This window comes from Streptomyces sp. NPDC055254 (assembly GCF_053606025.1).
Map to the genome: position 1 here is coordinate 13,547 of NZ_JBSGQV010000027.1, position 45,988 is coordinate 59,534.

The following is a 45,988-nucleotide window of genomic DNA, read 5'->3' on the forward strand; positions in this document are numbered from 1 at the left end:
TACCCACTCCCTCGGGCGGGTGTTCCGCTCGCCCGGCCCCGCCCGCCCCCTGGGCCCCCCCCACCCACCCCGGCGGCACCCGCAGACTCGTCGGTTCGCGGCCCGGCGGCCCGCTACGACAAGAGGCCGTCAGCCGCGCAGGGCCTGGACCGCGGCGTCCAGCCGCTTGCCGAAGTCGCCGTCCGCCTGGCGGAAGTTGTTGATCGCCCGCTCGACGATGTCGTCACGGGAGACCTTGGCGATGAAGCCGGAGAGGTTCTCGATCAGACGCGTCTTCTCGTCCTCCGAGTACAGGCGGTAGAGGTTGCCCGCCTGGACGAAGTCGTTGTCCTCGCGATGGACGGGCGCCGCGTGGTTGCCCGTGCCTCCGGTCAGGGAAACCGGCTGCCACAGCGGGCGGTCGGTCTGGTGCGGGCCGCCGAAGCTGTTCGGCTCATAGTTCTTCGTACCCTTGTGGCGGCCGTCGTACAGGTGGCCGTCACGGGAGTTGGTGCGCGCCTCGGTGGCGTGCGGGCGGTTCACCGGCAGGTGGTCGGCGTTGATGCCGACGCGGTAGCGGTGGGCGTCGCCGTAGCCGAAGAGACGGCCCTGGAGCATCTTGTCCGGGGAGGGACCGATACCGGGGACGAAGTGGGCGGGGCTGAAGATGCTCTGCTCGACCTCGGCGAAGACGTTCTCCGGGTTGCGGTTGAGCTCCAGCTTGCCGATCTCGATCGGCGGGTAGTCCTCGTGCGGCCACACCTTGGTGAGGTCGAACGGGTTGAAGCGGTACTCGGCCGCCTCGGCCGCCGGCATGATCTGGACCTGGACGGTCCAGGACGGGAAGTCGCCGCGCTCGATGGACTCGCGCAGGTCGCGCTGGTGGGAGTCGGGGTCCTCGCCGGCGAGCCGGTTGGCCTCGGCCTGGGTGAGGTTCTTGATGCCCTGGTCGGTCTTGAAGTGGTACTTGACCCAGAACACCTCGCCGGCCTCGTTGTTCCACTGGAACGTGTGCGAGCCGTAGCCGTTCATGTGGCGGTAGCTCGCCGGGATGCCGCGGTCACCGAAGAGCCAGGTCACCTGATGGGTGGACTCGGGCGACAGACCCCAGAAGTCCCAGACGTTGTCCGCCTCCTGCGAGCCGGTGTACGGGTCGCGCTTCTGGGTGTGGATGAAGTCCGGGAACTTGATGGCGTCCTTGATGAAGAACACCGGGGTGTTGTTGCCGACGAGGTCGTAGTTGCCCTCTTCGGTGTAGAACTTCAGCGCCCAGCCGCGGGGGTCGCGCACCGCGTCGGCGGAGCCGAGGTTGCCCGCGACGGTGGAGAAGCGCAGGAACGTCTCGGTCTGCTTGCCGACCTCGGACAGGAACGCGGCCCGGGTCCACTGCGAGACGTCGCGGGTCAGCGTGAAGGTGCCGTAGGCACCGGCGCCGCGGGCGTGGACCACGCGCTCCGGGATGCGCTCGCGGTTGAAGTGCGCGAGCTTCTCCAGCAGCAGCTGGTCCTGGACGAGCACGGGGCCGCCGACGCCAGCGGTCTCGCTGTTCTGGTTGTCGGCGACCGGTGCCCCTGCCTCCGTGGTGAGCGGTCCCTGCGTCACGTGCGCCTCCTGCGTCATTCCTGCATGTCCTGTCCTCGGCCTGTTCCGTAACCGATCCTACAATGGACTTTGTCCAAGTCAAGCACGCATCCAATTCGACATCGATTCGGGAGTTACACCGAATCCCTGCGCTGTTAGGCTGATGTACATGAGTGACCTGCTGGAACGACTCCGCGGACGCGGCTGGCGCATGACGGCGCAACGCCGTGTCGTGGCCGAGGTGCTCGACGGCGACCACGTGCACCTGACGGCGGACGAGGTCCATGCGCGCGCCGCCGCCAAACTGCCCGAGATCTCGCGGGCGACGGTCTACAACACCCTGGGAGAGCTCGTCACGCTCGGTGAGATCCTGGAGGTCGCCACCGACCGGCGCGCGAAACGGTACGACCCCAACGCCCACCGGCCCCACCAGCACCTGGTCTGCGCCCGGTGCGGCGCGATCCGCGACGTCCATCCGTCGGGCGACCCGCTCGGCGACCTGCCCGACACCGAGCGCTTCGGCTTCGTCGTGTCGGCGGTCGAGGTGACCTACCGCGGCGTGTGCCCCAACTGCGCCGGCGCCTGACACCCGCACGATCCGTACGACAGAAGGCCGGGAGCGTGAGCTCCCGGCCTTCTTCGCTGCCGCGCCCCGCGCGCCCGCGCCGCGCGGATCACCGCTCCCACGCCCGGAAACGACTCAAGGCCCGGATCCATGGGATCCGGGCCTCGGGCCTTCAGTAGCGGGGACAGGATTTGAACCTGCGACCTCTGGGTTATGAGCCCAGCGAGCTACCGAGCTGCTCCACCCCGCGTCGGTAAACCCAACGTTACGTGACAGCCCCTGGCAGATGCAAATCGGTTAACCGACTCAGGCCGAGAGCTCCTCGGCCAGGGCCTCGCGCAGGCGCGCGGCCCGCTCCGACACCTCGGCCGGGCCCAGTTCCATGGCGCGTGCGCACCACTTCTGCCCCTCGGCCAGGTCGCCGTGGCGCGCCGCCAGCAGCCCCAGCCGCAGGGCGGCCCGGCCGTGGCCCGCCACCGCCGCCCGGGTCCACCACAGGGCGGCCTCCGGCTCGTCCCCCTCACGGGCCAGCAGCAGCCCGAGGTTGAACGCGCCGTTGCGGGAGCCCGCCTCCGCCGCCTCCCGGTACCACCGCGCGGCGAGCGCCAGGTCGCCCCGGGCGGCGGCCAGCATGCCGACCCGCACCTGGGCGCGGCGGTGCCCCAGCTCGGCGGCCCGCTCGTACCACTCCTCGCTCTCGGTGCGCGGGGCGCCGCCCGCGGGGTCGCCCAGGGCCACCGGCTCCGGCGGCGGGGCCAGCGACTCCAGCAGCGCGGCCAGCCGGAAGGCCGCCTCCGCACTGCCGCCGCCCGCGGCGCACCGCAGGTGCCGCTCGGCGGCGCGCTCCTCGCCGTCCCGTACGAGCGCGATGCCGACCTGGAGCGCGGCGTCGGTGTGCCCCGCCGACGCGGCCCGTTCGTACCACTTCAGCGCCGTGCGGTCCTCGTCGCGGCTCGCGAAGAGGATTCCGAGGTTGAACGCGGCGTCCACGCTGCCGGCCTCCGCCGCCTTGGAGAACCAGGGCTCGGCGCCCTCGGCGTCCCCGCCCTGCAGCAGCAGGATGGCCAGCGCGTTGGCCGCCTCGCGGTGCCCGGCGTAGGCGGCCCGCCGGTACCACTGCTCGGCCTGCGCGGTCCGGTCCTGTGCGACGCACAGCAAAGCAAGGTTGTACGCCCCGTTCTGGTCTCCCGCGTCCATGGCGGTGCGGTACCAGCGCTCGGCGGTCTGCGTCTCCCCCCGGGCGGCGTGCAGCGCGCCCAGTGCGTTGGCGGCGTTGCCGTCGCCGTCCTGGGCGGCCCGGTGCCACCACGCGGCGGCGCTGTCCTCGTCCCCGGCGTCGCGCAGCAGGAAGCCCAGGGCGCACGCGGCACGCGCCTCGCCCTGCTTCGCGGAGGTCAGGTACCAGCGCCCCGCCTCCTTGAGCTCGCCCCGCGCCTCCAGCAGCGCGCCCAGGTGGAGCGCGGCCCGGCGGTGCCCGCGCGCGGCGGCCTGCCGGTACCACTGCTCGGCCTCGACGGGGTCGCCCTTGCGCAGGTGCCGGGCCAGCCGGTACGCCGCCTCGCGGTGGCCCTGCTCGGCGGCGGCGCGGAACCACCGCTCCACGCCCCGGTCGCCCCGGTGCTCCAGCAGGTCGGCCAGTCCGTAGGCGCCGAGCGCGTGGCCGGATTCCGCCGCCTGGCGGAGCCAGTACTCGGCGGCGGGCTCGTCCCCGCGCTCGCGGAAGTGGCGGCCCAGGGCGTGCGCGGCGGGAGCGGATCCGGCCACGGCGGCCACCCGCCACCAGCCGGCGGCGTCCTCCGGGTAGCCCCGCTGGTGCAGCAGTACGCCGAGGTTGTTCGCGGCCGCCCGGTCCCCCACCGCGGTGGCCCCGCGCAGGTACGGCTCGGCCCCGGCCAGGTCGCCGCGGCGAAGCAGCAGTGCGCCGAGCACGCTCATGGCGCCCGGGTCGCCCTTGTCGGCGGCCGCCCGGTGCCGGGCTTCGAGCTCGGCGTCGCTCGCCGTGTCGGTCTCGGCGAACGCGTCCTCCGTGAGATCCGCGTCGGTCAGTACGGTCTGCGTGTCCACGGCCGGAGCCGCTCCCTTGGCCTCTGTGCCCGCTTCGGCCTCCGCCCTCACAAACCGCCCTGTCTCCAGCAGAGTTGACCTGTCCCCCATAAATCCCATCGTCGCATCACCTGCTACCCGCGTACACCTGGTATGTCGCAGCCCGTGAGGTCACTACAGCGTTTTGTCGACATGCCCTCAGTGAGGCAAGTCAAACACGCTCCTCCCCGAAGTCACCCGCCCCAGCTAACGCGTGTCCGCAGCGGACATGACGAAGGCCCGGATCCCATGGATCCGGGCCTTCATCTTCAGTAGCGGGGACAGGATTTGAACCTGCGACCTCTGGGTTATGAGCCCAGCGAGCTACCGAGCTGCTCCACCCCGCGTCGGTGAAACCACAGTATCACGACGCGGGACCGAGCCCTTACCGACGGATCATCAGCCGCCCGGATTCGGCGCGGCCGGCTTCGCCTCCGCTTCGATCGCCCGCTTCAACGCCGCCTTGATGTCCTCCTGCGCCTTGCCGAAGGCCGCCCAGTCGCCGGCCTGCCTGGCCTTCTCGGCCTCCTCGACGGCCTTCTGCGCGTCGGCGAGCGCCGCCTTGACCGTCGGGTTCTGATTCGTCGGCGGGGTGACGGCGCCCTCGCCCGGGGGCTGGTCCGGCGGGACCGGCGTGGTCGGGGCCTCCGCTCCGAAGACCACGTTCAGCGCCTTCTCCAGGGTGTCCTCGAACGCCGTCGCGCCTCCGTAGGTCACGAGGACCTTGCGCAGCAGCGGGTACTTGAGGCCCGAACTGCGCACGTACACCGGCTCGACGTAGAGCATTCCGCCGTCGAGCGGCACGGCGAGCAGGTTCCCGTACTCGATCTCGGAGTCGCCACCGCGCAGCAGCCGGATCGACTCGGCGATCTTCGGCTCGGACTGGAACTTGCTCTGCACCTGCCCGGGGCCGTCCGGCGGCTTGCTCGTCGGCATCTTCAGGATGCGGATCTTGCCGTAGTCCGAGGTGCCCGGATCGGCGTTGACCGCCATGAAGGCGCTCAGGTTCGGCCGCTCGTTCGGCGTGAAGGTCGTCGTGAGCGAGAAGACCTGCTCCTTCTCCTTCTGGCCCGGCATCTTCATCGACAGGTAGTACGGCGGGACCGCCGTGCCGGCCTTCGTCGTCGGGTCGTCCGGGACCGCCCACGCCTCACTGCCGCTGAGGAAGGTCTGCGGGTCGGTGACGTGGTAGCGGGTCAGCAGCTCGCGCTGGACCTTGAACAGGTCCTGCGGGTACCGCAGGTGGTCCATGAGCGGCTTGTCGATGTCGCTCTTGGACTTCACCGTGCCCGGGAACGCCTTCATCCAGGTCTTGAGGACCGGGTCCTGGGTGTCCCACTGGTACAGGTCGACCGTGCCGTCGTAGGCGTCGACGGTGGCCTTCACCGAGTTGCGGATGTAGTTGACCCGGTTCTCCTGGGCCACCACCGCGCGCTGGCTGTTGGTGAGCGAGTCGGCCGTGCTCTGGCCCAGCGTGGTGCGCGAGGCGTACGGGTAGCCGTTGGTCGTCGTGTAGGCGTCGACGATCCACTTGATCCGGCCGTCGATGACGGCCGGGTACGGCGCGCCGTCGATGGTCAGCCACGGCGCGACGGCCTCGACGCGCTCCTTGGGCGTGCGGTTGTACAGGATCCGCGAACCGTCGCCGATGGCTCCGGAGTAGAGGATCTGCGGCTCGCTGAAGGTGAGCGCGTACGCGGCCCGGTTGATCGGGTTGTCCAGATTGACCCCGGACCGGCCCTCGTAGCTCGTCTCCTTCTCGCCCTTGTCGTCCGAGTAGTCGAGCTCCTTCTGCGGCCCGCCGACGATCGAGTACTGCTTCGTCTGCTCGCCGTAGTAGATGCGCTGCTCGAAGTCCGTGCCGAACATCCCCTTGGAGGGGAGGTCGGACTGGGTGAAGTCCGGGGCGCCCTGGTCGCCGACGGTGGTGCCCTTGGCCGCGACCACGCCGTAGCCGTGCGTGTACTTGAAGTGGTCGTTGATCCAGTTGTTCTTCGGGATGCCGCCGATGTTCAGCTCGCGCAGGCCGATGACCGTGTCCTGGCCGCTGTACCGGTCCACGGCGAGCGTGGACGGGAAGGCGTAGTAGCCCTTGACCTGCTGGAGCTGCTGGAAGGCCGGCGAGACGATGTTCGGGTCGAGGATCCGGACGCTGGCGGTCGTGTCGGCCGCCGACCGCAGCTTGGTCCGGTCCTGCGTCTGCGGCACGCCCGGGTAGTCCGTGACCTCCGAGCCGGCGATCCCGTAGGCGTCCCGCGTCGCCTTGATGTTCTTCTGGACGTACGGGGATTCCTTGGCCTGCTCGTTGGGCTGGACCTGGAACTTCTGCACGATCGCCGGGTAGAGCCCGCCGATCAGGATCGCCGAGAGGACCATCAGGCCGAAGCCGATGACCGGCAGCTGCCAGGTGCGGCGCCACAGCGTCGCGAAGAACAGCACGGCGCAGATCGCCGCGATGGCCACCAGGATCGTCTTCGCCGGCAGGTAGGCGTTCGCGTCGACGTACCGCAGACCGGTCCAGTTGTCCGCCGCCTTGAAGTCGCTGGACTTCACGGCGAGACCGTACCGGTCGAGCCAGTACGCGACCGCCTTGAGCGTGACGAACAGGCCCAGCAGCACCGACAGGTGCCCGGTCGCCGCGGCGGTGGCCCGGGCGCCCGGGCTGGTCACGCGCAGTCCGCCGTAGAGGTAGTGCACGACGGCCGCGGCGATCACCGACAGCACGACGGCGGCGAAGCCGAAGCCGAGCAGGAAGCGGTACCACGGCAGGTCGAAGGTGTAGAACGACACGTCCAGGTTGAACTGGGGGTCCTTCGTGCCGAAGGGCACCCCGTTCACGAACATCAGCCAGGTCTTCCACTGGCCGGCCGCCGAGGCGCCCGCGATCAGGCCGACCAGGACGGAGATGCCCAGCAGCAGCCACTTCTTGTACGGGGCGATGCTCATCCGGTAGCGGTCGAGGCTCTGCTGCTCCATCGACATCGCGCTTAGCGGCGGCCGCAGCCGGTACGCCAGCCAGATGTTCAGTCCGACGGCACCCGTCATCAGCAGGCCGAAGACGGCGAAGAGACCGACCCTGGTCCACAGGGTGGTGGTGAAGACGGTCGAGTACTTCACGGACCGGAACCAGAGCCAGTCGGTCCAGAAACCCGCGAACATGATGAAGAGCATGGCCAGGACGGCCAGCACGCCCAAAGTCATGAGGAGAGTGCGGGCCCGCCGGGACGGGCGGCCGACTCTCATCCGTGGCCCGGAGGGGCCTCCGCCGCGGTCCGGCATCTGGAAAGCCAAGGTGCGCACCTCGAAAGTCGCTAAGTCTGAGTCCGGTAAATAACAGGGCCCCCGATCGTAGAGCCCACTGATTCAACTTACTGAGGCTTTGGTCAGTTCCCGGTATGCGGGGGAAAGGAGGCAGGATGTTGCCCATGTCCAACCTTTCGCCTTCCCCCGGCACGCCGATGGCGGCCAGCCCGCTCACCCGCGCCTGCCTCGAGATCGACGAGTACGCGGCCGGTCTCGGCTGGGACAAGCCCGCCCGGCTGTTCGCGCTCGTAGACACCGCCCGGCTCAAGAAGCAGGAGCCGCGGCTCGCGGGCCAGCTCGGCCTCGACCAGGACGACGCCGGCAAGAGCTCCCTGACTCCGGTCGAGCAGGACGAGGTCCCGGCCGGTACCCCGCTCGACCGGTTCCTGGGCACCATCGCCTGGCCCGACGCGGTGGTCGGCTGCGCGCTGACCGTGGAGCGGCTGATGCTGCCGCCGTCGGCGGAGGCCTCCGTACCGGAGGGCCTGAACGACAAGCAGCTGGCGAAGTGGGTCGCCGGCCATCCGGAGCGGCAGGAGGTGCGGCTGACCGTGGCGGTGCTGCGGGACGGGTCGCGCGAGTCGGCCGTGCGGCTGCGGGAGAAGGACTCCTCGACGGAGGTCCTCACCGGCGGGAACCTGGTCCCGGGACTGGCCGAGGCGCTGACCGCGACCTTCTCGTAGCCGCCGGCCGCGGGTCAGGCCGGCCGCGGGTCGGTCAGGACGTGGCCGCCGCGCACCGGGGCAGCCCCGCCGTGTCCCCCGCGCGGATCTTCTCCAGCGCCTTCACGGCCTCGTCCATGGTGGTGACCTTGACGAGGGTGAGGCCGTCGGGGACGTTCGCGGCCGCGGCGGCGCAGTTCTCGGCGGGCGTCAGGAAGTACTCGGCGCCCGCCTCGCGGGCCGCGATGGTCTTCATGGGGATGCCGCCGATCGGGCCGACCTCGCCCGCGTCGTCGATGGTGCCGGTACCCGCGACGAACTCGCCGCCGGTCAGGTCCTGCGGGGTGAGCTTGTCGACGATGCCGAGGGCGAACATCAGGCCCGCGCTCGGGCCGCCGACGTCGGCGAGCTTGATGTCGATCGCGAACGGGAAGGTGTGGTCCGTACCGGCCCGGATGCCGACGATGGCGTGGCCGTCGTCCTCCGCCTTGGCCGAGACGACGGTCACCTTGGTGGACCCGGTGGGTTCGCGGTTCGCCTTCTCGGCCTCCGCGGCTTCCGCTGCGGGCACGACGGTGAACTCGACGGGCTCGCCGGCCTTGTGCTTGGTGACGAGCTCGGCCACGTCCCCGGGAGCGTTCACCGGAGCGCCGTCCACGGCCCGGATGACGTCCCCCGCGTGCAGCTTGCCCTCGGAGGGGCTCGACTTGACCACGGAGGAGACGATCACTCGGGCGGTCACCGGGATGTCGAGCTGCTTGAGCGCCGCCACCTTGGCGCTCTCCTGCGACTGGCTGAACTCCTCGGCGTTCTCCTGCGTCGATTCCTCGTCCGTCTTGCCGTCGGGGTAGAGGTTCTCGTGCGGCACGACGATGTTGTCGTCGGCCAGCCAGCCGTAGACCGCTTCCAGCAGGTTCATGTCGTAGTCGGCACTGGTGACGCGCACCGTCGTCATGTTGAGGTGGCCGCTGGTCGGGTACGTCTCGCGCCCCGAGATGCTGAGGACGGGCTCGCCGCGCGAGTCCCCGAGCGTGTTCACGGTGGGGCCCGGGCTCATCTCGGCGTACGGGACCCGGACGAACACCCCTGCGCAGAGCAGCGCGAAGAGAAAGAGGGTGGAGGCGAGCATCGTCGCAGTGCGGCGTGGCATGGATCCGACAGTACGTGACGGCCCTGACGGGCGGCCCCCGGGGCCGGTCCGTACGGGGCCCGCATGGAGAACTCTCAGGCGTTTCTCACGGGACGCGTCAGACCGCGTCGGAACCGGAGTGCGCCTCTGCCTTCGCCCTGCTCTGATCGGTGTTGCCCATCGCTTCGCGGAAACGCGCGTAGCCCGCGAGCTCGGATATGTCTCCCTGCGTGCGGTCGCGTGCCGCCCAGCTGCCCCATATCGCCGCGCCGATCGCGGCGGACAGCGGAATCATCAACCACACCAGAGACGCCATTGGCCTGCCTCCCTACCCCTGAAGTACGTGTTGTCGTTGGTGGCTTCAACGCTCGTGCCCGGGAGGGGGTTACGCAAATCGAGGGCGTGTTGCGCGGCCGAACGGGTGCGAGGCTACCTCCTTTCGGGGGCGGCTCCGCACGCGGGGGTTCGTAGCGGGGCGGCGGGTGCTAGCAGGCGCCGACCCACTCCTCCGTGCCGTCCGAGAAGGTCTGGTGCTTCCAGATCGGGACCTCGTGCTTGAGGTCGTCGATCAGCATCCGGCAGGCCTCGAAGGCCTCGCCGCGGTGCGGGCAGGACACCGCGACGACGACGGCCAGGTCGCCCACGGACAGGTCGCCGACCCGGTGGACGGCGGCCAGGGCGCGGACCGGGTACGCGGCCACGACGCGCTCGGCGACGCGGCGCATCTCGGCCTCGGCGGTCGGGTGGCAGGAGTAGCCGAGCGAGTCGACGTCGGCTCCCCCGTCGTGGTCGCGCACCGTGCCGACGAAGAGCGTCGTACCGCCGGTCGCGTCGTCGCCGACGGCCTGGAAGACCTCGTCGAGCGAGAGCGGAGTCTCACGGATTTCGAGCAGCCGGATCGGGTCCGGAGCGGCCTGCTCGCCGGGGTGGTCGAAGTGCGGTGCCATGTCTTCATCGTGCCCTAGCCACTGACGTGGCGGAATAGCCGTTTCACCCGTGCCGCGCCCCTCCCCTTGGGAGCCTCCTACAGAAACCCCGCCCGGCCCCACCGCCGTCCCGGGCGCGGGGTGCGGGGCGGAGCCCGGGGAGCACGGGCGCGGCCGGGGTCCGCTCCGCGCGACGGCGCCGCACGGCACCGCCCGACCCCGCGGGGTCAGATGCCCCGCCGCCGCCGCGCCCGCCGCACGGCCGCCGCCGCACCCAGCAGCGCCACCGTCGCCCCCGCCGCACCCGCGGCCGTCGCGGCGTCCTTGCGCCCCAGCCGCCGCCCCACGACCGTGTGCCGGCCCGCGACCTCCTGGAGCAGCTCCGCCAGGACCTCCTCGTTGGTCCACCGCGGCCGCCACCCCGCCGCGTGCAGCCCGCTGACGCTGACCACCCACGGGTGCATCGTGTACGCCAGGTCGCCGGCCGGGGACGGTGTCAGCCCGATCCGGTGCAGCCGCGCGGCGGCGCCGAGCGCGACGGCCGACGGGAGCTCCATCCGGCGGATGCCGCTCAGCTCCTCGACCTCCTCCTGCTCCAGCCAGCCCTCGCACCCGACGGCCAGCTCGCCCTCGACCTTCTCCAGGGCGGCGTACTCCAGGGCGCTGACCAGGTCGTCCACATGGCAGAACTGCCAGGTGGGCCGGGAGCCGGCCACCACGAGCAGGCGCGGGGACTCGAAGTAGCGGGTCAGGGCGGTGTCGGTGCCGCCGACCAGGACCGCCGGGCGGACCACCGTGACGTTCAGACCGGGGTGCGCCCGCGGCGCCCGGCGGCCCAGGCGCTCGATCTCCAGCAGGTCGCCGACCCCGGTCGCCTCGGCGGTGGCCCGCAGCTCGGAGTCCTCCGACAGCGGGATGTCGTTGTCCGGGAGGGCGCCGTAGACCATGGCGGAGGTGCACAGGACGACCCGGTGCACGCCGGCCGCGGCGGCCGCGGTCAGCACGGTCTGGGTCCCGCGCACGTTGTACGCCGTACGGGCCGCCGGGTCCGTCTCCAGATCGAGGTCGAGGGCGAGGTGGACCACGACGTCCGCGCCGCGCAGCTTCTCGGCGATCGCGGGGTCGCGGACGTCGAGGACGTGCCACTGCGCGTCCTCGCACTCCCCGCGCCGCTCGTCGATGGCGACGACCTGCTTGACCTCGTCGGAGGCGGCCAGCCGGCTCACCAGGGCCGCGCCGACCCCCGACGCGGCGCCGGTCACGGCGACGACGGGGGCGTGGCGGCTCGGTCCGGCCGGGTTTCGCGGCCGGCGAACGCCGGGGTCGCCGTCACCGTGCTCGGGGCGGTCTTCGTCGTCGTGGGTCGCGCGAACCTGCGGATCTCGGGAACTCACCGGGCGTCTCCAGCGGTTGTCTTCGGTAGGGACGCACCGTGACGCGTACCTACCAGGTGATGTCCATCCTGCCGCAGCCCAGGAGTCGGCGGAGCACCGAGCCCGTGACCGGGTCGGGTGTCTACGCTGGGTGGTGTTGTCGGACCATTGCCCGTCGGCTCCCGCCGGCGGCCCTACGAGCCGAGGAAACCCGTGAGCGACACCCCATTCGGATTCGGCCTTCCGCCGGAGGAGCCGGAGGACGGCGACGAGGGCAAGAAGAAGGGCGGCGCCGGTGGCCAGGGCGGCTCGAATCCGTTCGGGTTCCCCGGCATGGGCCTCCCGGGCGGCGCCGGCGGCCAGGGCGGCGCGGACAACCCGTTCGCCGCGATGTTCGGCGCGATGAACCCGAACGACCTCGGGGCGGCCTTCCAGCAGCTCGGCCAGATGCTGAGCTACGAGGGCGGTCCCGTGAACTGGGACATGGCCAAGGACATCGCCCGCCAGACAGTCGCGCAGGGCACCACGGACGGGGTGAAGGACGCGAGCGTCGGCGTCGCGGAGAAGTCCGCGGTCGTGGAGGCCCTGCGCCTGGCCGACCTGTGGCTGGACGGCGTGACCTCGCTGCCCTCGGGCGCGGGCACGGCCGTGGCGTGGAGCCGCGCCGAGTGGGTCGAGGCGACCCTCCCGGTGTGGAAGGAGCTCGTGGACCCGGTCGCCGAGCGCGTCGGCGCGGCCATGGGCGGCGTCGTGCCCGAGGAGATGCAGGCCATGGCGGGCCCGCTGCTCGGGATGATGCGCTCCATGGGCGGCGCCATGTTCGGTCAGCAGATCGGCCAGGCCGTGGGCGTGCTCGCGGGCGAGGTCGTGGGCTCGACCGACATCGGGCTGCCGCTGGGTCCGGCCGGGAAGGCGGCGCTGCTGCCGCTGAACATCGAGGGCTTCGGCAAGGACCTGGGCGTTCCCTCGGACGAGGTCCGGCTGTACCTGGCGCTGCGCGAGGCGGCCCACGCCCGGCTCTTCGCGCACGTGCCGTGGCTGCGCTCGCACCTGTTCGGCACGGTCGAGGGGTACGCGCGCGGCATCAAGGTCGACACCTCGAAGCTGGAGGACGTGGTCGGCCAGCTGGACCCGTCCAACCCGGAGCAGCTGCAGGAAGCGCTCCAGGGCGGCATGTTCCAGCCGCAGGACACCCCCGAGCAGAAGGCGGCCCTGGCCCGTCTGGAGACGGCGCTCGCGCTGGTCGAGGGCTGGGTGGACGCCGTGGTGCACGAGGCGGCCAAGCCCCGGCTGACCTCGGCGGACGCCATGCGCGAGACCATGCGCCGCAGGCGTGCCTCGGGCGGTCCCGCGGAGCAGACCTTCGCCACCCTGATCGGTCTGGAGCTGCGTCCGCGCCGGCTGCGTGACGCCTCGCGGCTGTGGGCCTCGCTGACCGACGCGCGGGGCGTGGACGGCCGCGACGGGCTGTGGGAGCACCCGGACATGCTGCCGACGGCCTCGGACCTGGACGACCCCGACGGTTTCGTGCACCGCGAGCAGCCCGACTTCTCCGAGATCGACAAGATGCTCGGCGAGGCCGCCCGCGGCCGCGACACGGGCGGCACGGACAGCGCGGACGGCGCGGACGGCGCGGACGGCGACGAGAAGAAGTGAGCCTGCACGAAGACGCGGTCCTCGTCCTGAAGGCGTACGAGGGTGACGGCGAGGCGGCCCAGAGCGCGCTGCGCGAGGTGTACCTGGACCACCTGGCGGCCCATCCTGACGGGGTCTACAAGCCCTGCGGGGCCGGGCACGTCACCGGCAGCGCGCTGGTGATCGACCCGGCGGCGGGGCGCGTCCTGCTGACCCTGCACAAGAAGCTGGGCATGTGGCTGCAGATGGGCGGTCACTGCGAGCCCGGCGACGCCACCCTGGCCGGGGCGGCGCTGCGCGAGGCCCGCGAGGAGTCGGGCATCGCGTCCGGTCTGACTCTGCTGCCGGGCGGCCCGGTGCGCCTGGACCGGCATCCGATCCCGGCTCCCTGCCACTGGCACCTGGACGTGCAGTACGCGGCGCTGGCCCCGGCCGGCTCGGTGGCGGAGATCAGCGAGGAGTCCCTGGACCTGCGCTGGTTCCCGTACGGGGAGGTGGCCGGCGTGGCCGACGCCTCGGTGGTGCGGCTGCTGGAGGCGACCCTGGCGCGGCTCGACGCCTGACGGGCGCCGGGCCGGGTGACGGAATGGCGCAGGGGCGGTCCCGCACGGGACCGCCCCTGCGTCGTACGCGGGACGGCTAGTTCCAGGCGTTGTTCTGGTTCTGCGCGTGCGCACCGTGCTGGCCCATGCCGAACTGCGCCGCGGCGCCCTGGCCGAGCTGGGCGTTCTGCGGCGGCAGCACCTCGCTGGGCTGCACCAGCGCGAAGCCGGTGCCGAGGAAGCTCAGCTCCCAGCCCTCGCCGGTGTTGCCGCGCCGGCGCCACACCCCGGTGGAGTGGGTCTGGGCCTGCATCTGCACGCGCAGCGAGGTGGACCAGGCGACGATCGCGTCGGCGTCGGCGTTGACGTACTTGTCCGGGGTGACCTGCATCATCAGGGGCTGCCCGGAGGTCATCAGCGCGACCTTGCCGCGGCCGGTGATGTTGAGCTGGTACTTGCCGGACCCGGAGATCCCGTACTGGCTGTCCACCGCGATGACCTCGGTGTGCAGGGTGGAGTCCAGGGCGAGCACGTAGCTGCTGTCGACGGTGAGGCCGTCCTGGTCCACGTCGACGACGTGGACGTACTGGGCGAGATTGGCCAGGTAGACCGTGCCCTGCCCGGAGCAGCGCATCAGGTCGAGGCCCTCACCGGTGCGGCTGCGGGCCCCCCGCTGGTTGCTGCTCTGGTACTCGCCGTCGAAGTCGACGATGCCCTGGTAGGCGACCATCGCGCCCTTGCGGGCGAGGATGTCGTCGGAGCCGCTCAGCGAGACCCGCAGCAGCTGGGGGTTCTGGACGGTGTACCGGTCCTGGGACTGCGCTTCCGCGTAGCCGAAAAGTGAGCTCTGCATGATGTGTGTCCGCTCCCCCTCAGCCCCGGGCCCGGAGCCGGTCGGTGCTGTCCTCGCTGGGCTGTACGACGACGATGCCCTGGCCGGAGAAGGCCATCTGGTAGGCCTCCCCGCTGCCCCTGCCGATCATCGACGAGGCCTTGAAGCTGCGCTTCCCCTTGACCTTGAGGTTCGGGGACCAGGCGACGAGCGCGTCCGGGTCCACGTACGTCTCGTCGTCGCCGCGGCCGCAGTCGACGACGATCGGGGTGCCGCGGGAGGTGATCGCGACCCAGCCCGTGCCGGAGATCTGCACGTTGAACAGGCCCTGGCCGGCGAACTTCGCCATGCCCTTGACCCGCTCGACGCCCCACTGGAGGTGGGCGTCGAAGGCGAGCAGGTTGGTGCCGTTGACGGAGAGGGCGTCGTTGTTGAGGTTGATCACGACGACGTCCGCGCCGTAGTCGGCGAGGTAGAGCAGGCCGTCGCCGGTCGCCTTCATGAGCGGGGCGCCCTCGCCGGTCAGCCACTGGGAGGCCATTTGGCGCACGGCGGGCGGGTTGGGCTCGTACTGGACGAAGCCCTCGTAGGCCACCATCGACCCGGTGCGGGCGAAGAGGTCCTGGCCGCTCTGCATGGCGACCTTGAGCATGGCCCGGCCGTGGTTCTCCATGCGGGCCGTGACGGGGGTCGGGGCGTAGCCCGCGAGCTGCTGGTTCATTGCGTTCATGTCGGGCTCCCTCAGACCTCGTACGGCTGGACGACGATGAAGTTGCCGGGAGCGCCGCGGAACTGGAGGTTCACGGTCTCCCCGCTGTGACCGGGGTAGGCGTTGCGCCGCAGCCGGACCTGGCTGGAAATGATCACCTGCGAGGCGGCCGACCACGCGACGACGGCATTGCTGTCCGCGAAGGTGGTGGGGGTGACGGGCAGGACGACGGGCACGCCGTGCGTCTTGACGATCACCGTGCCGGTGCCCTGGAAGAGCATGGTGAACAGGGCTCCGCCTGGGATGCCGTGGCCCTCGATCCGGCGGACCTCGTGCTGGAGGGTCTCGTCGAAGGCGAGCACGTTCTCGGCGGAGACGCAGATGCCGTCGCCCTGGAGCTCGATGGCGTGCAGGTGCGCGCCGGTCTCGGCGAGGAACACCTGGCCGCGGCCGGAACAGCGCATGAGCTGCATCTCCTGGCCGGTGGCGTTGCCGACGACGCGGCCTGCGAAGCCGGCGCCCTTGTAGCTGAAGTCGACCTTGCCCTGGTACAGCACCATGCTGCCCTGGCGGGCGAGGACCGCCTGGCCGCCCATGGCCAGGTCGACGCGCATGAGCTGCTGGTTCTGCGGGGTCCAGCGGGCGCCGGTCGGGGCTTCCTTGTACGGCTGGAGGGCGGCGGCGAGACCGGCTCCGGCGGCCTGGGGGACGTGGCCCGGCTGCTGGCCCGGGAACGGGCCGGGGGGCTGTCCCGGGACCTGGCCGTAGCCGGGCTGCTGCTGCCCGTAGCCCGGCTGCTGCCCGTAGGGCGCGGGGGCCGGGGCGGGCGGGGGCACCTGGCCCGGGTACTGACCGGGCGCCTGGCCTCCGTACGAGGGCTGCTGCGGAGGCTGGCCGTACGGCGCGGGGGCCGGCGGCGCGAGCGGCGCGGCCATGGTGGGCGCGGTGTGCGCGGGCGGGGCGGGCTGCTGGTACGCCTGCGGCTGCGGGGCGTGCGCCTGCTGCGGGGGCGCGCCGAAGGACGGCGCGGGGGGCGGGGCGGGCGCGGTGTGGGCCGGGGCGGGCGCGGTGTGGGCCGGGGCGCCGAAGGACGGGGCCGGGGCTGCTGCCTGGGGCGGCGGGGCGAACCCCGGCGAGGCGGCGGCCTGGGTCGGAACCTCGGGCTCCGGTTGCGCGTCCTCGGCGACCTCGCCGCCGAAGTTGCGCAGCAGTGCGTCGAGTCCGCCGTCGAAGCCCTGGCCGACGGCGGCGAAGCGCCACACGTCCTTGAGGTAGAAGTCGCCGAGCATCACGGCTCGCTCGGTGGTGAACTCGGCGCCGGTGAACGCGTACCGGACGACCTCTTCGCCGCCCGCGACGATCCGGATGTAGCCCGGTCCGACCTGCGACATCTGTCCGGCGCCGTCGATGGTGGCGGTGAACGACAGCTTGTGGATGGACGCCGGAACGCGGTCGAGGGTCACCCGGAAGGACTCCGTGTCCCCGGCCTGCGCGCCGAGCTGCTGGATGGACTCCTCGGGCGACTTCGGCTGGTTGAAGAAGACGAAGTAGCGGTCGTCCGACAGCTGCTCGTTCGCGTCGAGGCCGAAGCAGCTGATGTCGAAGGAGAGTCCGGGCCCGGCGATCTGGACGCCTACGTACAGATCGGTGCCCGCCGTCAGATCACTGATCTTGGCCTTGTGGCCGCGCTGGAATTCCCTGGCCATACGTAACGACCGTCCCCCATCCCGACTGTGAATACGTGCGGCTCAGGCTAACGGCAACTGCCGACATCCGGCCAAGTCGGTACCGACCCGGTACATATGCGCAGCGGAGTGACGGGACGGGGGCCGCATCGGGGCAGGTTCGCCCGCGTTCGCCCTATTCGTCCGAGGAGGCGGGCGCCTTCGGGAGGCGTTCGGCGGCGACCACGCCCTCCAGGTAGCCGCGGGCGCGCTCGGTGCGCGGGTACGCCTCCAGCAGCTCCCAGAAGCGCGGTCCGTGACCGGGCACCAGGAGGTGCGCCAGCTCGTGGAGGAGCACGTAGTCCACGACGTACTCGGGCATCCCCTGGAGCCGGTGGGACAACCGGATGCTGCCCTCGGCCGGGGTGCAGGAGCCCCAGCGGGTGTTCTGGTTCGTGACCCAGCGGACCGTGCGGGGGCGGGCGCGGGAGTCGAAGTACTGCTCGGACAGGCGCTCGGCGCGCTCGGTGAGCTCCGCGTCCCCGAGGGTCCGCCGGCTCTCCTGGGCGGCCAGTTTGTCGAGCATGACGCCCACCCAGCGGCGCTCCTCGGCCTCGGACATCCGGGCAGGGATGAGGACGACCGTACGGTCACCCTCGCGGTAGGCGGATACGGTCCTGCGGCGGCGCGCGCTCCGGCGTACTTCGACGGCGCGCTGCGGGGAGTCGGCGGACACGCCACGACGGTACCCGGTCGCCGTGGGCGAAGTCCCGTCCCTCCGACCTTCGAACTTGATCGATTCCCTGTCGACGGCGACACCACCCCCTTTCTCCATCTCATATGCCTAATACCTCTCACCTGTGGACGAATTCCCGCGGGGATCGCGGCGGGCGGGCAGTGTTGCGGGAGAGGGAAAGGGCGGGCACCGAAAGTCCGCACCGGAAGAGGGGGACCGAGATGTATCCGAAGGTGAAGCCGGCGTTGGCGCGGGCCTGGCGGGATCTGCAGACGGTGCAGTTCGGGGTGACGCCCGCCCACGCGGTGGTGCTCGGCCCGGTGGACACCGCGACCGGTTCGCTCATCGACCGAATCGACGGGACGCGGGGCATGGACCTGCTGCGGGCCGAGGCCTCGGGCATGGGACTGCCGGACGGCCGGGCCGACGAGGTGGTGCGGCGGCTGGCGGGCGCCGGTCTGCTCGACGACGCCACCGCGGGCGGGCCCCGGGCCCAGGCCGTGCGCGGACGGCCCGAGGTGCTGGAGCGGCTGGGTCCCGATCTGGGCTCGCTGTCGCTGGTCCACCGGGAACCGGGCGGGGACTTGCGGGGGGTCGCCGCGCGCCGGGCGATACGGGTCCAGGTGCGCGGGGCCGGTCGGGTGGGCGCCGTGGTCGCGGCGGTCCTGGCGGGGGCCGGCGTGGGCCGGGTCGAGGTCCTTGACGGGGGCCGGGTCGAGCCGGCGGATGTGGCGCCGGGCGGGCTGGGGCCGGGCTGCGTGGGCCGGATGCGGGCCGAGGCGGCGGGGAGGCTGGTGCGCGGGGCGGCTCCGGGGCGCGCCCCGCGGCCCGGGGAGGAAGCGGGACCGGACCCGGGGCTGGCCCTGGTGGTGGTCGCGCCCCGGGACGGACTGCACGCCTGGGCCCCGGACCCGGACACAGCGGCGGGCTGGGTCGCCACCGGCATCCCGCACCTGTACGCGGGGGTGTTGGAGGGCACCGGGCTGGTGGGTCCGCTGGTACTCCCCGGCGCGACGGCGTGCGCGGGGTGCATGGAGCGGGACCGGGTGGACCGGGATCCGGCCTGGCCGAGGATGCTGGTGCAGTGGCGCTCGGCCCATCGCCGGCGCGCGACCGGCGCCTGCGATCTGGGCCTGTCCACGGCGGTCGCCGGACTGGCCGCGGCCCACGCGCTGTCCTTCCTCGACGGAGAGCTGCCCGCATCCACGGCCGCGCGCTGGGAGGCCGCGCTGCCGTCCCTGCACTGGGAGCGCTCCGAGGTCCCGGCGCACCCGGACTGCCCGTGCGGTGCGGGCCGCGCGGCGGTGCCCGTGCGGACGGGAGGCGGATCGGGCGCTGACCGGCCGGAGGGGCCATGACAGGATGCTGGTGGCCGGGGAACTCCCGAACCGCCGCTCGCGGCGCAGCTGTCTGGGACATGGAGGGGCGCGTATGTCTGATCTTCCCCGGAAGGCGGTCACCCGTACCGTGAAGCTGGCCGCGTTGCCGCTCGGCATCGCGGGCAGGGCCACCTGGGGCCTGGGCAAGCGGATCGGGGGCAAGTCGGCCGAGATCGTCGCGCGCGAGCTCCAGCAGCGCACCGCCGAGCAGCTGTTCCGGACGCTCGGGGAGCTCAAGGGCGGTGCCATGAAGTTCGGCCAGGCCCTGTCCGTCTTCGAGTCGGCGCTGCCCGAGGAGGTCGCGGGGCCCTACCGGGCGGCGCTGACCAAGCTGCAGGAGGCGGCCCCGCCGCTGCCCGCCGCGACGGTGCACCAGGTGCTGGCGGACCGGCTGGGCGAGGACTGGCGGGACCTGTTCCAGGAGTTCGAGGACAAGCCGGCCGCGGCGGCCTCGATCGGGCAGGTGCACCGGGCGGTGTGGCACGACGGCCGGCAGGTGGCGGTCAAGGTGCAGTACCCGGGTGCCGGTGAGGCGCTGCTGTCGGACCTCAAGCAACTGGGCCGGTTCGCGGGGCTGCTGGGCCCGCTGGTTCCCGGCATGGACATCAAGCCCCTGATCAAGGAGTTGCGCGACCGGGTCTCGGAGGAGCTCGACTACGAGCTGGAGGCCGAGGCCCAGCGCACGCACGCGGACGCCTTCGAGGACGACCCGGACGTGGTCGTTCCCGATGTGGTGCACCAGGGCGACGAGGTGCTGGTCACCGAGTGGATGGAGGGGACCCCGCTGTCGGAGGTGATAGCCGCCGGCAGCCAGGAGGAGCGCGACCGCGCCGGGCAGTTGCTGGCCCGCTTCCTCTTCTCCGGGCCCGCGCGCACCGGCCTGCTGCACGCCGATCCGCACCCGGGCAACTTCCGGCTGATCTCCGGACCGGACGGGCGGACCCGGTTGGGCGTCCTGGACTTCGGGACGGTCGACCGGTTGCCCGGCGGCTGGCCCAAGCCCATCGGACGGTCGCTGCGGATGACGCTGGATGGTGACGCGGAGGGGGTCTACGGCCACTTGTGCGCCGAGGGCTTCGTGAAGGAGTCCATAGAACTGGACCCCGACGCGGTGCTGGACTACCTGAAGCCGATCATCGAGCCCGCCGAGGCCGAGGAGTTCACCTTCACCCGGGCGTGGCTGCGCGGCCAGGCGGCGAGGATCGCCGATCCCCGCTCCCCCGCGCACCAGTTGGGCCGGCAGATCAACCTGCCGCCCTCGTACCTGCTGATCCACCGGGTGACCTTGAGCACGATCGGAGTGCTCTGCCAGCTGGGGGCGACGGTACGGCTGCGGGACGAGCTGGAGTCGTGGCTGCCGGGGTTCCCCGCGGCGGAGTGACGCCGTGGGCGGCACTCCGGACGGGGACCGGTGCGGGGGCGTTGCGGGCCGGTGCTGCGGGCCGGTGCGGGCCGGTGCTGCGGGCCGGTGCGGTCACCACCAGGAGGAGTCGAGCCTGCCCTCGATCGCACGGATGTTGGCCCGGGCGCAGTCGTGGCAGAAGTACTGCCTGCTGCCGTTTTCCACGGAACAGGTCCAGGTGACCGGGGCGCCGTCCGGGGACCGGGCACCGCAGCGCGCGCAGACGACGGTCTGGGCCTCGGGTCCCGGATCGGCGGGGTGGGGAGGAGTCGGCTGGTCCACCTCCGGACGATATCCCCGCGGGGCCGCGCTGCCGTCCGCAACGCACCGGGGGGACCGGTCCGTTCGGACCGGTCCCCCCGGGGACGGTGTAGTGCCGCTGCCGTCGGCTCCTACTGCATGACGGCCATGGCCAGTGCACGCCGCGCGCGCAGGGTGACGCGCTCGGCTCGCCGCTGCATGCGGCGGGCGGCGACCAGGCGCAGGGCGTGACGCTCGGCGTCGGCCTCGCGCATGCGGTCCTCCATATGGGCACGGGCCAGGGCTTCTGGGATGAGTTGCATTTCGCGGGTCCTGTTCTGACGCGAGGTGATCGCGCCGGCGGTGATGAAGTCTGCGGTGGCGGAGCCGTGCGGCTGCTCGCTCGTGGCGTGGGGGGTCATGAGGGCCTGCTTCAAGGGGTCGTGCGTGAGGGGGCGGTCAATGGTTCCGGTGGCGTTCATGCCGCGACCGGGTTCTTGCGCGGACGCCCACGCGGACGCTTGCGGGCGACGACCACACCCTGGACGAAGAGCTCGCCGCCCCAGACGCCCCAGGGCTCGCGGCGCTCGGTCGCCCCGGCGAGGCAGGCCTCGACCAGCGGGCAGGTGCGGCAGAGCGACTTTGCGTACTCGACGTCGGCCGGGGACTCGGCGAAGAAGACCTCCGGGTCGAAGGTGCGGCAGGGGACGGGTACGCCGAGGTTCTCGATGGCGTCGTCGAGCGCGGTGAGCGCGGTCAGCGGGGTCAAGGTGCGGTCCTCCGGAACTGCGGGCGGGGAGATCGTTTGGGTCTGCGGTACGGACGGGGCGTGCGCTTCGAGTTGCACGGTGGTTTCTTCCTCGTCTTGTTCGACTAGTCGTTCCGGCCGGTCGGCCGGTTTCGGCTGGTACCTGGTCCTGCCAGTCCCGAGGCCCCTTCGCTCCGTCGTCCCCGTTCGGGGACAAACAGAAGGGCCGCGGATCCCGGGTGGGGTTCCGCGGCCCTGAAGGCGCCGGCCTGATCATGCGATCAGGCTGGATCACTCCAGGGTTCGAGCCCGCGGAAGGCCCACATCAGGTGGTGCTGCTGCTTCTTCGTCTGCTTCTCGGATCCGGCACCGGCTGCGGCCGCGAAGCCATAGGCGCCATGCGCCTGGGCTTCCAGCACTGCCACCGGTGCCTGAATCGGTCGCTCGTTCCGCTCACGCACGGGCAGCGTGGCCACCAGGGCAGAGCTGCATGCGCTGATCGCGGACAGACCGGTACCCGTGAGCGGGAGGAGCGAGGAGGAGCCGAGCACGCAGGAAGCGGCGACCGAGCGATCGGTCATTTTGGTGAAGGTCGTGGAGCTCATCACTGGTCTCGCCTCCTCTCGGCGTCTCGGGGACTCGGCCCGGAGGCCTGTCCCATGCGTATTCGGATCAGTACAGCACGGATCCAGGGCTTCGGAGAAGCCACCGTTTCCGTTGCTAAGAACCTATGGGGATTCGCCGGGCATGTGCAAACTATTTTTCCGACGAGTTTCTACGCGTCGTCAGGATCTTCCGCCCCGGGCTCTTGACCTGCGCAGATGGCGAGGACGTCGGCCCCGTACCGGTCCAGCTTGCGGCCCCCCACCCCGGAGATCATCGAGAGCTCCGCCTCCTCGCACGGCGCGGCCTCCGCGATCGCCATCAGCGTCTTGTCCGTGAAGACGCAATAGGCGGGCAGGCCCTGCTCCTTCGACTGGGCCGCGCGCCAGTCCCGCAGCCGCTCGTAGAGCCCTTCGTCCATGTCGGACGGGCAGTCCTCACAGCGCAGCAGCTTCAGCTCGCCGGCGTCGGTCAGCGTTTTGCCGCAGACCCGGCACAGCACCGGCCCGCGCCGGCCCCGCTTGCGGGTCGCCGGCTCGCCCCCGGCCGCTGCGGCGCCCGGGGCCGCCGAGCCCGGTCGCAGGCCGTTCAGGAAGCGGCTGGGCCGCCGGGAGGCCCGGCCCCCCGGAGCGCGGGAGAGCCCCCAGGACAGGGTCAGGTGCAGCCTCGCCCGGGTGACGCCGACGTAGAGCAGCCGGCGTTCCTCCTCGACCTGCTCGTCGGTCTTCGCGTACGTGATCGGCATCATGCCGTCGGTGAGGCCGACCAGGAACACGGCGTCCCACTCCAGGCCTTTGGCCGCGTGCAGCGAGGCGAGGGTGACGCCCTGGACCGTCGGGGCGTGCTGGGCGGCCTTGCGCTCCTCCAACTCGACCGTGAGGTCCGCCAGGGTGGCCCCCGGTCGCGCGCGGGCGAAGTCCTCGGCGAGGCGGACCAGCGCCGCCACCGATTCCCACTGGTCGCGCACGGCGCCGGAGCCGGCCGGGGGCTCGCTGGTCCAGCCGGTGGAGCTGAGGACGGCCCGGACCTGAGAACCGAGCTCGACGACGTCGTCGAGCAGCGGGTCGTTCCCGCCGGAGCGGGCGGCTCCGCGCAGCGCGAGGATCGCTTTCTGGACTTCCTGGCGCTCGAAGAACCGCTCGGCCCCGCGGAGCTGGTAGGGGACCCCGACGTCGGCGAGGGCTTGTTCGTAGACCTCGGACTGGGCATTGATCCGGTAGAGCACGGCGATCTCGCCGGCCGGGACCCCGGCGGCGATCAGGTCCCGGATGCGGTGGGCGACACCCTCGGCCTCGGCGGGCTCGTCCGGGTACTCGGCGTACACCGGGTCGGGGCCGGCCTCGCGCTGGGAGACCAGCTCCAGCCGGTGCTCGGCTGCGCGCCCCTTGGCCTGGTTCAGCAGGCCGTTGGCCAGGTGCACCACCTGGGGGGTGGAGCGGTAGTCCCGGACCAGCTTGACCAGCGTGGCCTGCGGGTAGCGGGTGCGGAAGTTCAGCAGGTGGTCGGGGGTGGCTCCGGTGAAGGAGTAAATCGTCTGGCTGGCGTCGCCGACGACGCAGAGGCTGTCGCGCTCGCCGAGCCACAGGTCGAGCAGCCGCTGCTGCAAGGGGCTGACGTCCTGGTACTCGTCCACCACGAAGTGCTGGTACTGCGTGCGGATCTGTTCGGCGATGTCGTGGCGGTCCTGGAGGATGCCGACGGTGAGGAGCAGCACGTCCTCGAAGTCGATCATGCCCCGGTCGCGCTTGAGCTGCTCGTAGGTGCCGTAGATCTGGGCGATCTCCGCCAGGTCCCGGGGCGCCTCACGGCCGGACTTGAGGGCGGCCACCGGGTAGTCGGCGGGCACGGTCTGGGTGACCTTGGCCCACTCGATCTCGCCGGTGACGTCGCGCAGCTCGTTGCGGTCGAGCCGGATGCGGCAGCGCGCGCCGGCCTCGGCGACGAACTGGATCTTGCGCTCCAGCAGCCGGGGCACGTCCCCGCCGACCGCTTTCGGCCAGAAGTACTGGAGCTGGCGCAGGGCGGCGGAGTGGAAGGTCCGCGCCTGGACCCCGCCCGCGCCGAGGGTGCGCAGGCGGCCGCGCATCTCGCCGGCGGCGCGGTTGGTGAAGGTGACGGCGAGCACACTGGCCGGCATGAGCTGACCGGACCGGACCCCGTAGGCGATGCGGTGGGTGATCGCGCGGGTCTTGCCCGTACCGGCACCCGCCAGCACGCACACCGGCCCCCGCAGGGTCGTCGCGACCTCGCGCTGCTCCGGGTCCAGGCCCAGGAGCACCGCGTCGGCCGAGTCCGCGTCGGCGGGGAAGGATGAGGAGTGCGTTGCTGCTGTCACCCCGCCATGCTGCCAGGTCGCGTGGGCCGGACGGGAAAGTTGTCCACAGCCGCACAGGTCCGTCGTACTTGTCACACCGCCGTGTCGCGCGGCTGCGGGAATGGCGGAGCGATCCCGTACGTTCGAGTACTCGGACCGACGCGACCCGACCCCACAGAGGAGACGCAGCATGCAGGACACGGGCTCCATCACGATGTACAGCACGACCTGGTGCGGCTACTGCCGCCGGCTGAAGTCCCAGATGGACCGCGAAGGCATCGCGTACAACGAGATCAACATCGAGCTGGACCCCGCATCGGCGGCTTTCGTCGAGAAGGCGAACGGCGGCAACCAGACCGTTCCCACCGTCCTCGTGGTGTCCGCCGCCGGCAGCGAGTCGGTCATGACGAACCCGAGCCTGGCCCAGGTCAAGCAGGCCCTCACCGCCTGACCGACGCGGTCGCGCGCACGGCGCCGCCGCGAAGAGCGGCGCGACGACGGCGAGGCCCCCCGCCACCCCCCGGGGGCCACCCCCGCGCCCCACCCCCCCAGCCAAAAACTTCGGGCGCCGCAAGGGCACGCCGTACCAGAGCTCGACCAGCCGGGCCGCGATCGAGATGCCCGCCGGGGGCAGCACCTCGCCCGACTCGATCGCCGCGCGCAGGTCCTCGCGGGAGAACCACCGGGCCTCCTGGATCTCCTCGCCGTCCACCGTGATCTCGGAGCTGGTGGCTCGGGCCGTGAAGCCCAGCATCAGGCTGTACGGGAAGGGCCACGGCTGGCTGGCCACGTACTCGACCTCGCCGACCCTGACGCCCGCTTCCTCCCACACCTCACGGATGACGGACTGCTCGATCGATTCACCCGGCTCCACGAAGCCGGCGAGCGTGGAGAACCGCCCCTCCGGCCAGTGCACCTGGCGGCCCAGCAGCGCGCGGTCCTGCTCGTCCGTGACCAGCATGATCACCGCCGGGTCGGTGCGCGGGTAGTGCTCGGCGCCGCAACCGGGGCAGCGGCGGATGTGCCCCACCGCCGCGACCACCGTGCGGTCGCCGCAGCGGGAGCAGAAGCGGTGCATGCGCTGCCAGTTCTCCAGGGCGACGGCGTGCACCATCAGGCCGGCATCGCGCGGGGACAGCAGCATCCCGGCCTCGCGCAGGCCGGCCGCGCGGGCCGACTGGTCCATGCGGCCGGGCAGCGCGTCCTTCTGCAGCGCGAAGTACCGTACGCCGTCCTCGTCGGTGCCCAGGAAGTAGCGGTGCGTCTCGGTGACGGGGGCCTCGAAGGCCGGGGTCGTCACGAGGCCCGTGCCACCGTCGGGGGTGTCGTCGATGAGGACCTGGCCGCCGGAGACCACGAAGACGCGGGTCGTCGGGTGGCTCCAGGCGGCGGCGAGCCACGCCTCGTCGAGGCGGTGGTGCGCGGCACGGTCGATTCCGCTGGGTGCGGCGAGCGAGAGCGGACGCTCGGTATGGGTGCTCACAGGTACTTCCAACTCCCCCGGTGGGTGGGTCTGGGCAGGCTCGGCAGGGCGGGTGCGTCAGGCAGGAGCGTGGACGGCTTCGCGGTGGGAGGCGGCCAGGTCGCCCCAGAGGTAGGCGGTCGTCTCGACGCCCTTGAGGAGCAGGTCGAGCTCGACCTTCTCGTTCGGCGCGTGCCAGCCGTCGGACGGCACGGAGATGCCGAGGAAGAGGACGGGCGCGTCCAGCACGTCCTGGAGGTCCGCCGCGGGTCCGGAGCCGCCCTCGCGGGTGAAAAGGATCTTCTGGCCGAAGGCGCGGCCCATCGCCCGGACCACGGACTGCAGGGCCGGGTGGTCCAGCGGGGTCAGGCAGGGCCGGGTGGGGGCGCCGAAGGTGACGGCGTGGCGGATCCCGGCCGGGACGTGCGCCGCGACCCAGTCCCTGACGGCCGCCTCGACCTCGTACGGGTCCTGTCCGGACACCAGCCGGAACGACAGCTTCAGGTGCGCGGAGGCGGGCACGACGGTCTTGCCGCCGGGGCCCTGGTAGCCGCCGCCGATGCCGTTGACCTCTGCGGTCGGGCGGGCCCAGACCCGCTCCAGGGTCGAGTACCCGGCCTCGCCGGAGGCCGCGTAGGACTTGGCCGTCCGGAGCCACTCGGCCTCGTCGAAGGGCAGCTCGGCGATGAGCGCGCGCTCGGCGTCGGTGAGCTCGACGATGCCGTCGTAGAACCCGGGTACGGTGACCCGCCCGTCGGCGTCGTGCAGGGCCGCGACCAGACGGGCGGCGACGGTGGCCGGGTTGGGCACGGCGCCACCGAAGGCGCCGGAGTGGATGTCCTGGTCGGGCCCGTGGAAGTCGATCTCGCAGTCGGCGACGCCGCGCATGCCGGTGCAGACGGTGGGCGTGGTCTCGGACCACATACCGGTGTCGGAGACGATCACGACGTCGGCGGCGAGTTCGCCGGCGCGGGCCTCCACGAGGTCGCGGAAGTGGGCGGAGCCGGACTCCTCCTCGCCCTCGACGAGCAGCTTGAGGTGCACGGCGGGGGCGGCGGCGCCGGTGGCCGCCAGGTGCGCCCGTACGCCGAGGGTGTGGAAGAACACCTGCCCCTTGTCGTCGGCGGCGCCGCGCCCGTACATCCGGCCGTCCTTGACGACCGGTTCGAACGGGTCGGTGTGCCAGCCGTCGGCGAGGGCGGCGGGCTGCACGTCGTGGTGCCCGTACACCAGCACGGTCGGGGCGTCGGGGTCCTCGCTCGGCCAGTGCGCGAAGACGGCGGGGGCGCCGGGGGTCTCCCAGACCTCGGCGACCGGGAAGCCGGTCTCCTTGAGCTTCGCGGAGAGCCATTCGGCGCTGCGGCGTACGTCGCCCGCGTGCTCGGGCTGGGCCGAGACGGAGGGGATGCGCAGCCACTCGGCGAGGTCGTCGAGGAAGGCGGCGCGGTGGGTCTCGATGTACGTGCGGACGACGCTGTCCGGCTGGCTGTCGCTCATGCACCCGAGCCTATCCGGCCGCCCGACGATCACTGTCCGTGCCCGTTCGACCTTGGAGGATCCGCTCAAGACGAGCGCGGTCGGGGAGGTCGCGGGGGCGGATCACGCGGCCGCTGCGCACGTGCAGGAAGGCTGCGGACACCCGGTCGAGGGGGGTGCCGGTGGCTTCCGCCCAGGCCAGGCGGTACACGGCGAGCTGGAGCGGATCGGCCTCGGTGGTGCGGCCGGTCTTCCAGTCGACGATCTCGTACGAGCCGTCGGGGGCGCGGTACACGGCGTCGATCCGGCCCCGTACGACGCGGCCGGCGAGCGTGATCTGGACCGGGGCCTCCATCCGGTACGGGGTGCGGTCGGCGTACTCGCTCCGCTCGAACGCCGCCTTGAGGGATGCGAGGTCGGCTTCGTCGGCGATGTCCTGTCCGGAACCGGAACCGGGGAGTTCGGTGGCGGGGTCCAGGACGTCGAGCAGCGGCAGCGGCAGCTCGTCGAAGCGGGACTCCACCCAGGCGTGGAAGCGGGTGCCCTGGCGGGCAGCGGGCTGGGGGGGCTTGGGCATGGGGCGGGCGAGGTCGCGGGCGAAGGCCTGCTCGTCGGCGGCGAGCCGCATGAGCTGGCTGGCGGAGAGGGCGGACGGCAGCTCGACGTCCCGGACGGCGGCGCGGGCGCGGCGGAGCTCGCCCTCCAGCGCGTCGAGGTCCCGGTCCCAGGAGGCGACGGCCCGTGCCTCCTCGGGGGTGAGTCTGGGCGGGGGCCCCTGAGGGTCGGCCTCCGACCGGCGGTGGTCGGCGCGGGCGCGGGCGCCGGGCACGGCGGGGCCCGCACCCCGCCCGGGAGCGGGGCCCGCGGCCCGGGCGTCGGCCTCGGGCCAGAGGTCGTCGTCGTGCGGGTCGGCGACGGGGCCGGTCGGAGCCTGTTGGCCCCCCGCCCCGCCCCTTCCCGTCGGCGGGGCCGCGCCCCGGGCCCCGCCGGAGGCGGGACCTGCGGCCCACCCCTCGGCCTCCGGCCACAGGTCACCGTCGTGGGGCAGCACGGAGCCCCGGGGGTCGTGGGCAGGCTCGGCCCACGGGTCGGCCTCCGGCCACAGGTCGTCCTCGCCCGGCAGGGCGGAGCCTCGGGGGTCGTGGGCAGGCTCGGCCCACGGGTCGGCCTCCGGCCACAGGTCGTCCTCGCCCGGCAGGGCGGAGCCCCGGGGCCGGGGGACCGGCTCGGGGTCCGGCCACAGGGGGGCGTCGGGCACAGGAGGTTCGTCGGCGTAGGACGGGTCCTCGCCGTGCGGGGGCCAGAGGTGGGGGTCGGGGTCGGCCGGTGGCGGAGGGGTCGCGAGGTAGGACTCCACCAGGGCGGCGGCCGCGCGGCGCAAGGCGAGGGAGGAGGGGTCCAGGGGCAGCGGCCAGGAGTGGTCCGGGCCGGACTCCGAGGACAGGACGGGATTCTCGGCGGAGGCGTCCGGCTCGGGCGCCCAGGCCTCGATCTCGCCGAACCCGGCCGCGCAGTGCTCGTACAGGGCGGTCAGGAACGCGGACGGCCCCCGGCGCTTCTTCTGGGTCGGGCCCCACCAGTGGCCCGAGGCCAGGAGCAGGGAGCGCGGGCGCGTGAAGGTCACGTAGCCCAGGCGGAGCTCCTCCACCGCCTTGTGGTCCTTGAGGGCGGTCTTGAAGCCCTTCATGCCCGCCGAACTCCAGGCCGGGTCCGCCGGCAGGGTCGGGGCGTCGCCGCGCAGCGCGTACGGGAGCACCTTCGCGTACGAGGTCCAGGCCTCCGGTGCCTTCTCCTTCGGGAAGGACCCCGCGCACAGGTCCGGGACGACCACCACGTCCCACTCCAGCCCCTTGGACTTGTGGGCGGTCAGGACCTTGACGGTGTTCTCCCCGCCGGGAAGCGCGTGGTCGAGGCCCTTCTCGTACTGGGCGGCCGTCCGCAGGAAGGCCAGGAACGCCAGCAGCGAGGCCTCCCCGTCGAGCGCGGCGAATCCCGCCGCCACGTCCATGAAGTTCGACAGCGTCTCGCGCCGGCGGGCCGCCAGCGCGTGCGGGGATGCGGACAGCTCCACCTCCAGCCCGGTCGCGGTCAGCACCCGGTGCAGGACGTCCATCAGCGGGTCCGCCAGCGAACGGCGCAGGTCGCGCAGCTCCTGGGCGAGGTGCGCGAAGCGGATTCGGGCCTGCGCCGAGAACGGCAGGTCGTCGGGGGCCTGCCCGGCGCCGTCCAGGAACGTCTCCAGCGCGTCGGCCAGGGACACGATCTCCGCCGGGTCCACTCCCTCGACGGCCGCCGCGAGGCGTTCGTCGTCGTCCGCCGCGCCGGCCGGGGCACGGCCGATCAGCAGCCGGGCCCGGCGGCCCAGCAGGGCCAGGTCGCGGGCGCCGATCCGCCAGCGCGGGCCGATCAGGAGCCGGACCAGGGCGGCGTTCGCCCCCGGGTCCTGGAGGACCTCGCAGACGGCGACGAGGTCGGCGACCTCCGGGAGGTGCAGCAGCCCGGAGAGGCCGACGACCTCCACCGGCACGTCACGGGCCACCAGTACGGCCTGGATCCGCGCGAAGTCGGCGGCGGACCGGCACAGTACGGCGATCTCACCCGGCTCCGTGCCGGTGCGGACCAGGTGGGCGACGGAGTCCGCGAGCCATTCCAGCTCCTCGGCGTGCGTCGGCAGCAGGGCGCACCGGACGAAGCCGGCCCGCTCCGCGCCCGGCGCCGGACGCAGCGCCTCCACTCCCTCGTGCAGGGCGCGCAGCGGGGCGGCGAGCCCGTTGGCGAGGTCGAGGAGGCGGCCGCCGCTGCGCCGGTTCTCGCCGAGCGAGAGCCGGATCGCGGGGGTGCCGTCGGCGTGCGGGAAGTGCTCGGGGAAGTCGTCGAGGTTGGCCACGGAGGCGCCGCGCCAGCCGTAGATCGCCTGGCAGGGGTCGCCCACGGCGGTCACGGCGTGCCCACTGCCCGCGCCGAAGAGGCCGGACAGCAGCAGCCGCTGCGCGACGGATGTGTCCTGGTACTCGTCGAGCAGGACCACCCGGAACTCCTCGCGCAGCAGCGCCCCGACCTCGGGCCGGGTGGTGGCGAGCCGCGCGGAGAGGGCTATCTGGTCGCTGAAGTCGAAGAGGTCGCGGGAGCGTTTGGCGGCGCGGTAGCGGCTGACGAGCTCCAGCAGTTCGAGGCGGCCGCGCACGGCTTCCGGGACCTTGCGCAGGTCCTCGTTGCTGAGCTTGGCGTCGGCGAGGGCGCCGAGCAGCTCGGTGTCGTACCGCCGCAGCTCGGCCGGCTCGACCAGGTGCTCGGAGAGCTCCGCGTCGAGCGCGAGCAGGTCGCTGACCAGGGCGGGGACCGACTTGGTCAGCGACGGGTACGGGCCGGGGGCCTCGCGCAGCACCTTCGCGGCGAGCTGGAAGCGGGTGGCGTCGGCGAGCAGGCGGGAGCTCGGTTCCAGGCCGATGCGCAGGCCGTGGTCCTTCAGCAGCTGCCCGGCGAAGGCGTGGTAGGTGGAGATGCGCGGCTCGCCGCCGGCCGCGCCGGCCTCGGCGGGCGAGGGGTCCGGGTCGGTGATGCCGGCCCGCGCGAGGGCCTTGCGTACGCGCTCGGACAGCTCGCCGGCGGCCTTGTTGGTGAAGGTCAGGCCGAGGACCTGTTCGGGCGCGACCGTGCCCGTACCCACGAGCCAGACGACGCGGGCGGCCATGACCGTGGTCTTGCCGGATCCGGCCCCCGCGACGACGACCTGCGGGGCGGGCGGAGCGGTGACGCAGGCCATCTGCTCGGGCGTGAAGGGGATACCGAGGAGCTCCTTGAGCTGTTCGGGATCGGTGAGGACGGGCGGACGCGCGGACACGTGAAAAGGCTAGCCGCACCCGCTGACACTCCGGGCCGCCGTCGGAGGGCGGCGGGCGGCCCGGCGCGGCGGGCTCCGCGCTCACTCCACCGTCTGGCGGCCTTCGGGGCGGGCGCTGCACGCGCTGCGGAAGGAGCAGTGGTCGCAGTGCTGTCCGGCGGCGGGCGCGAACCGCTCGTCCAGGACCCGCCCGGCGGCGGTGGCGAGCAGGTCGCCGACCCATTCCCCGTCGAGCGGCTGCTGGGCCTGCACCTTGGGTACGGTGTCGCCGCCGTCGCGCTGCGCGGCGCCCTGGCGGAGCTGGACGAGCTCGGCGCCGCCGGGGGCGGGGCGCAGGCCGTCGAAGACCTCGTCCACGGCGCCCTCGCGCACGGCGAGCTGGTAGACGGCGAGCTGCGGGTGGCGGGCGACCTCGTCCTTCGTCGGCGCGGCCTTGCCGGTCTTGAAGTCGACGACGTACGCGCGCCCCTGCGGGTCCGCCTCGACCCGGTCCATGGAGCCCCGGATCCGTACGGCGTACTCGCCCGCCTCCAGGGTGACGTCGAACTCGTGCTCCGTGGCGACCGCCTCCCGGCCGCCGCGGTCGGTGGTGTGCCAGCGCAGGAAGCGCTCCAGGGCGGCGCGGGCGTTCTCCTTCTCCTGGACGGACTTCCAGGGCGCGTCGAAGGCGAGGGCGTCCCACACCGAGTCGAGGCGTTCCATGAGGACGGCCAGGTCGGCGGGGGTACGGCCGGAGGCGACCTCGTCGGCGAGGACGTGGACGACGTTGCCGAAGCCCTGGGCGGCGGTCGAGGGGGTGTCGGCCTTGACCTCCCGGCCCAGGAACCACTGGAGGGAGCAGGTGTTGGCGAGCTGGTCCAGGGCGCTGCCGGAGAGCGCGAGGGGCCGGTCCCGGTCGCGCAGCGGAACGCTGCTGCGGGTGGGCTCGTACAGGCCCCACCAGCGCTGCGGGTGGGCGGCGGGGACCAGCGGCCGGTCCTCGTCGTCGGTGAGCGCGGCGAGGCGGGCGAGGCGGCGGGCGGCCGCGTCGCGCAGCTCGGGGGAGGCGTCGGGGTCGACGGTGGTCGCGCGGAGCTCGGCGACGAGCGCCGGTACGGCGAGGGGGCGGCGGGGGCGGCCGGTGACGTCGCGCGGGGGCACGCCGAGTTCGTCGAGGAAGCGGGAGGGCTGGTCGCCGTCCTCGGCGGGGGCCTTGACGGCGGTGACGACGAGGCGGTCGCGGGCGCGGGTGGCGGCGACGTAGAAGAGGCGGCGCTCCTCGGCGAGGAGGGCGCCGGGGGTGAGGGGCTCGGCGAGGCCGTCGCGGCCGATGCGGTCGGCCTCCAGGAGGGAGCCCCGGCGGCGGAGGTCGGGCCAGAGCCCGTCCTGCACCCCCGCGACGACCACGAGGGACCACTCCAGTCCCTTGGAGCGGTGGGCGGTCATCAGGCGGACGGCCTCGGAGCGGACGGCCTTGCCGGTGAGGGTGTCGGCGGCGATGTCCTCGGCCTCCAGCTGTTCGAGGAAGTTGAGGGCGCCGCTGCCGCCGGTGCGGTCCTCGGCGCGGGCGGCGGTGTCGAAGAGGGTGCAGACGGCGTCGAGGTCGCGGTCGGCGTTGCGGCCGGCGGCGCCGCCCCGGCGGGCGTTGCGCTCCAGCCGCTGGGGCCAGGGGGTGCCGTCCCAAAGGGTCCACAGGGCCTCCTCGGCGGTGCCGCCGCCCTGGAGGAGCTCGCGGGTCTTGCGCAGGAGCAGGCCGAGGCGCTGGGCGCCGCGGGCGTAGGCCGGGTCGTGGGCGGTGAGCCGCTCGGGCTCGGCGAGGGCGCGGGCGAGCAGGACGTCGGAGGGCGCGGGCACCTTGACGCCTGCGGCGCGCTCCTCGTCGCGCAGGGCCCGGCCGAGCCGGCGCAGGTCGGCGGCGTCCATCCCGCCGAGGGGGGAGGCGAGCAGGGTGAGCGCGTCCTCCACGGTGACGCCTCCGGCGCGGTCGGCCCCCTTCCCGGGGTCCCCGGCGCCGGCCGGACCGCCGTCGGCGGGGGTCTCCGGGACGGCCCCGCCCGCGGCGGGTGCAGGGGCGTCCTCGGCGCCGTCCCCCGCCCCCGCGCCGGCCGCCGCCGGGACCGCACGGCCCGGACCCGGGGCGCCTGCGGCGGGAAGCACGGGGTCCGCGACCGGGCCGCGGTCGCCCTCGGCGGGGAGCTCGGGGGCGGACGCCGGGTCCGGAACGCACTCAGGGGCGGGGTCCGGGCCGGGGGCGCCTGCGGCGGCCAGCTCGGGGTCCGCGACCGGGCCGCGGTCGCCCTCGGCGGGGGGCTCGGGGGCGGGCGGCTCGGCGGGGGTGGCCGCGAGGCGGAGGGCGGTGAGGAGGGGGGAGACGGCCGGTTCGTGGCGGAGGGGGACGTCCGTGCCGTCCGTTTCCGCCGGGACGCCGGCCGTGATCAGGGCGCGCCGCATCGCCGGGAGGGTGCGGCCAGCGGAGCGGACCAGGACCGCCATGTCCCGCCACGGCACGCCGTCCTCCAGGTGGGCCCGGCGCAGGATGTCGGCGATGTTGTCCAGCTCCGCGCCCGCCGTCGGGTACGTGAACACCTCCACCCGGCCCCCCTCCCGCACCGGCCGGAGCTCGCGGTGGGCCCGTACCGCCGCCGCCGGCAGCCTCGGTAGCGGCATCCGCGCCGTGAGCAGCCGGGTGGCGGCCAGCAGCGCGGAACCGGAGCGGCGGCCCGCGGTCAGGGCACGGACCTCGGCGCCGGGGAAGGAGGACTCGAAGTCCAGGACGTTGTTGATGTCGGCGCCGCGGAAGGCGTAGATCGACTGGTCGGGGTCGCCGAAGGCGACCAGCGTGCCGCCCGGCCCGGCCAGCGCCCGCAGCAGCCGCAGCTGCGAGGCGTCCGTGTCCTGGTACTCGTCCACGAAGATCGCGTCGTAGGAGGAGGCGAGGGACGGCGTGCCTTCCGCGAGGAGCACGGCGCGGTGGAGGAGTTCGGCGTAGTCCAGCGTGCCCTGGAGGTCCAGGACGTCCAGGTACTCGGAGAGGAACGCCGCCGCCGCCTTCCAGTCGGGCCGCCCGATGCGGTCGGCGAAGTCGGCCAGCGCGCCGGGCCCCAGGCCGAGCTCGCGGGCGCGGGCCAGCACCGCCCGCACCTCGTCCGCGAAGCCGCGCGTGGTCAGCGCCGCCCGCAGGTCGTCCGGCCAGCGGATGGAGCGGATCCGGCGCTGGCCCTCCAGCAGCGTGCGGACCATCACGTCCTGCTCCGGCCCGGACAGCAGCCGCAGCGGATCGGCGAAGAGCTCGGTGTCCTGATGGGCGCGGACCAGGCCGTAGCAGAAGGAGTGGAAGGTGGTGGCCTGCGGGGCGCGCGCGCCGCCCAGGCGCACGGCGGCCCGGTCGCGCAGTTCCACCGCGGCCTTGCGGCCGAAGGTCAGGACGAGGATCCGCTCGGGGTCGGTCCCCGCCTCCACCCGGGCGGCGACGGCCTCGACCAGCGTGGTGGTCTTGCCCGTGCCCGGTCCGGCCAGGACCAGCAGCGGTCCGCCCGGGTGGTCAACCACCGCCCGCTGCGCTGCGTCCAGCACAGGGGGATCCACCCGTTCCGGCCCGGTGCGCACGAGGCGGTACGCGTCGGGGGTCCGCGTGCGCCGGCGTCCGGCGCGGTCGGAGGAAGAGGTGATCACGTGAGGTGCCGGTCCTGGTGGGTCTGCGGTGACTGCTGCGGGGCCTGCGAACGGTTCGGGCGGTACGGGCGGTACGGGCGGTGCGGGTGGTACGGGCGGTGCGGGTGGTGCGGACAGTACGGGCGCCACGGGCGGTACGGGGTCTCCCGCGGCCGTCCCGGCCGGAGCCGGGTTCCGGTCCCGGGCCCGGGCCGAAGGGGCCACGCTACGGCAACCGGAGGTCCCCGCGCAGTCCGGTCCGGTCCCCCGTACGGGCCTTCGCACGGGGACTCGACCGCCCGTTCAGGCCGCACATGGCCGAAGCTGTCAGGTGTGAGACTCGTCGCGCCCGTCCTGCGGTCCGGAGCCGTCCCAGCGCGCCCGGCGCATGTCCAGCCGGGGGTCGCCGGCGGCCGTCAGGCGCAGCGGGGTGGCCTCGGCCCGGTAGTGCTCCAGGGCGCGGCGCTCGTGGCCGGGCAGCGGTATGCCGTCCGCCCGCACCACGCGCCACCAGGGCACGGCCCCTCCGTAGAGGGCCATGACGCGCCCGATCTGACGGGGTCCTCCCTCGCCCAGCCACTCGGCGACGTCCCCGTACGTCATCACCCGGCCGGGCGGAATCCGCTCGGCGACCTCCAGTACGCGCTCCGCGTAGGCGGGCAGTTCCTCGCTCATTCGGGACATGGTGCAGCACGTCGGCCGCCCGCGGGTGGAAGCCCCGGTTCCACACCGGCGCGCACCCTGCTGCCCCGTAGGGGCGTCGGTCCGTGCCACCATCTTCCGGGCGGTGACTGGTGATACGTGATCAAGAAGAGACGGAAGTGACGACGAAGGAGCAGGGTGTGAGCCCTCCGGACGGCGGGGCGGCGGACGACGGGGCGGCGGACGACCGCACGCGCCCGGACGGCGACACGCCCCCCGACGGCCCCCCGGCGCCCGCCGCCCCCGGCGCGCGGCCCGCCCCCGACGATCGACCCGCCCCGGCCGCACGAGCCGACTCCGGCCCGCGAGCCGACTCCGGCACCCGACCCGGCTCCCGCGCCCGAGCCGGCACCGCCTCGGGACGCGGCGTGGACGGTCCCGAGGGCCCGCACGGCCACACCCCCACGGCCGCCGACCGGGTCGAGGTCGACGAACCGCTGCTCGCCGCCCGCGTGCACCGCCCGTCCGACCTCGTACGCCTCCTCGCCGGCGTCCTCGGCATCGCCGTCGTGCTCGGCATCGCCGCCTTCGCCCACGGGACCACCGTCGGCCTGGAGGAGGACATCAACAAGGGCACGGGCGCGGCCCCGGTCCTGCTCATCAAGGTCGCCGCGCTGGTGTCCAGCATCGCCGTGCTGCTGCTCCCCGTCGCCTTCGCCATCGAGCGGCTGATCAAACGCGACGGGCTGCGCATCGCCGACGGCGTGCTCGCCGCCGTCCTCGCGCACGGCGTGACGCTCGCCACCGACCTGTGGGTCTCCCAGGCCGCCCCCGACACCATCCAGGAGGCCCTGACCCGCTCCGCGGGGGCCGGCGGTGCCCTCACGGACCCGGTGCACGGCTACCTCGCGCCCGTGATCGCGTACATGACCGCCGTGGGCATGACCCGCAGACCCCGCTGGCGGGTGGCGCTGTGGGTGGTCCTGCTGCTCGACGCCTTCACCATGCTGGTCGGCGGCTACACCACCCCCTTCTCGATCATCCTCACGGTGCTGATCGGCTGGAGCGTCGCGTACGCCACCCTGTACGCCGTCGGCTCGCCCAACGTGCGCCCCACCGGCCAGACCCTGCTCGCGGGACTGCGCCGGGTGGGCTTCCAGCCGGTCAGCGCGATGCGCGCGGACGCTCCCGACGGCCCGGAAGCCTCCGAGGTCAGCGACCGGGGCCGCCGCTACCACGTCACCCTGGAGGACGGGCCGCCGCTCGACGTCACCGTCGTCGACCGCGAGCAGCAGGCCCAGGGCTTCTTCTACCGGGTCTGGCGCCGGCTCACCCTGCGCGGCATCACCACCCGGCGCAGCCTGCAGTCGCTGCGCCAGGCGCTGGAGCAGGAGGCGCTGCTCGCCTACGCCGCCATCGCGGCCGGGGCCAACGCGCCCAAGCTGATCGCCACCTCCGAGCTCGGCCCGGACGCCGTGATGCTCGTGTACGAGCACCTGGGGGGCCGCACCCTGGACTCCCTGGCCGACGAGGAGATCCCCGACGAGCTGAGCCGCAACGCCTGGGAGCAGGTACGGGCCCTGCAGTCGCGGCGGATCGCGCACCGCAGGCTCACCGGCGACGCCCTGGTGGTGGATCGTTCCGGCAGGGTGATCCTGACCGACCTGCGGGGCGGCGAGATCGCGGCCGGCGACCTGGTGCTCCGGATGGACATCGCGCAGTTGCTCACCACGCTCGGCCTGCGGGTCGGCGCGGAGCGGGCGGTGGCCTCCGCGGTGTCGGTGCTCGGCCCGGACAGCGTGGCGGACTGCCTGCCCCTGCTCCAGCCGATCGCGCTGAGCCGCTCCACGCGGGCGACCCTGCGCCGGTTGGCCCGGGAGCGTGCGGACCGCCAGCGGGAGGCCGTACTGGAGTCCTCGCGGGCGGCGAAGGCGGCCCGCGAGGCGGATTCGGCCGGACCGGGGACCACCCCGACGCACGCCGCCGACCGGAAGGCGGAGAAGCGGGCGCTGGACGACGCGCTGGACGGGGCCCGGGAGGAGGACCTGCTGAGCCAGATCCGCCAGCAGGTGCTGCTGATCCGCCCGCAGGCGCCGGTGGAGCCGGCCCGGCTGGAGCGGATCCGCCCGCGCACGCTGGTGTCGTTCATCGCGGGTGCGTTCGGCGCGTACTTCCTGCTCACGCAGCTGGCGCACGTGGACTTCGCGACCATCGTCGGCCAGGCGCAGTGGGGCTGGGTCGGGGCGGCGCTCGCCTTCTCGGCCCTGAGCTACTTCGCGGCGGCGATGAGCCTGCTGGGCTTCGTGCCGGAGCGGGTGTCGTTCCCGCGCACCGTGGTCGCGCAGGTGGCCGGGTCCTTCGTGAAGCTGGTGGCTCCGGCGGCGGTCGGCGGCGTCGCGCTGAACACGCGGTTCCTCCAGCGGGCGGGGGTCCGGCCCGGGCTCGCGGTCGCGAGCGTGGGCGCCTCGCAGCTGTTCGGCCTGGCCAGCCACGTCCTGCTGCTGCTGTCCTTCGGCTATCTGACGGGAACCGAGAAGACCCCGCAGATGACCCCGTCCCGGACGGTCATCGCCGGTCTGCTGACGGTGGCCGTGCTGGTGCTGGTGGTGACGGCGGTCCCCTTCATGCGCAAGTTCGTGGTCACACGGGTGCGGGCGCTCTTCGCGGGCGTGGTGCCGCGCATGCTGGACGTGCTCCAGCGGCCGCAGAAGCTGGTGACGGGGATCGGCGGCATGCTGCTGCTGACCGGCTGCTTCGTGATGTGCCTCGACGCCTCGATCCGCGCGTTCGGCGGCGGCCAGGACATCAGCTACGCGAGCATCGCCGTGGTCTTCCTCGCCGGCAACGCGCTGGGGTCGGCGGCGCCGACCCCGGGCGGCATGGGCGCGGTGGAGACCACGCTGACGCTCGGTCTGATCGCGGCGGGGCTGGAGAAGGAAGTCGCCATTTCGGCGGTGCTCCTGTTCCGCCTGATGACGTTCTGGCTGCCGGTGCTCCCGGGCTGGATCTCCTTCAACTTCCTGACCCGCAAGGAAGCCATTTAGAGGTGCGGCCCGGGCGACCTGGACTGCGGAGGAGGCTCCGGCCCCCGTGCGGGGCGGGGGGCGACCCCCGGATGGGTCAGCGCGGGGGCGGGGGTGGGCGGGCGGGCCGAGGATGGGGGCATGCCGACAAACGCCTGGCGGGCCACCGCCGCCACCGCACTCGCCGCCGCCCTGCTGAGCACCGGCGCCTGCTCCGACGGCGGCGACCCGAAGAAGACGACGGCCGACGGCACCAAGGACGCCGAGCCCCTCGCCTGGGGCGACTGCGCGGCCCCCACGGCGGAGCAGGGCAGCGGCCAGGTCCCGCCCAAGGACTGGCAGTGCGCCACCCTCGACGTCCCCCTCGACTACGCGGAGCCCGAGGGCGAGACCATCCCGATCGCCCTGATCCGCGCGAAGGCCCGGGACCAGAAGAACCGCATCGGCTCCCTCGTCTTCAACTTCGGCGGCCCCGGCGCCTCCGGCATCACCGCCCTGACCGGCACCGCCCAGCAGTACGAGGCCCTGCGCTCGCGGTACGACCTGGTCGGCTTCGACCCGCGGGGAGTCGGCGCGAGCGCGCCCGTCATCTGCGCGGACGACAAGCAGCTGGACGCGTACTACGCCCAGGACTCCTCCCCCGACACCCCGCAGAAGGAGAAGACCCTCCTCGACACCAACAAGGCCTACCGGCAGGCCTGCCAGAAGAACTCCGCCGAGATCCTCCCCCACGTCAGCACCTCCGACGCCGCCCGCGACCTGGACCGCATCCGCCGGGCCCTCGGCGACGACAAGCTGCACTACATGGGGTTCTCGTACGGGACGGAGCTCGGCGGGGTCTACGCCCACCTCTTCCCCAAGAACGTCGGCCGCGCCGTCTTCGACGCCGTGGTGGACCCCACCAAGACTCCGGAGCAGAGCGCCCTGGGCCAGGCCGAGGGCTTCCAACTGGCCCTCGACAACTTCGCGCAGGACTGCGTGGACCGGGGCGACGCCTGCCTGCTCCAGGGCAGCACCCGCCAGGAGATCGAGGCGAACATCATCAAGCTGCAGAAGTCCCTGGCCGCCAAGCCCATCCCCGGCATCGGCGACAGGCAGCTGACGGAGTCCGCGGCGACCAGCGGGATCGCCTCCGCGCTGTACTCCAAGGACACCTGGCCGCTGCTGGAGCAGGGACTCGACGAGGCGGAGGGCGGTCAGGGACAGTTGCTGCTCAGGCTCTCCGACGCGCTCAACGGCCGCGACCCCAGCGGCCGCTACAGCAACATCGGCGCCGCGAACACGGCCGTCAACTGCGCGGACTCCAAGCAGCGTTACACCCTGGAGCAGACCAAGGCCAAGCTGCCGGCCTTCCGTGCGGCGTCGCCCGTCTTCGGGGACTTCCTCGGCTGGGCGATGCTGAGCTGCACCGACTGGCCGGTGGCCGGCGCCTCGGACACGGTGGACGTGTCCGCCCCGGGGTCCGCGCCCATCCTCGTCATCGGCAACACCGGCGATCCGGCCACCCCCTACGAGGGCGCACGCGAGATGGTGGAGCGGCTCGGGCCCGGCGTCGGCGTCGGGCTCACCTACAAGGGCGAGGGCCACGGCGCCTACAACAGCGGCGACCCCTGTGTCCAGAAGGCGGTGCACACGTACCTGCTGGACGGGAAGCCGCCCGCCGCGAACACCGTGTGCACCCCGCCCGCGGACCCGTCCGGCGGGAACGACGAAGGGGCCGTACCCCCCACCGCGGTGTGAGGTACGGCCCCTTCGGGGACTGCTAGTAGACCGGCTTGTCGGGCTCGATCTGGTGGACCCAGCCGATCACGCCGCCGCCGACGTGCACCGCGTCCGCGAAGCCCGCGGACTTCAGGACCGCGAGGACTTCCGCACTGCGGACACCCGTCTTGCAATGCAGGACGATGCGCTTGTCCTGCGGCAGGTCCTGCAGGGCGGTGCCCATCAGGAACTCGCCCTTGGGGATCAGCTTCGCGCCGGGGATCGAGACGATCTCGTACTCGTTGACCTCGCGGACGTCGATGATCTCGATGGCCTCGTCGCCGTCGATCCACTCCTTGAGCTGCTTGGGAGTGATCGTGGACCCGAGCGCGGCCTCCTGGGCCTCCTCCGACACGACGCCGCAGAAGGCCTCGTAGTCGATGAGCTCGGTGACGGTCGCGTTCGGACCGCAGACCGCGCAGTCGGGGTCCTTGCGGACCTTGACCTGGCGGTACTGCATCTCCAGGGCGTCGTAGATCATCAGGCGGCCGACGAGCGGCTCGCCGACACCGGTGAGGACCTTGATGGCCTCGGTGACCTGGATGGACCCGATGGACGCGCAGAGCACGCCCAGCACGCCGCCCTCGGCGCAGCTCGGGACCATGCCCGGCGGGGGCGGCTCCGGGTAGAGGCAGCGGTAGCAGGGGCCGTGCTCGGACCAGAAGACCGAGGCCTGGCCGTCGAAGCGGTAGATCGAGCCCCACACGTACGGCTTGTTCAGCAGGACGCAGGCGTCGTTGACGAGGTAGCGCGTGGCGAAGTTGTCCGTGCCGTCGACGATGAGGTCGTACTGGCTGAAGATCTCCATCACGTTCTCGGCTTCGAGCCGCTCTTCGTGGAGGACCACGTTCACGTACGGGTTGATGCCCAGCACGCTGTCGCGGGCCGACTCGGCCTTGGATCGGCCGATGTCCGCCTGGCTGTGGATGATCTGGCGCTGCAGGTTCGACTCGTCCACCTCGTCGAACTCCACGATGCCCAGCGTGCCGACGCCGGCCGCGGCCAGGTACATGAGGGCGGGCGAGCCGAGACCGCCGGCACCCACGGCGAGCACCTTGGCGTTCTTGAGGCGCTTCTGGCCGTCCATCCCGACATCCGGGATGATCAGGTGCCGCGAATACCGGCGGACCTCGTCAACGGTGAGCTCAGCTGCTGGCTCGACCAGCGGTGGCAGCGACACGGGCACTCCGAAGATGGGGAGCATCCCCGCGGGAGCAGGGAGCGATCCGATGATTGTTCTCCCCGTAACACTGCCACGGCCTACTTCATTCCGAGACACCTGTTCCGATCCGCGAGACGATTTCGTCCCAGTACCCGGGCATGGACGCCCACGGGTCGCCGCCCCGCGCGCCGAGGCGGTCCGTGAACCAGATGGTTCCGGCGCCCTGCCAGCGTGCGATCCGGGTCGCCTCCTCCAGGTGCGAGCGCGGCACCCCGTGGACCAGGTGGCAGAACCGTTCGGCCGGGTGCTCGGCGGTCCACTCGGCCACCTGCGACCAGCGGTAGTCGGCCCAGGTACCGGAGAAGGTGACCAGCTGGTCGGCGGCCTCCAGGTAGCCCTCGTACGGGTGCGTGCCGTGCCCGAGCACGATCCGCAGGCCGTCCCCCAGGCCGCGCAGCGTGTCCGTCACCCGGCGCACCGAGGCCAGCTCCGCCCGGTCGGCCGGGGCCGCCGAGAGGTAGAAGCCGCCCACCCCGTACCAGTCCCGGTAGCGGTGGGCGTCGGACACCAGCTCCCCGAAGGACCGCTCACCGTCTCGCAGGGCGAGATGGCCGAGGACGGTGCCGCCGGCGGCGCGCAGCTTCGCCGCCGCCTCCGTGCAGTGCGGGTCCGGCCGCCCGCCCGGGCCGTCCGCGACGTTGAGCACCGCCCAGTGCAGCGGGGTGCCGGGGCGGGTCAGCTCGGCCCATTCGACGGGCGCGAGCAGCGGGTGCGCGTAGCCGGGGATGCCGAGACCGAGGCGGCCGGCCTCGGTCCCGGCCGCCGTCGCGGCACCCGGCGGAGTGGTCAGATACGGCACGCCGCCTCCATCCAGATGTCCGCGAGGGACTCCTCCAGGTTGATCCGCGGGCGCCAGCCGAGCCGGTCGCGGGCGGTGCGTACGTCGGCCTGCTGCCAGGCGCCGCAGCCGTCCGGGTACGGGTACGCCTGGGGCGCGGAGCCGGCGATCTGCTCGGCCGTGGCCTCGGAGCGCGGGGAGCCGATGGCGGCGAGCCCGGCGGGGCGGCCGGGGTGCGCGTGCCCCTGCTGGGGTCCGCCGTGCGGGACGTCCAGCTCGTGCAGGGCGCCTGCGTACCCGGCGACCCGGGCCAGCACGGCCGCCGCGTCGCGCAACCGGACCGCACGCCCGGTGCCGATGTTGACGACGCCCTGCGCGGCGGAGAGGGAGGCGGCGTGCACGGCCCGCGCCACGTCCCGTACGTCCACGAAGTCCCGCTGGACGCCGAGCCCGCTGAGCCTGAGCTCCCCGTCGCCGGCCTGCATCGCCCGTCGCATGGCCTCGGCGAGGCGGCCGAGCGGGGACCCGGCGGGGGTGCCGGGGCCGACGGGCGAGAAGACGCGCAGCACGACGGCGTCCAGGCCGGAGCCCAGGACCAGTTCGGTGGCGGCCAGTTTGCTGACGCCGTACGGCCCGCCGGGTCTCGGCACGGCGTCCTCGGCCGTGGACGATCCGGGCTGGCTCGGCCCGTACTCGGCGGCGCAGCCGAGCTGGACCAGCCGGGCCCCGCAGCCGCTGCGGCGCAGTGACTCGCAGATGGTGGCGACGGCGACGGTGTTGTGCCGGGTCAGTTCCCGGGCTCCGCCCCGGGTGGCGCCGGCGCAGTTGATGACGACGCCCGGGTGGACGGCGTCCAGGAAGCGCGTGAGCGCGCCCGGGCTGCCGGTGGCGAGGTCGAAGCGGACGTCGGCGTCGTCGCCCCGGCCGAGTGCGGTGAGCTGGACGGCGGGGTCGGCGAGCAGCCGGTCGGCGACGTAGCGGCCGAGGTATCCGTTGGCTCCGATCAGCAGCACCCTCATCGCGTGGCCCCTTGGTTGGTTGGCTGGCCGGTCATGTCCTTGTTCTCCTTGCGTGTGGGCGGGTGGGTGGGGGCGGTGCGGGCGGAACGTCAGGGCCGCGCGTGCGCGGAGGCCCGGGCCAGCGCGCGGACGGCGTGTACGAGGAGCCCCGCGGCGGCGGCGGGGACCGCCACCGGTACGGGGACCAGTGCGAGCGCCAGGGCGGCGGCGACGGGCCCGAGGCGGGCGCCGTGCCGCAGCAGCAGCCGGGTCAGGAAGAGGAGGACGGCGAGCGGTACGGCCACCGCGAGCGGGGCTCCGGCGAGCGCGGCGGCCCCGGCGGCGGCCGCCGCGAACAGGGCGACGGCGGCGAGGAGCAGCGGCCGGGCCCGGTCGGCGAAGTCCTCCAGGGCCCGGCTCCCGGCGAGCCCGCGCCGGGCCCGGGCCGCGAAGGCGGCGGCGATCAGGTGGCCGGGAGCCGCGGCGACCGCGAGGCCGACCGCGAGTGCGGGGCCGTGGCGGTGCGCGGCCCAGCCGACGGCAGCGGCGGCGAGCAGGTGCGCCGCCCAGGGGAAGCGGCCGGCGGCGGCCCTCCCGGGCCACACCAGGGCGGCGACGGTGGCGGTCGCGGCGGCGGTCCCGGCCCACGGCACCCCGGCCGCGGCGGCGCCGAGGGCGAGGGCGCCGGGGAGTAACGCGTACCCCGCTCCGCGCAGTTCGCGGAGCCCGGCGCCGGCCGGAACCGGTCCGGCGGAGGGCGCGGAGGGTGCCTCGCGCGGGGTCCGGGCGTACAGCTCCTCGGCTAGGGCGAAGACGTCACGGTGGCGGAAGCGGGCGGCGGTGCGGTCGGTGATGCCGTGGGCCTCCAGCCCGGCGGCGATCTCCAGCGGGTCCACGGCCCGTTCGCACAGGGCGCGGTGGCGGTGCAGCAGCGCCTTGACGGGGTCCCCGCCGGCCCGTCGCCGGGGGGCGGCGGGCGGTGCGGCGGTGTCCCCCGCGACGGCGTGCGGGTCCAGGGCGGTCATACCACTGCCTCCGGGGCCGGGTGGGGGGCCGGGGCCCAGGTGGGGGTGGTCCAGTGACCCGGGACCCGGGCCTCCGGGGGCTGGGCGAAGGGGATCTCCCCGTCCGGCCGGGCCGAGCCCCGGGCGAGCAGGCGCAGGTAGATCTCCCGGAAGGCGGCCACGTTCTGCTCGACGGTGAAGAGCTCCAGGGCCCGCGCCCGGCCGGCCGCCCCGAGGCGCTGGGCCCGCTCGGGGTCACCCAGCAGGGAGAGGCAGGCGTCGGCGAGGGCGCGCGGGTTGCGGGGCGGTACGACGAGGCCGGTCCCCCCGATGACCTCGCGGACCGCGCCGACGTCGGTGGAGACGGTGGCCCGCCCGCAGAACATGGCCTCGACGAGGGTGCGGGGGAAGCCCTCGATCACGGAGGACAGCACGACGACGCGCCCGGCGCCGTAGGCCTCGGCCGGGGACGGGGCCTCGGGTCCGCCGATCTCCTCGAAGGCGACCGGGTTCTCCCCGGCGGTGACGGCGTCGGCGGCCTCGTCGGGGAAGAGCTGCGCGGCGAGGGAGCGGCAGTCGGCGAGGTAGCCGGGGTCCGCCCCGGTGGCGAAGATGCGCAGCCGCGTCCGCGGGGCGGCCCTGCGGACCTCCGCGAAGGCGTGCAGCAGTCCGACGAGGTCCTTGGCGGGCTCCGTCCGGCCCACCCACACCAGGGTGTCGGGGTCCCCGCAGTCCCCGGCCTCGCCGACGGTGGCGAATCGGTCCGCCTCCATGCCGGGGTGGACGGTGCGCACCCGGTCCCGGGTGGCGCCGCAGTGCTCCTGCCAGCGGCGGGCGTGCGCGTTGCCGGGGGTCAGCAGGTCGGCCCGGTCGTAGATCTCGCCGGCCAGCCGGATGTGGAAGGCGGCGAGCAGGGCGCGCACGGCGGGGGTCGCCCCGGGCTCGTGCCCGAGGTAGTGCGACCGCAGCCGGACCCCGTACTCGGTGACCAGGAGCGGCACCCCGAAGAAGCGTTTGGCCAGGAGCCCGGGGAGCGCCGCCACCCCGCCGGCCGCGGCGTGGCAGATGTCGACCGCGCCGAGCTCCTCGTACCAGTCGAGGGACAACGGCCGGAGCATGCGTTCCAGTTCGTCCACGAACCGGAGCAGGTCCGCCACCCGGGCCGCCTGTACGGGGCGGCTCGCGCCCGGCGCCCGGCAGGCGGACTCCACGGCCCGCACCGCGGCCTCGGAGCGCAGCGCCGCGTACAGCCCGCCCTGCTCGCCGGCGAGTTCGGCGAGTCCGTACAGCCCGGCCGCGAAGGGGTCGGGGAGGCCGGCGCAGATGCCGTGGACCAGTTCCTTGAAGCAGGCGGCGAACCGCTTGCGTTCCCGCCGGGAGTACGTCCGGCCGTCGTCGGCCGGCGCCCACAGGGGGGCCGTACGGACCCGGGTGACGTGCTCGGGCAGCGGGACCCGGTCGCGCTCCTGCTCGGCGCTGCGGCTCAGCGCGTAGAGCTCGAACTCGTGCTGCGGGAGCCCGCGCACGAGCCGGTCGCACCACAGCCTCGCCTCGCCCGTCGCATACGGATAACCACCTTCCGTGAGCAGTCCGATCCGCACGAGTGGCACCCCCGATCTCCCGTTCAGGCGGTCGCCGTAGGCCCGGCGACCCGCCGCGGAAGAACTCAAGCGGATGTGTCGGTGGGGGGGGGGGGGGGGGGTGCGGGGGCCCCCCGCAGGGGGGGGGGGTGTAAAAAAAATAAGCG

34 protein-coding genes, 2 tRNA genes and 1 pseudogene are annotated in these 45,988 nt (G+C 73.4%); 9 read left to right on the top strand and 28 right to left on the bottom strand.

Features of this window, described 5'->3' with window-relative positions; all coding sequences use genetic code 11:
• Positions 1–129: 129 nt before the first annotated feature.
• On the bottom strand, positions 130–1,599 hold the full coding sequence (locus ACWFQ8_RS23240) for a catalase (protein WP_453788172.1): 1,470 nt from the start codon (positions 1,597–1,599) through the stop codon (positions 130–132).
• A gap of 130 nt (positions 1,600–1,729) precedes the next feature.
• On the opposite strand from ACWFQ8_RS23240, the gene ACWFQ8_RS23245 reads away from it, so the two are divergent.
• Positions 1,730–2,146 (top strand): Fur family transcriptional regulator, encoded by a 417-nt coding sequence (locus tag ACWFQ8_RS23245; protein WP_453788173.1) that lies wholly within the window; start codon positions 1,730–1,732, stop codon positions 2,144–2,146.
• Between the two features lie 155 nt (positions 2,147–2,301).
• Here ACWFQ8_RS23245 and ACWFQ8_RS23250 read toward each other — a convergent pair.
• The 4 genes from ACWFQ8_RS23250 to ACWFQ8_RS23265 form a co-directional block, all read right to left on the bottom strand.
• A tRNA-Met gene (locus ACWFQ8_RS23250) sits at positions 2,302–2,375 on the bottom strand.
• Between the two features lie 56 nt (positions 2,376–2,431).
• A complete protein-coding gene (locus tag ACWFQ8_RS23255; RefSeq protein WP_453788174.1) occupies positions 2,432–4,288 on the bottom strand; it encodes a sel1 repeat family protein in 1,857 nt (618 codons plus the stop codon).
• Positions 4,289–4,480: 192 nt separating this feature from the next.
• Positions 4,481–4,554 (bottom strand) — tRNA-Met (locus ACWFQ8_RS23260).
• Between the two features lie 52 nt (positions 4,555–4,606).
• The gene (locus ACWFQ8_RS23265; protein ID WP_453788224.1) at positions 4,607–7,486 is read right to left on the bottom strand and encodes a UPF0182 family membrane protein; all 2,880 of its coding nucleotides are present in this window, start codon (positions 7,484–7,486) and stop codon (positions 4,607–4,609) included.
• 146 nt (positions 7,487–7,632) lie between these two features.
• Here ACWFQ8_RS23265 and ACWFQ8_RS23270 point away from each other — a divergent pair, with 146 nt between their 5' ends.
• Positions 7,633–8,193, top strand: coding sequence for a PPA1309 family protein (locus ACWFQ8_RS23270; RefSeq protein ID WP_453788175.1), 561 nt, complete (start codon positions 7,633–7,635; stop codon positions 8,191–8,193).
• Positions 8,194–8,227: 34 nt separating this feature from the next.
• Here ACWFQ8_RS23270 and ACWFQ8_RS23275 read toward each other — a convergent pair whose 3' ends face one another.
• The 4 genes from ACWFQ8_RS23275 to ACWFQ8_RS23290 all read right to left on the bottom strand — a co-directional run bounded on the left by ACWFQ8_RS23275 (position 8,228) and on the right by ACWFQ8_RS23290 (position 11,621).
• A complete protein-coding gene (locus tag ACWFQ8_RS23275; protein ID WP_453788176.1) occupies positions 8,228–9,322 on the bottom strand; it encodes a YlbL family protein in 1,095 nt (364 codons plus the stop codon).
• A gap of 97 nt (positions 9,323–9,419) precedes the next feature.
• Positions 9,420–9,617, bottom strand: coding sequence for a hypothetical protein (locus tag ACWFQ8_RS23280; protein ID WP_453788177.1), 198 nt, complete (start codon positions 9,615–9,617; stop codon positions 9,420–9,422).
• 169 nt (positions 9,618–9,786) lie between these two features.
• A complete protein-coding gene (locus tag ACWFQ8_RS23285; protein WP_453788178.1) occupies positions 9,787–10,248 on the bottom strand; it encodes a molybdenum cofactor biosynthesis protein MoaE in 462 nt (153 codons plus the stop codon).
• A gap of 206 nt (positions 10,249–10,454) precedes the next feature.
• Positions 10,455–11,621, bottom strand: coding sequence for an SDR family oxidoreductase (locus ACWFQ8_RS23290; RefSeq protein WP_453788179.1), 1,167 nt, complete (start codon positions 11,619–11,621; stop codon positions 10,455–10,457).
• A gap of 192 nt (positions 11,622–11,813) precedes the next feature.
• Here ACWFQ8_RS23290 and ACWFQ8_RS23295 point away from each other — a divergent pair, with 192 nt between their 5' ends.
• Positions 11,814–13,256: a zinc-dependent metalloprotease gene (locus tag ACWFQ8_RS23295; RefSeq protein ID WP_453788180.1), complete on the top strand. Its 1,443-nt coding sequence runs from the start codon at positions 11,814–11,816 to the stop codon at positions 13,254–13,256.
• Entirely contained in the window at positions 13,253–13,798 is a 546-nt protein-coding gene (locus tag ACWFQ8_RS23300) for an NUDIX hydrolase (protein ID WP_453788181.1), read from the top strand. The genes ACWFQ8_RS23295 and ACWFQ8_RS23300 overlap by 4 nt, the downstream gene beginning before the upstream one ends.
• Before the next feature lie 76 nt (positions 13,799–13,874).
• Here ACWFQ8_RS23300 and ACWFQ8_RS23305 read toward each other — a convergent pair whose 3' ends face one another.
• The 4 genes from ACWFQ8_RS23305 to ACWFQ8_RS23320 form a co-directional block, all read right to left on the bottom strand.
• Entirely contained in the window at positions 13,875–14,630 is a 756-nt protein-coding gene (locus ACWFQ8_RS23305; RefSeq protein ID WP_453788182.1) for an AIM24 family protein, read from the bottom strand.
• 19 nt (positions 14,631–14,649) lie between these two features.
• Positions 14,650–15,330 (bottom strand): AIM24 family protein, encoded by a 681-nt coding sequence (locus tag ACWFQ8_RS23310; RefSeq protein WP_384536020.1) that lies wholly within the window; start codon positions 15,328–15,330, stop codon positions 14,650–14,652.
• 20 nt (positions 15,331–15,350) lie between these two features.
• The gene (locus ACWFQ8_RS23315) at positions 15,351–17,024 is read right to left on the bottom strand and encodes a TerD family protein (RefSeq protein ID WP_453788183.1); all 1,674 of its coding nucleotides are present in this window, start codon (positions 17,022–17,024) and stop codon (positions 15,351–15,353) included.
• 154 nt (positions 17,025–17,178) lie between these two features.
• On the bottom strand, positions 17,179–17,817 hold the full coding sequence (locus ACWFQ8_RS23320; protein WP_453788184.1) for a M48 metallopeptidase family protein: 639 nt from the start codon (positions 17,815–17,817) through the stop codon (positions 17,179–17,181).
• A 122-nt stretch (positions 17,818–17,939) separates the two neighbouring features.
• Here ACWFQ8_RS23320 and ACWFQ8_RS23325 point away from each other — a divergent pair, with 122 nt between their 5' ends.
• Positions 17,940–19,076, top strand: coding sequence for a ThiF family adenylyltransferase (locus ACWFQ8_RS23325; RefSeq protein WP_453788185.1), 1,137 nt, complete (start codon positions 17,940–17,942; stop codon positions 19,074–19,076).
• Positions 19,077–19,149: 73 nt separating this feature from the next.
• Positions 19,150–20,478 carry an ABC1 kinase family protein gene (locus tag ACWFQ8_RS23330; protein ID WP_453788186.1) on the top strand — a complete coding sequence of 443 codons (1,329 nt, stop codon included), beginning with the start codon at positions 19,150–19,152 and terminating at the stop codon, positions 20,476–20,478.
• Positions 20,479–20,571: 93 nt separating this feature from the next.
• Here the strand turns inward: ACWFQ8_RS23330 and ACWFQ8_RS23335 are convergent, their stop codons facing one another.
• The 5 genes from ACWFQ8_RS23335 to ACWFQ8_RS23355 form a co-directional block, all read right to left on the bottom strand.
• Positions 20,572–20,781: a hypothetical protein gene (locus ACWFQ8_RS23335; RefSeq protein WP_453788187.1), complete on the bottom strand. Its 210-nt coding sequence runs from the start codon at positions 20,779–20,781 to the stop codon at positions 20,572–20,574.
• 110 nt (positions 20,782–20,891) lie between these two features.
• The gene (locus tag ACWFQ8_RS23340; RefSeq protein ID WP_453788188.1) at positions 20,892–21,221 is read right to left on the bottom strand and encodes a hypothetical protein; all 330 of its coding nucleotides are present in this window, start codon (positions 21,219–21,221) and stop codon (positions 20,892–20,894) included.
• The gene (locus ACWFQ8_RS23345; RefSeq protein ID WP_453788189.1) at positions 21,218–21,586 is read right to left on the bottom strand and encodes a WhiB family transcriptional regulator; all 369 of its coding nucleotides are present in this window, start codon (positions 21,584–21,586) and stop codon (positions 21,218–21,220) included. The genes ACWFQ8_RS23340 and ACWFQ8_RS23345 overlap by 4 nt, the downstream gene beginning before the upstream one ends.
• Before the next feature lie 182 nt (positions 21,587–21,768).
• Positions 21,769–22,092 carry a hypothetical protein gene (locus tag ACWFQ8_RS23350; protein WP_453788190.1) on the bottom strand — a complete coding sequence of 108 codons (324 nt, stop codon included), beginning with the start codon at positions 22,090–22,092 and terminating at the stop codon, positions 21,769–21,771.
• Between the two features lie 170 nt (positions 22,093–22,262).
• Positions 22,263–24,368, bottom strand: coding sequence for an ATP-dependent DNA helicase UvrD2 (locus ACWFQ8_RS23355; protein ID WP_453788225.1), 2,106 nt, complete (start codon positions 24,366–24,368; stop codon positions 22,263–22,265).
• Positions 24,369–24,594: 226 nt separating this feature from the next.
• Here ACWFQ8_RS23355 and ACWFQ8_RS23360 point away from each other — a divergent pair, with 226 nt between their 5' ends.
• Positions 24,595–24,855: a glutaredoxin domain-containing protein gene (locus ACWFQ8_RS23360; RefSeq protein ID WP_384535854.1), complete on the top strand. Its 261-nt coding sequence runs from the start codon at positions 24,595–24,597 to the stop codon at positions 24,853–24,855.
• Positions 24,856–24,966: 111 nt separating this feature from the next.
• Here ACWFQ8_RS23360 and nudC read toward each other — a convergent pair.
• From nudC to ACWFQ8_RS23385, 5 genes and pseudogenes are all read right to left on the bottom strand, one after another.
• Positions 24,967–25,899 (bottom strand): annotated as a pseudogene (gene nudC, locus ACWFQ8_RS23365) (NAD(+) diphosphatase); the annotation flags it as partial.
• A gap of 45 nt (positions 25,900–25,944) precedes the next feature.
• Positions 25,945–27,363 carry a dipeptidase gene (locus ACWFQ8_RS23370; protein ID WP_453788191.1) on the bottom strand — a complete coding sequence of 473 codons (1,419 nt, stop codon included), beginning with the start codon at positions 27,361–27,363 and terminating at the stop codon, positions 25,945–25,947.
• A gap of 10 nt (positions 27,364–27,373) precedes the next feature.
• Positions 27,374–31,183: a UvrD-helicase domain-containing protein gene (locus ACWFQ8_RS23375; RefSeq protein ID WP_453788192.1), complete on the bottom strand. Its 3,810-nt coding sequence runs from the start codon at positions 31,181–31,183 to the stop codon at positions 27,374–27,376.
• Between the two features lie 81 nt (positions 31,184–31,264).
• A complete protein-coding gene (locus ACWFQ8_RS23380) occupies positions 31,265–34,834 on the bottom strand; it encodes an ATP-dependent helicase (protein WP_453788193.1) in 3,570 nt (1,189 codons plus the stop codon).
• A 306-nt stretch (positions 34,835–35,140) separates the two neighbouring features.
• Positions 35,141–35,488: an MGMT family protein gene (locus ACWFQ8_RS23385; RefSeq protein ID WP_453788194.1), complete on the bottom strand. Its 348-nt coding sequence runs from the start codon at positions 35,486–35,488 to the stop codon at positions 35,141–35,143.
• Positions 35,489–35,655: 167 nt separating this feature from the next.
• Between ACWFQ8_RS23385 and ACWFQ8_RS23390 the strand changes: the two genes are divergently transcribed.
• Positions 35,656–38,499: a lysylphosphatidylglycerol synthase domain-containing protein gene (locus tag ACWFQ8_RS23390; protein WP_453788195.1), complete on the top strand. Its 2,844-nt coding sequence runs from the start codon at positions 35,656–35,658 to the stop codon at positions 38,497–38,499.
• A 120-nt stretch (positions 38,500–38,619) separates the two neighbouring features.
• The gene (locus ACWFQ8_RS23395; RefSeq protein WP_453788196.1) at positions 38,620–40,218 is read left to right on the top strand and encodes an alpha/beta hydrolase; all 1,599 of its coding nucleotides are present in this window, start codon (positions 38,620–38,622) and stop codon (positions 40,216–40,218) included.
• Between the two features lie 22 nt (positions 40,219–40,240).
• On the opposite strand, the gene moeZ is transcribed toward ACWFQ8_RS23395, so the two are convergent.
• The 5 genes from moeZ to ACWFQ8_RS23420 form a co-directional block, all read right to left on the bottom strand.
• A complete protein-coding gene (gene moeZ, locus ACWFQ8_RS23400; RefSeq protein ID WP_453788197.1) occupies positions 40,241–41,419 on the bottom strand; it encodes an adenylyltransferase/sulfurtransferase MoeZ in 1,179 nt (392 codons plus the stop codon).
• 85 nt (positions 41,420–41,504) lie between these two features.
• Positions 41,505–42,260: a spherulation-specific family 4 protein gene (locus tag ACWFQ8_RS23405; RefSeq protein WP_453788198.1), complete on the bottom strand. Its 756-nt coding sequence runs from the start codon at positions 42,258–42,260 to the stop codon at positions 41,505–41,507.
• A complete protein-coding gene (locus ACWFQ8_RS23410; RefSeq protein ID WP_453788199.1) occupies positions 42,248–43,258 on the bottom strand; it encodes an NAD-dependent epimerase/dehydratase in 1,011 nt (336 codons plus the stop codon). The genes ACWFQ8_RS23405 and ACWFQ8_RS23410 overlap by 13 nt, the downstream gene beginning before the upstream one ends.
• Positions 43,259–43,347: 89 nt before the next feature.
• Positions 43,348–44,262 (bottom strand): hypothetical protein, encoded by a 915-nt coding sequence (locus tag ACWFQ8_RS23415; protein ID WP_453788200.1) that lies wholly within the window; start codon positions 44,260–44,262, stop codon positions 43,348–43,350.
• Complete coding sequence (locus tag ACWFQ8_RS23420) at positions 44,259–45,842, bottom strand: DUF3492 domain-containing protein (RefSeq protein WP_453788226.1); 1,584 nt, start codon at positions 45,840–45,842, stop codon at positions 44,259–44,261. The genes ACWFQ8_RS23415 and ACWFQ8_RS23420 overlap by 4 nt, the downstream gene beginning before the upstream one ends.
• Positions 45,843–45,988: the final 146 nt, after the last annotated feature.

Bases quoted from the DNA above. Each gene is read 5' to 3' on its own strand.
- ACWFQ8_RS23240 (WP_453788172.1), bottom strand. From the start codon at position 1,599: ATGACGCAGGAGGCGCACGTGACGCAGGGACCGCTCACCACGGAGGCA.
- ACWFQ8_RS23245 (WP_453788173.1), top strand. From the start codon at position 1,730: ATGAGTGACCTGCTGGAACGACTCCGCGGACGCGGCTGGCGCATGACG.
- ACWFQ8_RS23255 (WP_453788174.1), bottom strand. From the start codon at position 4,288: ATGGGATTTATGGGGGACAGGTCAACTCTGCTGGAGACAGGGCGGTTT.
- ACWFQ8_RS23265 (WP_453788224.1), bottom strand. From the start codon at position 7,486: ATGCCGGACCGCGGCGGAGGCCCCTCCGGGCCACGGATGAGAGTCGGC.
- ACWFQ8_RS23270 (WP_453788175.1), top strand. From the start codon at position 7,633: ATGTCCAACCTTTCGCCTTCCCCCGGCACGCCGATGGCGGCCAGCCCG.
- ACWFQ8_RS23275 (WP_453788176.1), bottom strand. From the start codon at position 9,322: ATGCCACGCCGCACTGCGACGATGCTCGCCTCCACCCTCTTTCTCTTC.
- ACWFQ8_RS23280 (WP_453788177.1), bottom strand. From the start codon at position 9,617: ATGGCGTCTCTGGTGTGGTTGATGATTCCGCTGTCCGCCGCGATCGGC.
- ACWFQ8_RS23285 (WP_453788178.1), bottom strand. From the start codon at position 10,248: ATGGCACCGCACTTCGACCACCCCGGCGAGCAGGCCGCTCCGGACCCG.
- ACWFQ8_RS23305 (WP_453788182.1), bottom strand. From the start codon at position 14,630: ATGCAGAGCTCACTTTTCGGCTACGCGGAAGCGCAGTCCCAGGACCGG.
- ACWFQ8_RS23310 (WP_384536020.1), bottom strand. From the start codon at position 15,330: ATGAACCAGCAGCTCGCGGGCTACGCCCCGACCCCCGTCACGGCCCGC.
- ACWFQ8_RS23315 (WP_453788183.1), bottom strand. From the start codon at position 17,024: ATGGCCAGGGAATTCCAGCGCGGCCACAAGGCCAAGATCAGTGATCTG.
- ACWFQ8_RS23320 (WP_453788184.1), bottom strand. From the start codon at position 17,817: ATGGAGAAAGGGGGTGGTGTCGCCGTCGACAGGGAATCGATCAAGTTC.
- ACWFQ8_RS23325 (WP_453788185.1), top strand. From the start codon at position 17,940: ATGTATCCGAAGGTGAAGCCGGCGTTGGCGCGGGCCTGGCGGGATCTG.
- ACWFQ8_RS23330 (WP_453788186.1), top strand. From the start codon at position 19,150: ATGTCTGATCTTCCCCGGAAGGCGGTCACCCGTACCGTGAAGCTGGCC.
- ACWFQ8_RS23340 (WP_453788188.1), bottom strand. From the start codon at position 21,221: ATGAACGCCACCGGAACCATTGACCGCCCCCTCACGCACGACCCCTTG.
- ACWFQ8_RS23350 (WP_453788190.1), bottom strand. From the start codon at position 22,092: ATGAGCTCCACGACCTTCACCAAAATGACCGATCGCTCGGTCGCCGCT.
- ACWFQ8_RS23360 (WP_384535854.1), top strand. From the start codon at position 24,595: ATGCAGGACACGGGCTCCATCACGATGTACAGCACGACCTGGTGCGGC.
- ACWFQ8_RS23370 (WP_453788191.1), bottom strand. From the start codon at position 27,363: ATGAGCGACAGCCAGCCGGACAGCGTCGTCCGCACGTACATCGAGACC.
- ACWFQ8_RS23385 (WP_453788194.1), bottom strand. From the start codon at position 35,488: ATGAGCGAGGAACTGCCCGCCTACGCGGAGCGCGTACTGGAGGTCGCC.
- ACWFQ8_RS23395 (WP_453788196.1), top strand. From the start codon at position 38,620: ATGCCGACAAACGCCTGGCGGGCCACCGCCGCCACCGCACTCGCCGCC.
- ACWFQ8_RS23410 (WP_453788199.1), bottom strand. From the start codon at position 43,258: ATGAGGGTGCTGCTGATCGGAGCCAACGGATACCTCGGCCGCTACGTC.
- ACWFQ8_RS23415 (WP_453788200.1), bottom strand. From the start codon at position 44,262: ATGACCGCCCTGGACCCGCACGCCGTCGCGGGGGACACCGCCGCACCG.